This is a genomic window from Loktanella agnita (assembly GCF_046640325.1).
Taxonomy (GTDB): Bacteria; Pseudomonadota; Alphaproteobacteria; order Rhodobacterales; family Rhodobacteraceae; genus Yoonia; species Yoonia agnita.
This window is the reverse complement of record NZ_JBJMBF010000022.1, coordinates 1-56,407: the sequence shown is the minus strand read 5'-3', so window position 1 is coordinate 56,407 and position 56,407 is coordinate 1. Positions and strand designations below refer to the sequence as shown.

The 56,407-nt window shown below is 57.8% G+C and carries 54 protein-coding genes, 1 tRNA gene and 1 pseudogene (1 of these 56 cut by a window edge); 23 read left to right on the top strand and 33 right to left on the bottom strand.

The genetic code is table 11. From position 1 onward, the window contains the following. The 9 genes from ACJ5NV_RS18670 to ACJ5NV_RS18630 form a co-directional block, all read right to left on the bottom strand. Window positions 1-1,214: the start of a penicillin acylase family protein gene (locus ACJ5NV_RS18670; protein WP_411646181.1), read on the bottom strand. Its footprint begins 1,249 nt before the window's first position; 1,214 of the gene's 2,463 nt are visible here — the first part of the coding sequence; the start codon lies at window positions 1,212-1,214; its stop codon lies off the left edge, out of view. A 123-nt stretch (window positions 1,215-1,337) separates the two neighbouring features. Continuing rightward, entirely contained in the window at window positions 1,338-2,675 is a 1,338-nt protein-coding gene (locus ACJ5NV_RS18665; RefSeq protein WP_411646179.1) for a branched-chain amino acid ABC transporter permease, read from the bottom strand. After that, window positions 2,672-3,682: a branched-chain amino acid ABC transporter permease gene (locus ACJ5NV_RS18660; protein ID WP_411646177.1), complete on the bottom strand. Its 1,011-nt coding sequence runs from the start codon at window positions 3,680-3,682 to the stop codon at window positions 2,672-2,674. Before ACJ5NV_RS18660 ends, ACJ5NV_RS18665 begins: the two co-directional genes overlap by 4 nt. Next, window positions 3,683-4,126 (bottom strand): hypothetical protein, encoded by a 444-nt coding sequence (locus tag ACJ5NV_RS18655; protein WP_411646175.1) that lies wholly within the window; start codon window positions 4,124-4,126, stop codon window positions 3,683-3,685. It lies immediately after the preceding gene. Further along, a complete protein-coding gene (locus tag ACJ5NV_RS18650) occupies window positions 4,123-4,806 on the bottom strand; it encodes an ABC transporter ATP-binding protein (RefSeq protein WP_411646186.1) in 684 nt (227 codons plus the stop codon). The genes ACJ5NV_RS18655 and ACJ5NV_RS18650 overlap by 4 nt, the downstream gene beginning before the upstream one ends. A gap of 140 nt (window positions 4,807-4,946) precedes the next feature. Further along, window positions 4,947-5,105: a hypothetical protein gene (locus ACJ5NV_RS18645; RefSeq protein WP_411646174.1), complete on the bottom strand. Its 159-nt coding sequence runs from the start codon at window positions 5,103-5,105 to the stop codon at window positions 4,947-4,949. Further along, window positions 5,102-5,887, bottom strand: a complete 786-nt coding sequence (locus ACJ5NV_RS18640; RefSeq protein WP_411646172.1) for an ABC transporter ATP-binding protein — start codon at window positions 5,885-5,887, stop codon at window positions 5,102-5,104. Before ACJ5NV_RS18640 ends, ACJ5NV_RS18645 begins: the two co-directional genes overlap by 4 nt. 91 nt (window positions 5,888-5,978) lie before the next feature. Further along, entirely contained in the window at window positions 5,979-7,175 is a 1,197-nt protein-coding gene (locus ACJ5NV_RS18635; RefSeq protein ID WP_411646171.1) for an ABC transporter substrate-binding protein, read from the bottom strand. 94 nt (window positions 7,176-7,269) lie between these two features. Continuing rightward, window positions 7,270-8,271: a GlxA family transcriptional regulator gene (locus tag ACJ5NV_RS18630; protein WP_411646169.1), complete on the bottom strand. Its 1,002-nt coding sequence runs from the start codon at window positions 8,269-8,271 to the stop codon at window positions 7,270-7,272. A gap of 260 nt (window positions 8,272-8,531) precedes the next feature. Between ACJ5NV_RS18630 and ACJ5NV_RS18625 the strand changes: the two genes are divergently transcribed. Then, window positions 8,532-9,902: a class II 3-deoxy-7-phosphoheptulonate synthase gene (locus ACJ5NV_RS18625; protein WP_411646168.1), complete on the top strand. Its 1,371-nt coding sequence runs from the start codon at window positions 8,532-8,534 to the stop codon at window positions 9,900-9,902. On the opposite strand, the gene ACJ5NV_RS18620 is transcribed toward ACJ5NV_RS18625, so the two are convergent. Continuing rightward, entirely contained in the window at window positions 9,903-10,544 is a 642-nt protein-coding gene (locus ACJ5NV_RS18620) for a PAS domain-containing protein (protein ID WP_411646167.1), read from the bottom strand. A 210-nt stretch (window positions 10,545-10,754) separates the two neighbouring features. Between ACJ5NV_RS18620 and ACJ5NV_RS18615 the strand changes: the two genes are divergently transcribed. The 3 genes from ACJ5NV_RS18615 to ACJ5NV_RS18605 are packed head-to-tail and all read left to right on the top strand — an operon-like array spanning window position 10,755 to window position 12,793. After that, window positions 10,755-11,633, top strand: coding sequence for a YicC/YloC family endoribonuclease (locus ACJ5NV_RS18615; protein WP_411646166.1), 879 nt, complete (start codon window positions 10,755-10,757; stop codon window positions 11,631-11,633). A gap of 3 nt (window positions 11,634-11,636) precedes the next feature. Further along, a complete protein-coding gene (gmk, locus tag ACJ5NV_RS18610) occupies window positions 11,637-12,275 on the top strand; it encodes a guanylate kinase (RefSeq protein WP_411646164.1) in 639 nt (212 codons plus the stop codon). Beyond that, entirely contained in the window at window positions 12,272-12,793 is a 522-nt protein-coding gene (locus ACJ5NV_RS18605; protein ID WP_411646162.1) for a gamma carbonic anhydrase family protein, read from the top strand. Before gmk ends, ACJ5NV_RS18605 begins: the two co-directional genes overlap by 4 nt. A 4-nt stretch (window positions 12,794-12,797) precedes the next feature. Here the strand turns inward: ACJ5NV_RS18605 and ACJ5NV_RS18600 are convergent, their stop codons facing one another. Next, window positions 12,798-13,190, bottom strand: coding sequence for a hypothetical protein (locus ACJ5NV_RS18600; protein ID WP_411646161.1), 393 nt, complete (start codon window positions 13,188-13,190; stop codon window positions 12,798-12,800). Between the two features lie 152 nt (window positions 13,191-13,342). Here ACJ5NV_RS18600 and ACJ5NV_RS18595 point away from each other — a divergent pair, with 152 nt between their 5' ends. The 7 genes from ACJ5NV_RS18595 (at window position 13,343) to phoB (ending at window position 20,679) form a co-directional block, all read left to right on the top strand. Continuing rightward, window positions 13,343-14,371: a sensor histidine kinase gene (locus tag ACJ5NV_RS18595; RefSeq protein ID WP_411646159.1), complete on the top strand. Its 1,029-nt coding sequence runs from the start codon at window positions 13,343-13,345 to the stop codon at window positions 14,369-14,371. A gap of 129 nt (window positions 14,372-14,500) precedes the next feature. After that, on the top strand, window positions 14,501-15,526 hold the full coding sequence (locus tag ACJ5NV_RS18590; protein WP_411646157.1) for a PstS family phosphate ABC transporter substrate-binding protein: 1,026 nt from the start codon (window positions 14,501-14,503) through the stop codon (window positions 15,524-15,526). Window positions 15,527-15,626: 100 nt separating this feature from the next. After that, on the top strand, window positions 15,627-17,108 hold the full coding sequence (pstC, locus tag ACJ5NV_RS18585; RefSeq protein WP_411646155.1) for a phosphate ABC transporter permease subunit PstC: 1,482 nt from the start codon (window positions 15,627-15,629) through the stop codon (window positions 17,106-17,108). Continuing rightward, entirely contained in the window at window positions 17,105-18,454 is a 1,350-nt protein-coding gene (gene pstA / locus ACJ5NV_RS18580; protein WP_411646153.1) for a phosphate ABC transporter permease PstA, read from the top strand. The genes pstC and pstA overlap by 4 nt, the downstream gene beginning before the upstream one ends. A 10-nt stretch (window positions 18,455-18,464) precedes the next feature. Continuing rightward, window positions 18,465-19,265: a phosphate ABC transporter ATP-binding protein PstB gene (pstB, locus tag ACJ5NV_RS18575; RefSeq protein ID WP_411646152.1), complete on the top strand. Its 801-nt coding sequence runs from the start codon at window positions 18,465-18,467 to the stop codon at window positions 19,263-19,265. 12 nt (window positions 19,266-19,277) lie between these two features. Next, a complete protein-coding gene (gene phoU, locus ACJ5NV_RS18570) occupies window positions 19,278-19,988 on the top strand; it encodes a phosphate signaling complex protein PhoU (protein WP_411646150.1) in 711 nt (236 codons plus the stop codon). Between the two features lie 4 nt (window positions 19,989-19,992). After that, window positions 19,993-20,679, top strand: coding sequence for a phosphate regulon transcriptional regulator PhoB (gene phoB, locus ACJ5NV_RS18565; RefSeq protein WP_411646148.1), 687 nt, complete (start codon window positions 19,993-19,995; stop codon window positions 20,677-20,679). Window positions 20,680-20,906: 227 nt separating this feature from the next. Here the strand turns inward: phoB and gndA are convergent, their stop codons facing one another. Beyond that, window positions 20,907-22,307, bottom strand: a complete 1,401-nt coding sequence (gndA, locus tag ACJ5NV_RS18560; protein ID WP_411646146.1) for an NADP-dependent phosphogluconate dehydrogenase — start codon at window positions 22,305-22,307, stop codon at window positions 20,907-20,909. Window positions 22,308-22,460: 153 nt separating this feature from the next. Between gndA and ACJ5NV_RS18555 the strand changes: the two genes are divergently transcribed. The 5 genes from ACJ5NV_RS18555 to ACJ5NV_RS18535 are packed head-to-tail and all read left to right on the top strand — an operon-like array spanning window position 22,461 to window position 27,533. Beyond that, window positions 22,461-23,429 (top strand): 3-oxoacyl-[acyl-carrier-protein] synthase III C-terminal domain-containing protein, encoded by a 969-nt coding sequence (locus ACJ5NV_RS18555; RefSeq protein WP_411646144.1) that lies wholly within the window; start codon window positions 22,461-22,463, stop codon window positions 23,427-23,429. Further along, window positions 23,429-24,415, top strand: coding sequence for an NAD-dependent epimerase/dehydratase family protein (locus ACJ5NV_RS18550; RefSeq protein ID WP_411646142.1), 987 nt, complete (start codon window positions 23,429-23,431; stop codon window positions 24,413-24,415). Before ACJ5NV_RS18555 ends, ACJ5NV_RS18550 begins: the two co-directional genes overlap by 1 nt. Then, complete coding sequence (locus tag ACJ5NV_RS18545; RefSeq protein WP_411646140.1) at window positions 24,412-25,206, top strand: MBL fold metallo-hydrolase; 795 nt, start codon at window positions 24,412-24,414, stop codon at window positions 25,204-25,206. The genes ACJ5NV_RS18550 and ACJ5NV_RS18545 overlap by 4 nt, the downstream gene beginning before the upstream one ends. After that, the gene (locus ACJ5NV_RS18540; RefSeq protein ID WP_411646139.1) at window positions 25,181-26,422 is read left to right on the top strand and encodes a CoF synthetase; all 1,242 of its coding nucleotides are present in this window, start codon (window positions 25,181-25,183) and stop codon (window positions 26,420-26,422) included. The genes ACJ5NV_RS18545 and ACJ5NV_RS18540 overlap by 26 nt, the downstream gene beginning before the upstream one ends. Beyond that, a complete protein-coding gene (locus ACJ5NV_RS18535) occupies window positions 26,409-27,533 on the top strand; it encodes an ATP-grasp domain-containing protein (RefSeq protein ID WP_411646137.1) in 1,125 nt (374 codons plus the stop codon). Before ACJ5NV_RS18540 ends, ACJ5NV_RS18535 begins: the two co-directional genes overlap by 14 nt. A 5-nt stretch (window positions 27,534-27,538) precedes the next feature. Here the strand turns inward: ACJ5NV_RS18535 and ACJ5NV_RS18530 are convergent, their stop codons facing one another. The 15 genes from ACJ5NV_RS18530 to ACJ5NV_RS18460 form a co-directional block, all read right to left on the bottom strand. After that, the gene (locus tag ACJ5NV_RS18530) at window positions 27,539-28,519 is read right to left on the bottom strand and encodes a Rieske 2Fe-2S domain-containing protein (protein WP_411646136.1); all 981 of its coding nucleotides are present in this window, start codon (window positions 28,517-28,519) and stop codon (window positions 27,539-27,541) included. After that, window positions 28,516-29,613, bottom strand: coding sequence for a GNAT family N-acetyltransferase (locus tag ACJ5NV_RS18525; protein ID WP_411646134.1), 1,098 nt, complete (start codon window positions 29,611-29,613; stop codon window positions 28,516-28,518). The genes ACJ5NV_RS18530 and ACJ5NV_RS18525 overlap by 4 nt, the downstream gene beginning before the upstream one ends. Continuing rightward, complete coding sequence (locus ACJ5NV_RS18520) at window positions 29,610-30,674, bottom strand: cysteine protease StiP domain-containing protein (protein WP_411646133.1); 1,065 nt, start codon at window positions 30,672-30,674, stop codon at window positions 29,610-29,612. Before ACJ5NV_RS18520 ends, ACJ5NV_RS18525 begins: the two co-directional genes overlap by 4 nt. Next, window positions 30,671-31,405, bottom strand: coding sequence for an HAD family hydrolase (locus tag ACJ5NV_RS18515; protein ID WP_411646131.1), 735 nt, complete (start codon window positions 31,403-31,405; stop codon window positions 30,671-30,673). The genes ACJ5NV_RS18520 and ACJ5NV_RS18515 overlap by 4 nt, the downstream gene beginning before the upstream one ends. After that, on the bottom strand, window positions 31,398-32,501 hold the full coding sequence (locus ACJ5NV_RS18510) for a phosphoribosyltransferase domain-containing protein (RefSeq protein WP_411646130.1): 1,104 nt from the start codon (window positions 32,499-32,501) through the stop codon (window positions 31,398-31,400). Before ACJ5NV_RS18510 ends, ACJ5NV_RS18515 begins: the two co-directional genes overlap by 8 nt. 84 nt (window positions 32,502-32,585) lie before the next feature. After that, the gene (locus ACJ5NV_RS18505; RefSeq protein WP_411646129.1) at window positions 32,586-33,158 is read right to left on the bottom strand and encodes a TerD family protein; all 573 of its coding nucleotides are present in this window, start codon (window positions 33,156-33,158) and stop codon (window positions 32,586-32,588) included. Window positions 33,159-33,264: 106 nt separating this feature from the next. Beyond that, window positions 33,265-33,843 carry a TerD family protein gene (locus ACJ5NV_RS18500; RefSeq protein ID WP_411646127.1) on the bottom strand — a complete coding sequence of 193 codons (579 nt, stop codon included), beginning with the start codon at window positions 33,841-33,843 and terminating at the stop codon, window positions 33,265-33,267. Between the two features lie 15 nt (window positions 33,844-33,858). Further along, entirely contained in the window at window positions 33,859-34,839 is a 981-nt protein-coding gene (locus tag ACJ5NV_RS18495) for a calcium/sodium antiporter (protein ID WP_411646125.1), read from the bottom strand. 14 nt (window positions 34,840-34,853) lie between these two features. Beyond that, window positions 34,854-35,303 carry a tellurite resistance TerB family protein gene (locus tag ACJ5NV_RS18490; RefSeq protein ID WP_411646123.1) on the bottom strand — a complete coding sequence of 150 codons (450 nt, stop codon included), beginning with the start codon at window positions 35,301-35,303 and terminating at the stop codon, window positions 34,854-34,856. A 17-nt stretch (window positions 35,304-35,320) separates the two neighbouring features. After that, window positions 35,321-36,514 carry a TerD family protein gene (locus ACJ5NV_RS18485; protein WP_411646121.1) on the bottom strand — a complete coding sequence of 398 codons (1,194 nt, stop codon included), beginning with the start codon at window positions 36,512-36,514 and terminating at the stop codon, window positions 35,321-35,323. Between the two features lie 54 nt (window positions 36,515-36,568). Next, the gene (locus tag ACJ5NV_RS18480; protein ID WP_411646119.1) at window positions 36,569-37,147 is read right to left on the bottom strand and encodes a TerD family protein; all 579 of its coding nucleotides are present in this window, start codon (window positions 37,145-37,147) and stop codon (window positions 36,569-36,571) included. 117 nt (window positions 37,148-37,264) lie between these two features. Further along, entirely contained in the window at window positions 37,265-38,773 is a 1,509-nt protein-coding gene (locus tag ACJ5NV_RS18475; protein WP_411646118.1) for a helix-hairpin-helix domain-containing protein, read from the bottom strand. After that, window positions 38,770-39,918, bottom strand: coding sequence for a PP2C family serine/threonine-protein phosphatase (locus ACJ5NV_RS18470; RefSeq protein WP_411646117.1), 1,149 nt, complete (start codon window positions 39,916-39,918; stop codon window positions 38,770-38,772). Before ACJ5NV_RS18470 ends, ACJ5NV_RS18475 begins: the two co-directional genes overlap by 4 nt. Then, on the bottom strand, window positions 39,919-40,947 hold the full coding sequence (locus ACJ5NV_RS18465; protein ID WP_411646185.1) for a TerY-C metal binding domain-containing protein: 1,029 nt from the start codon (window positions 40,945-40,947) through the stop codon (window positions 39,919-39,921). Between the two features lie 21 nt (window positions 40,948-40,968). Further along, entirely contained in the window at window positions 40,969-41,610 is a 642-nt protein-coding gene (locus tag ACJ5NV_RS18460) for a vWA domain-containing protein (protein ID WP_411646115.1), read from the bottom strand. Window positions 41,611-41,907: 297 nt separating this feature from the next. On the opposite strand from ACJ5NV_RS18460, the gene kynA reads away from it, so the two are divergent. Genes kynA through kynU form a run of 3 tightly spaced genes read left to right on the top strand, consistent with a single transcriptional unit; the run spans window position 41,908 to window position 44,213 of the window. Continuing rightward, a complete protein-coding gene (gene kynA, locus ACJ5NV_RS18455) occupies window positions 41,908-42,726 on the top strand; it encodes a tryptophan 2,3-dioxygenase (RefSeq protein WP_411646114.1) in 819 nt (272 codons plus the stop codon). Window positions 42,727-42,766: 40 nt separating this feature from the next. Next, on the top strand, window positions 42,767-43,003 hold the full coding sequence (locus tag ACJ5NV_RS18450) for an Lrp/AsnC ligand binding domain-containing protein (RefSeq protein ID WP_411646112.1): 237 nt from the start codon (window positions 42,767-42,769) through the stop codon (window positions 43,001-43,003). Window positions 43,004-43,013: 10 nt separating this feature from the next. Next, on the top strand, window positions 43,014-44,213 hold the full coding sequence (kynU, locus tag ACJ5NV_RS18445; RefSeq protein ID WP_411646110.1) for a kynureninase: 1,200 nt from the start codon (window positions 43,014-43,016) through the stop codon (window positions 44,211-44,213). Between the two features lie 99 nt (window positions 44,214-44,312). Here kynU and ACJ5NV_RS18440 read toward each other — a convergent pair whose 3' ends face one another. Genes ACJ5NV_RS18440 through ACJ5NV_RS18420 form a run of 5 tightly spaced genes read right to left on the bottom strand, consistent with a single transcriptional unit; the run spans window position 44,313 to window position 48,837 of the window. Beyond that, a complete protein-coding gene (locus ACJ5NV_RS18440) occupies window positions 44,313-45,002 on the bottom strand; it encodes an ABC transporter ATP-binding protein (RefSeq protein WP_411646108.1) in 690 nt (229 codons plus the stop codon). Further along, window positions 44,999-45,748 carry an ABC transporter ATP-binding protein gene (locus tag ACJ5NV_RS18435; RefSeq protein WP_411646106.1) on the bottom strand — a complete coding sequence of 250 codons (750 nt, stop codon included), beginning with the start codon at window positions 45,746-45,748 and terminating at the stop codon, window positions 44,999-45,001. Before ACJ5NV_RS18435 ends, ACJ5NV_RS18440 begins: the two co-directional genes overlap by 4 nt. After that, window positions 45,741-46,724, bottom strand: a complete 984-nt coding sequence (locus ACJ5NV_RS18430) for a branched-chain amino acid ABC transporter permease (protein WP_411646104.1) — start codon at window positions 46,722-46,724, stop codon at window positions 45,741-45,743. Before ACJ5NV_RS18430 ends, ACJ5NV_RS18435 begins: the two co-directional genes overlap by 8 nt. Beyond that, window positions 46,721-47,641, bottom strand: coding sequence for a branched-chain amino acid ABC transporter permease (locus ACJ5NV_RS18425; RefSeq protein WP_411646103.1), 921 nt, complete (start codon window positions 47,639-47,641; stop codon window positions 46,721-46,723). The genes ACJ5NV_RS18430 and ACJ5NV_RS18425 overlap by 4 nt, the downstream gene beginning before the upstream one ends. Before the next feature lie 53 nt (window positions 47,642-47,694). Beyond that, complete coding sequence (locus ACJ5NV_RS18420) at window positions 47,695-48,837, bottom strand: ABC transporter substrate-binding protein (protein ID WP_411646101.1); 1,143 nt, start codon at window positions 48,835-48,837, stop codon at window positions 47,695-47,697. Between the two features lie 294 nt (window positions 48,838-49,131). Here ACJ5NV_RS18420 and ACJ5NV_RS18415 point away from each other — a divergent pair. After that, window positions 49,132-49,206, top strand: a tRNA-Phe gene (locus ACJ5NV_RS18415). Between the two features lie 397 nt (window positions 49,207-49,603). Here the strand turns inward: ACJ5NV_RS18415 and ACJ5NV_RS18410 are convergent. Beyond that, window positions 49,604-49,863, bottom strand: a pseudogene (locus tag ACJ5NV_RS18410) (hypothetical protein); the annotation flags it as partial. Between the two features lie 417 nt (window positions 49,864-50,280). On the opposite strand from ACJ5NV_RS18410, the gene ACJ5NV_RS18405 reads away from it, so the two are divergent. From ACJ5NV_RS18405 to ACJ5NV_RS18395, 3 genes are all read left to right on the top strand, one after another. Then, the gene (locus ACJ5NV_RS18405) at window positions 50,281-52,539 is read left to right on the top strand and encodes a hypothetical protein (protein ID WP_411646099.1); all 2,259 of its coding nucleotides are present in this window, start codon (window positions 50,281-50,283) and stop codon (window positions 52,537-52,539) included. Between the two features lie 297 nt (window positions 52,540-52,836). Then, a complete protein-coding gene (locus ACJ5NV_RS18400) occupies window positions 52,837-53,505 on the top strand; it encodes a DUF433 domain-containing protein (RefSeq protein ID WP_411646097.1) in 669 nt (222 codons plus the stop codon). Window positions 53,506-55,182: 1,677 nt separating this feature from the next. Further along, window positions 55,183-55,734, top strand: coding sequence for a hypothetical protein (locus ACJ5NV_RS18395; RefSeq protein ID WP_411646096.1), 552 nt, complete (start codon window positions 55,183-55,185; stop codon window positions 55,732-55,734). Window positions 55,735-56,407: the final 673 nt, after the last annotated feature.

Here is a 56,407-nt window from a genome sequence, read left to right as displayed (position 1 = left end):
GCGGTCACATGGCCGGGCGGGGTGATTGTCCCCAGATCGAACTGGGTGCGCGGCATTACGGGACCATTTGCCGTCCAGCGCAGGCGCAGCGTTACGGCAGGGGCGTCCTTGACGTTGACGATGCTGTCGCGCTTGCGGAACGGCTCCCATCCATCGGGGCCGCGATATTCATTAGGATTATCGGGGTTAATTTCTTCAATCAGGATATCCTGATCGTCCACATAGGCGGTTGTGATCCCCCAACCCAAATTGGCGCTTCGCCCGGTCAGGATCACCGGCATCCCGGGGATCGTCCCGCCAATTACCCCGCCAGAGGACAGCTCCATCCGGGCTAGATACCAGATGCTTGGCGCAGTCAGTTCCAGATGCGGATCATTCGCCAAGAGCGTCGCACCCGTGGCAGAACGCGTGGCATTCGCGGCCCATGCGTTCGATGCACCCGCCAGCGCGCGCGGCTTGACCGGGAATAGCGGATCACGGGCCGCGTAGGTGCTTGGGGTAAACTGCGGCACACCGGGCACCAGCTGTGCATATTCCGGCAGCGCGGCAATCCCTTGGCTCGGATCGTCGGGCAAAATATCCCGCAACCGGTCATTGTCGATCAGCAGCGAGGTCCTTGCGCGCAGCACTTCATTTTCCAAATGCGACGTCAGTTGCAGTGCCATCAGCTTGAGGATGGCAATAGAATCAGCCGGTTGCCACGGCGCCACAGGATGGCTGAACAGCCACATTTCAGGCGCACCACGCCCGCGCGCGCCGGTATTAACTTCTTCTAGCCAAGCATTCACCCCGGCGGAATAGGCCTGCAACGCGGCCTTGGTTCGGTCATCCTGTGCAGCGACCGATGCGACCGACAGATTGTAAAGGTCAAACCGACGCAACACTTCGTCGATGGGCAAGGTGCGTTCGCCAAACAGCTCTGACAGGCGGCCCTGCGCGGTACGGCGCAGCATCGTCATCTGCCACAGCCTGTCCTGTGCATGGGCATAGCCTAGCCCGAAATAGGCGTCTGCGTCAGAGCTGCCAAAGATATGCGGCACATTCGCGTTGTCGCGCACGATCTCAACCGGGGCGCTGATCCCCGCCACCGTGCTGGTCGCGTTGTAATCAGGCAAAGAGCGCGATGCGAAGTAATAGGCCAGCACCAGCGCCGCCACGGTCAAAAAGATCAAACCGGAGGCCAGCCTGACAAGCCAGCGAAAGATCCAAGCCATAGTATCCCCGATTACTGCGCCGTTTCGAACGGTTTACACGCGCAACCGGGTGGATTCCACCGTTCAATCATCAAGGGGCCGCATCGGCAGATATCTGTGATAGCGCGGCCCGATGCCCTGACACTACCGTTCCGGGATCAGCCCGCGCGGGCTGAACCGCAGAACCAACAGCATGATCACCCCCATCGTGAGCAAACGCATATGGGCGGCACTTTCGATCAGCGTGTCACGCAGGGGGCTGTCCTCGGCCAGAAAACCTGCGACGATGTTCATCAACCCCAGCCCAAGCGGTTCGACCATCACCCACAGCCACCAGATCAGCATGCCGCCCAGCACAGCCCCAAAATTATTGCCAGAGCCGCCCACAATCACCATCACCCAGATAAGGAATGTATAGCGTAACGGTTGGTAGGAGGTGGGGGTCAACTGCCCGTCCAGCGTGGTCATCATCGCGCCGGCGATACCGCAGATAGCAGAGCCGAGGATGAAGACCTGCAAATGTCGGGCGGTCACATCTTTACCCATCGCCTCGGCCGCGGTTTCATTGTCGCGGATCGCGCGCATCATACGGCCCCAGGGGCTGTGCAGCGCCTTTTGCGCCAACCAGAGCAAGATCAGCAGCACAATAGTGAATAAAACCGCATAGCCGGTTTTTGTGAAAAGCGTCGAGGCGGTGACCGGATCCAGCCCAAGGCTCGCGGCGCGTTCAACGAAACTCGGATCGCTTTGCAGATCAACCTCATAAGGCACAGGCCGGGGCAGACCGATCGTGTTCTTGACTCCACGTGCCAGCCAATCCTCGTTCTTTAGAATGGCGATAATGATCTCGGCAATGCCCAGTGTGGCAATGGCCAAATAGTCAGATCGCAGACCAAGGGCCGTTTTTCCAATGATCCAAGCCGCCCCGGCCGCAATGACACCACCCATGGGCCAGGCGACCAGCGTCAGCCAGCCCCAATCGCGGTAATTCTCCGCCCCGCCGGGGTTCAGCCCGCCGATATTACCGGTTGATGCAGGGGTGATTGCTTCGACAAAGGCGACACCACCGTCAAACACCGCACGGAAGATGAAAAAGCCCACGATGAGGATCGCCAAGGTCAGCAGCAGCTTGCTCCGGCCCTTCAGACGTTTTTGCACCATGACTGCCGCTACCAGAGTCGCAGCGCCCAAAAACAGACCTAGAATGATCCGCCATGCGCCGCCCGAAGCCCAGGCCCCCGGCGCAGGCGGCATAGACACCAGCACTGTCGCCAGCCCACCAAGCGCCACAAAGCCCATGACCCCAATGTTGAACAGCCCGGCAAAGCCCCATTGCAGGTTCACACCCAGCGCCATGATAGCTGAGATTAGCCCCATATTCACGATCAGCAGGGCGGTATTCGCGCCTTGCACAATGCCAGTCCCAAGGATCAGCAGCGCGACACCGGCAAAAAGTAGCGGATTTTTGACAGCAGGGTTCATACGGATTGCCCCTTGAACAGGCCGGTCGGCTTGAAAAGCAGCACGATGATCAGGATCGCAAAGCTGACGGCGAATTTGTAATCGGTGGACATCAGCTGCACCAGCCCGTCCGGTTCAAGGCTTTCCGGCAGCAGGTAGACCAGCACTTTTTTCCACGCATAGGTGATTGTGACCTCGCTGAACGCGATAACGAAACCGCCCGCGATGGCCCCCAGCGGATTGCCAAGTCCCCCCACGATGGCGGCGGCAAAGATCGGCAGCAGCAGTTGGAAATAGGTGAAGGCCTTGAATGACTTATCCAGCCCGTACAGCACACCAGCCGTCGTCGCCAGTGCGGCGACGATCATCCAGGTCACCTTGACCACCCAGTCGGGATTGATGCCCGACAGCAGCGCCAGATCCTCGTTATCGGAAAAAGCGCGCATGGACTTTCCGGTGCGGGTCCTGTTCAGGAACCAGAAGAGCAGGGCGACGACGATCACGGCGACGACCACGGTAATCGCCTGTGTGGTTTTGATCGCCAGACCTTCATCCAAACCGGTCATCGTCTTGAAATCGCGGGCGCTGATCAGGAACCGCTCACCATCAGCAAAGCGGATATCATTAACCCCAATGACAAAACGCACGATCCCGTTCATCACGAACATCACGCCCATCGATACGATCACAAGGATCACCGGCGCGGCTTTCTGATCGCGGTAGAATTTATAAACCAGCCAGTCGATGCCCAGCACCAGCAGGATCGTCACGCCGATCCCGAAGGGCAGGGCCAGCAGGGCGGTCGGCAGCGGACCAAAGGTGATCCCAAGCGCCAGCAGCGCATTGGTGCCGATGATGGTGATCGCGGTGCCAAAAGCCATCGTGTCGCCATGGGCAAAGTTGGAAAAGCGCAGGATACCATAGATCAGGGTGACACCAAGCGCGCCGATGGCCAGTTGCGCGCCATAGGCGAGCCCGGGAACGATGACGAAATTGGCGAGGGCCACAAGGGCGTTGAGGATATCCATTCAAAAAAGCCCCTCACACAGGCCATGAAAAACAGTACGATTGTTCAAGGAACCCTCATATTCGGTGTATCTGCGCGGTATACTCGTCGCAGTCAGAATGACATTTCCCGGTGTCTCAGACGGGAAGATAAGAATGGACAGCCGATCTTCAGACACAGTCACCATGGGGCCGGGCGCGACTATTTGAAAGTCGGATTGGCCGATCGTCAATTCATCCAAAACTGTCGACTCGCTGAGCCACCGGGCGGCCACAGCTTTTCCGTTCAGCGTTATCGCATCTTTGGTGTCTGTCGACCAATCCAAGGTCATCTCTTCGCTCTCACAGATCGTGGTCACTTCACATTGCTGCATAAGTGTACATGAGCCGGCGCGCGCCTCACCCGCAAGACAAGCTGCGAACGTGACTATCGCAGCGCCAACGCCAGATGGCAGAGCAACGCTCATCCGCCCAGAAAACTCCGCCGCACTTCCGGATCAGCCAGCAGTTCCTTGCCCGTGCCGGTATGCGCATTGCGCCCCTGGACCAGCACATAGGCTTTATCCGCGATTTCAAGCGCTTGCCGGGCGTTCTGTTCCACCATCAGGATCGGGATGCCGGTGCGGGCGACCTCGATGATCCGGTCGAACAACTCGTCCATCACGATGGGCGACACGCCCGCAGTGGGTTCGTCCAGCATCAGCACCTTGGGCTGGGTCATGAGGGCGCGGCCCACGGCAACCTGCTGACGTTGCCCACCCGACAATTCGCCCGCCGCCTGATGGCGTTTTTCCTTCAGGATCGGAAACAGGTCATAGATCTGCGCCATCGTGTCGCTGAAATCGTCGCGGCGGATAAAGGCACCCATTTCCAGGTTTTCCTCGACCGTCATCGAGGTGAAGATATTGGCGACCTGGGGCACAAACCCCATGCCTTTGACAACGCGCTGCTGCGGCGACAGGTGGGTGATGTCTTCGCCATCCAGCCGGACGGCGCCCTTGTTCACGTTCAGCATCCCGAACACGGCTTTCATCGCCGTGGACTTACCGGCACCATTGGGGCCGACGATCACGGTGATTTCGCCCCTTTCGGCGGCAATCGTGCAGCCATGTAAAATATCGGGGCCTTTGCCATAACCGCCGGTCATGGCGTCGCCGATCAGGAACGGCTCCCCAGCCGTTCCAGTTGTGCCTCCAGAACGCCGGGTCACCGTGTCAAGCGTACTGCCACCGTCTTTGGTGATGGACCGGTCTTTATTACCCCGGCCGTCCTGATAGGCGGTTTTTATCACTGATTCACATACTCTTCGAGAAAGGGCATATAGGTCGTCAGCGTGTCACGCATCAGCGCCTGCTCAGAGGGGTCGGCATAGTTGCCATAGATCCAGTACAGCGTCCCTGCGGCGCCCAGGGCGGCCCCCAGAATGATGGTCAGCAAAAATTTCATGTCGCACTTACCTTGTCTTTGTTCTTCAATCCGGTGCCGAGATAAGCCTCGATCACCTGTTCATTGGCCTTGATTTCAGCCAAGGACCCTTCGGCCAAAACGTGGCCCTCCGCCATACAGATGACGGGTTCACACAGGCGACCGATAAAATCCATGTCATGCTCAATCACAACAAAAGTATAGTTCCTCTCCTGATTCAGGCGGATAATCGCGTCCCCTATTGTGTTCAAAAGGGTACGGTTTACGCCTGCGCCGACCTCATCAAGAAAGACAATCTTGGCATCCACCATCATGGTGCGGCCCAGTTCCAGCAGCTTTTTCTGGCCGCCTGACAGGTTACCTGCCTTCTCTTCTTTCAGGTGGTCGATGGTCAGGAATTCGATCACCTCATCCGCCTTGGCGCGCAGCGCGCGTTCCTCATCTGCGATCCGTTTGCGACCGAACCAAGTGTTCCACAGTTTTTCACCCGACTGGCCACCCGGCACCATCATCAGATTCTCGCGGACGCTCATGGATGAAAACTCGTGCGCGATCTGAAAAGTGCGCAGCAAACCCTTATGAAACAGGTCATGTGGGGGCAGGCCGGTGATATCTTCGCCTTGCATCGTGACCCGGCCAGCGCTGGGTTTCAAAACACCGGCGATCACATTGAAAAGCGTTGTCTTGCCGGCGCCATTCGGCCCGATCAGCCCGGTAATTGTGCCTTCCTCGATCCGCAAAGATGCACCGTCAACGGCACGAAAACCGCCAAAGGTCTTCACCAGGTTTTCGACAACGATCATCAATGTCCCTTTCGAAGGCCTCTTTCACGTGCCTTAGATTACCAAAGCGGCGCAGGACAAGCCCGCGCCGCTTTAATCATGTCAGCCGATCTTAGCGATAGCTGATTGTGGAATAAACACCATCGGCGAATTCGATCTCTTGAAAGTTGCCAGCCGATTCGCCGGGTCCGATCAGTTCCACGGCGGATGCGCCAACATAGTCGATGTCTTCACCAGCTGCGAGAAGCTCCAATCCTTTTTGCAACTCACCTGGGAAAATCTCCGTGCCGGGTGCGTTGGCCACATCGAACACGTGATCCTTGAAATCAGCCGAAGCAGAAGACCCGGCCGCCTGCATCGCCAGCATGATCAGTGCTGCCGCATCATAAGATTCGGGTGCGAATGTGCTGGTTCCATCAAAACCGGCTTCTTCGGCCAATGTCATGAATTGCGCAGCACCCGCGCTGTCTGTTCCGGGGTAGGAACCATAAGAACCTTCGAGTTCATCACCGAAGTTGTCGTTCAGGGCAGCACCGACCATGCCGTCTGGCATGTAGAATGTATCGAAAGCGCCGGTATCCAGCGCCGAACGGATCACGCCGGAACCGCCTTGGTCCACATAACCGGCCACGACAAGCACCTCGCCCCCCGCAGAGGCCAGCGCGCCGACTTCTGACGAATAGTCAGCCTTACCGTCTTCATGCGCGGCAGAGATGGTGACGGTACCGCCTGCGGCTTCAAAGGCTGCCTGAAATGCATCAGCCAGACCCTTGCCATAGTCGTTATTCGTATATGTCACGGCGACTTCGGACACGCCACGATCCTGCAGGATCTCGGTCATGATCACACCTTGACGCGCATCAGACGGTGCTGTGCGGAAGAACAAACCGTCATCTTCGGCGGTGGACAGACCCGGCGATGTCGCAGAGGGAGAGATCATCACGACCCCGTTTGGGCGCGCCACGTTCTGCAGGATCGCGCCGGTCACGCCGGAACAATCGGCACCCATCAGCGCGTTTACCTTGTCAGATGTGATCAGACGCTCTGCGGCGGCTGCTGCGGCACCAGCGTCAATGCAGGTACTGTCACCACGGACTGATGTTACTGTGGCTCCATCCAGCAGCGCACCGGATGCGTTTACCTCTGACATGGCCAGTTCCGCACCGGCACCCATCGCGGGGGTGATTGATTCCAGTGGCCCGGTAAAGCCGAGGATCACCCCGATCTTGATCTCTTCGGCGTGACCAGCGGCAAAGGCACCGCTTGCGGCCATGGCTGTGGCGGCAGTCGCCATCATCAGGTTTTTCATTGTCTTCTCCCAATTGTTTGTCTTTTTTGTAAACTGCAGCCTATCAGGCGTTTTCCAAAAGAAAAGCAAGAAGAATCGTTAGGCACGTGCCCTGTCAGACGGTCAGGCGCGTCGCATGGCTGCCGCGCTCGCGGTAGGGGGTCGTGTCGTAATGTGACCGGTAGCATTTGGAGAAATGCGAAGGCGAGGCAAAGCCGCAGGCCAGTGCGACATTGATCACCGTCATATCCGTCTGCATCAGCAGGTTGCGCGCCTTTTGCAGGCGCAATTCCATGTAGTAACGTTTGGGGCTACGCGACAGGTAACGGCGAAACAGGCGTTCCAACTGGCGGGTCGACATGCCGACGTCTTTTGCAAGAATGGCCGGGCTGATCGGTTCTTCGATATTCAGTTCCATCATCTGGATGACGCGGGACAATTTCGGATGGCGGACGCCGATCCGGGTTGGGATCGACAGGCGCTGCGTGTCCTGATCGGTGCGGATCGCGGAATAGATCAGGATGTCGGCGACCGCATTGGCCAGATCCTCGCCATGATCATCGGCCACGATTTTCAGCATCAGATCAATGGATGCAGTGCCGCCTGCGGTGGTGATGCGATTGCCATCGACCACAAAGACCGATTTCGTCAGTTCGACGTTGTCGAACTCCTCAATAAAGCTGTCTTGGTTTTCCCAGTGGATCGTGGCGCGCTGCCCATCCAACAAACCGGCCTTTGCCATCGAATAGCCTGCGGTACAAAGCCCGGCGATGGTCACACCACGCCGCGCCTCGCGTCGCAGCCAGTTCAGCAGGCGCTTTGTTGTGGCCTTTTGCACGTCGATCCCACCGCAGAGCATGATCGTGTCGTCGCGCTCTAACTCGCGCAGGGGGCCCTCAAGCTGAAAGACAGACCCGTTGGAACATGCGACCGCCTCGCCGTCTTCACCGATGATCGACCATGTATATAGCTGCTTTCCAGCGGTCCGATTGGCGATGCGCAGGCTTTCAATCGCGCTGGCAAAACAGAGCATGGTAAAGCTTTGCATCAACACAAACACAAAGCGCCGGGGCTTTCCGCTATGTTCAACTGCGACGATTTGCGGTTCGATACTCATGTGATGGGTCCGACACTTGGATGACCGACAGACCTCAACAGTTTTGCCTGATGCGTTCAAGGGGCAAAGCGTCGCTTGGATCGCTGTCGGGGGTGCGTTCCTGCCCTGTGCACACCCGCTGCGCAACTTTTCGTAAACAAAGCGCAATATTCGGACACAAAATATGGTAATTAACCGTTGGCCCGCGTGGTTGTGCGGGTTATAGGCTTCCGTCGACGGTGTATGCGGCACTGTTCGATCACCTGATATGGAGCAAAACAATGACTGACTGGCAAAAATCTGACTGGCGCAAAAAGCCCCGGGTGCAGATGCCTGAGTATACCGATCCTGCGGCACTCAGCGCTGTTGAAAGTCGTCTTGCCAGCTATCCACCGTTGGTTTTTGCCGGCGAAGCACGCAATCTGACAAAACAGCTGGCTGCGGTCAGCCGGGGCGAAGCGTTTTTACTGCAAGGCGGCGATTGCGCCGAAAGCTTTGCTGAATTCTCTGCCGATGGCATCCGAGACACGTTCAAAGTGATGCTGCAGATGGCGATGGTGCTGACCTATGGCGCCAAAGTGCCCGTGGTCAAAGTTGGGCGCATGGCGGGGCAGATGGCCAAGCCGCGCTCGGCGCCGACTGAAACTGTTAACGGGGTTGAGCTACCAAGCTACCGCGGTGACATTATTAACGGGTTCGACTTCACGGAAAAAAGCCGTGTGCCTGATCCGGAGCGTATGTTGCAGGCCTATCTGCAAGCTGCGGCCACGCTGAACCTGTTGCGCGCCTTTTCGACGGGCGGATTTGCCAATGTGCATGATGTGCATAAATGGACGCTGGGTTTTACCGACGCGAATGAGGTGAAAAAATACAGCGATATGGCGGGTCGGATCAGCGATACGCTCGACTTTATGGAGGCCGCAGGCCTGTCGACTAACACGAACCACGAGCTTCAGACGGTCGATTTCTTTACGAGTCATGAAGCTTTGTTACTAGAGTATGAAGAAGCGCTTTGCCGCCTCGATTCAACCTCTGGCAGAATGCTTGCAGGCTCAGGTCACATGATCTGGATCGGCGACCGGACCCGCCAGCCTGATGGGGCACATGTGGAATTCTGCAAAGGTGTGCAGAACCCAATCGGATTGAAATGCGGGCCAAGCATGACATCCGGCCATCTCAAGGCGCTGATGGCATCGCTGAACCCGGAAAACGAGGCAGGCCGCCTGACGCTGATCGCGCGCTTCGGTGCCGGGGCTGTCGGGGAACATCTGCCACGGCTGATCCGTGCCGTGCAGGAAGAGGGTGCGAATGTGGTCTGGACCTGTGATGCGATGCACGGGAATACGATCAAATCCTCGACCGGCTACAAAACACGGCCATTCGAAAGCGTGCTGCGGGAGGTCAAGGAATTCTTTGCCGTGCATAATGCCGAAGGCACCGTGCCCGGCGGCGTGCATTTTGAGATGACCGGCAAAGACGTGACCGAATGTACCGGTGGTGTCCGTGCTGTCACTGACGAAGACCTGTCCGACCGGTATCATACCGCTTGCGATCCGCGTCTGAATGCCTCGCAATCGCTGGAACTGGCCTTCCTCGTGGCCGAGGAACTATCGGCCCGCCGCAACAAGATGCAGCAGGCCAAAGCGGGCTAACTACCCGTTATTGACGACCAATTTCAGGGCCGGGCGCTGTGCGTCCGGTCTTTTTTCTGTCGGTACGCGGGGAATGCTTTGCACGCTGGCCAGTTGCAAACCCAGCGTATCATGCCGGATCATCGCCCCTTCGGTGATCGCAAACCGACGCGGCCGCGTGCTCGCCGGACCGTCGGTCACGATGGCGCCAAGGATGCGGCTGGTTTCGCCTTTGTCGTCGCGCAGGGGCAGCAGCATCATGTTTCCGGTCAGGGACGGGCGCACAAGACTGCCTGGCGATGTCAGCGGCGCGCAGATGATCGCCGGTTCGGTAAACGCAGCCTCGATCAGCCCGGCCAGTTGGTCGCGGGCATCAGGCACAAAGAAGGTACTGATCGGCATACCGCGTGCATCCATCTTCAGCAGGTCGTGCAATTGCTGCCCGGCCACACGCATCCGGGCGATGCCGGGGGCGACCCGTTGCAGGATAAAGGCATGGGGCAGGGCGCGGTCGATCTGGCTTGGCTCAATATCGTTGCGCGATGGAATGCGCTGCGCGTGACGCAGGGCCTGCCAGTATTTTTCCAGGCTCTGCAATACCGGATCATTCGTACCGGGTACGTCCGAACGGCGGCGCTGGGGAATATCTTCCACGATTTTCATCTTCGACCTCAACTCTCGCTTTGGTGGCACAGCAGCGGCGCACCCCGTTTAATTTCTGAAGTCAATTTAACAAAGATTACCGCAATATTCACTTAACAAAGTGTTAACGGGTTAATTTGAGTCAAAAATTCGCCGACTTGTGTCCTTTTGCCATTCCGCTTAGGTCCGGGTCCAGCAAAAACACAGGCGTGAAAAACTATGATCCATTCGATGACTGCATTTGCAAGTCGGACCGGGGCGCGGGAAACGATGTCCTGGACGTGGGAAATGCGTGGTGTGAACGCGCGCGGGCTGGATTTGCGGCTGCGTTTGCCTGAAGGCGTTGAAGGGCTTGAACCAGCTTTGCGCACGAAACTGACCGGCGGATTACGGCGCGGCAATGTTACGCTTGTGCTGCGGCTGACGCGGGAAGACAGCGCCAACGCCCTGATCGTGAATGAAACTCAGCTCGATGACGTGTTGCAGATGCTGGGCCGGGTGCAGGACCGCGCGCTTGATCTGGGGGTGGCCCTGCTGCAACCGACTGCCGCCGATGTGTTAAACCAAAAGGGCGTGATAACCCCGTCGAAAGCCGCTGATGATAACACTGCCCTGATCGCGGCGCTGAAGGATGATTTTGACCTGCTGCTGGCGGATTTCATCGCCATGCGGCAGGACGAAGGGCGTACATTGGCGGCGGTCCTTGCGCAGCAGATCGACAGAATCGACACATTAACCACCGCCGGGGCCGCAGCAGCAGCGGAACGTGCCCCGCAGGTGCAGGCCAATCTGACAGCGGCGTTGCGGCGCATGATGGCGGATGTTTCCGATATCGAAGAGCCGCGAATCGCGCAGGAGCTGGCCTTGCTGGCTGTGAAATCCGATGTCACAGAAGAGATCGACCGGCTGAAATCCCATGTCAGCGCCGCGCGGGCGCTGCTGGACGATGCCGAACCGACCGGACGGAAACTGGATTTCCTTGCGCAGGAATTTAACCGCGAGGCCAATACATTATGTGCAAAGGCGCAATCGGCGCCGCTCACGGCGATCGGGCTTGATTTGAAAGCTGTGATCGACCAGTTGCGTGAGCAAGTTCAAAATGTGGAGTAGCATATGGCGCGTCGTGGCCTGTTAATTATTCTCTCATCGCCCTCTGGGGCGGGAAAATCCACCTTGGCCGGGCGGCTGCGTGCGTGGGACGATACGCTGCAATTCTCTGTCTCTGCCACAACGCGCGCGCCGCGAGAGGGTGAGGTTGACGGGCAGCATTATCACTTTGTCACCGTGCCTGATTTTCAGACGCAGGTGGCGGATGCGCAGATGCTGGAACACGCGCAAGTCTTTGGGAATTACTATGGCTCCCCCCGTGCGCCGGTGCAGGGCGCTATTGATAGCGGACGTGATGTTTTGTTTGATGTGGACTGGCAGGGCGCGCAGCAGATCAGTAATTCTGCGTTGCAGGAACATGTGCTGTCGATCTTTCTGCTGCCGCCTTCAATCCCCGAATTGCACCGTCGTCTGGTCACCCGCGGGCAGGATGCGCCGGATGTGATCGAACGCCGAATGCAGAAAAGCTGGGACGAAATCAGTCACTGGGATGGCTATGATTATGTGCTGGTTAACGATGACCTGGACCAGACAGAAGAGCGGCTGAAAACGATTATCAGCGCCGAGCGTTTGCGCCGGACGCAGCAACCGGAATTGGTGGATCATGTGCGCCACCTGCAATCCGAATTCGGAGACCTGACATGAACCTATATGCCCTTGATGACCTGACCCCAGACATTGCTGATGATGCCTGGGTGGCCCCCGGTGCTTATGTGATTGGCAAGATCCGGTTGGAAATGGCCAGCTCTGTCTGGTTTGGCGCGGTGCTGCGCGGCGATAACGAGTTGATTACAGTTGGGGCCGGCAGCAATATTCAGGAAAACTGTGTGCTGCATACGGATATGGGGTTTCCCATGACAATTGGTGCGGGCTGCACGATCGGGCACAAGGCCATGCTGCATGGCTGCACGATTGGCGAAAACAGCCTAATCGGTATGGGGGCGACTGTGCTGAACGGGGCGGTGATCGGGCGCAATTGTCTGATCGGTGCTGGGGCGCTGATCACCGAAGGCAAGACCATTCCTGATGGATCGCTTGTCATGGGGGCGCCGGGCAAAGTGGTGCGGCAGCTGGATGATCGCGCGGTGCAGGCATTGAAAGCGTCAGCGCTGCATTATCAGAAAAACGCAAAGCGATTCGCGCAGGGTCTTCGGCCGGTCTGAACCGTTACCGGGCTTCATCGCTCATCAATAGCAGGTCAAAATCCAGTTCCGGGGCGAGGTCGCATACTTCCGCCCGGATCAGGGCGGCGTCTGGCAAATTGTCGGCAACCACGCGGTAGCGGCCGGTGAAGCCCAGCATGTCCAGTTTCATCGCGATGTCTAGCGCGTCGAAATGGCCGGCGACCAGCGGGGACAGGATGATTTCCGGTTCATTGCGATTGAGCAGGTCATCGTTCAAATCGCTGGCATCGATGAATTGCAGACCGTCCAACGGCTCTAGCGCGCGCCCCTGCGCTTTCCAGCGGGCCAGATCGCCGATAACCAGCGTGTTTTTCGACAAGTTTCTGAGTGCTTCGGGCAGTACCGGCATCTGGTCACTTGCTGGTGGACCTGACATTTCTGGCCTCGGAACGTTTAGTGCGGTTGTAATTATTCTTTATAAATAAACGTTACGCGTGCAATAGGCGTTCGGCTAGCAAAAATTTAATTTTCTTGGTGGTCACCGTAATTTTTTCCTACAGAAAGGCGGCGCGGAAAAAGGAATCACACATGACGAAACAAGGTATTGCTGCCGTTATTGATGCGCTGCCGTTCCCGGTCTTGCTGATCGGGGGGGATGACCGTGTGCGTGTCGGTAATCAGTCAATCGGTGCGGTCCTGGGGACCGCCCTGGTTGGCAAGCATTATATTAATGTGTTGCGTCAACCCAGCGTGATTGATGCGATTACTGCGGTGCGCGCTGGCAAGGGGCCTGTCGTGACGCGTTATACCAGCCGCGATGGTGCCAAAGACGTCATTTTTCGTGTTGTCGTGGATAGCGCCGGTGATGACATCGTGCTTTCTTTTGAAGATCAGACCGCATCTGAAGAGGCAGGCAAGATGCGCCGCGATTTTGTCGCGAATGTCAGCCACGAGCTGCGCACGCCGCTGACGGCGCTGCTGGGTTTCATTGAAACGCTGGGTGGGGCGGCCCGCGATGATCCTGCCGCCCGTGATCGATTCCTAGGGATCATGGCGCGCGAGGCAAGCCGGATGACCCGGCTGGTGGATGACCTGCTGTCACTAAGCCGTGTGGAAGAGGATGAACGGGTCCGCCCCCGTGAACACGTTGATCTAGGCGCGTTGCTGTCATCGGTGATCAAAGGTCTGGAACCGCAGGCAGAGGCTGCGGGTGTGGCGGTATCGTTGAACCTGAACAGCCCGGCCGAAATGGTGCCGGGCGACGCGGGTCAATTGGTGCAGGTCTTTACCAATCTTATCGAGAACGCGATCAAATACGGCGTGTCGGGCAAGGCCGTTGATATCAGCCTGCAAGCACGTCGCCATCACCCCCGCTTGCGTGGTGAAGGGGTGGAAATCACAGTGTCTGATCAGGGTGAGGGTATCGCCTCGCATCACATCGCCCGCCTGACAGAGCGGTTTTACCGTGTCGATAATCACCGCTCACGCGAGGTAGGCGGGACCGGGCTGGGGTTAGCGATTGTAAAACATATTGTGAACCGCCACCGGGGCCGTCTTTTGATTGAAAGCGAAGAAGGGCAAGGCACAAAAATATCCGTCTTTCTGCCCGTTGGATGATCGAAAAAACGGTGAGCGTCATAAAACTTTTACATTACTGTCACAAAAGCTTCTGGCGTTGAAAATAGATGAAGGGCAATGGTTCCGCGACGCACGTGGGATCAAGATTTGACTGACAGGAGTGATTTGATGTCGATCATGAAACTGACTGCGACGACTGCAGTTTTTGCTGCCCTTTCCACCACTGCTTATGCCCGTGACAACGTTCAGGTTGCCGGGTCTTCGACAGTGCTGCCCTATGCCTCTATCGTTGCCGAAGCCTTTGGCGAAAACTTTGACTTTCCCACTCCAGTGGTCGAATCAGGCGGTTCTTCTGCTGGGCTGAAGCGGTTCTGCGAAGGTGTTGGCGAAAACACCATCGACATTGCGAATTCTTCGCGTCCGATCCGCCAGAGCGACATTGACCTGTGCACCGAAAACGGCGTGACAGACATCATCGAAGTCCGCATCGGCTATGATGGCATCGTGTTCGCAAGTCAGATTGATGGCCCGGAATTCACGGCTTTTGAAGCATCTGACATCTTTAACGCCCTTGGCGCAAAGGTTTTGGTTGGCGGCGAAGTTGTTGATAACCCCCACACCCAATGGTCTGATTTCAATGACGATCTGCCAGCGGCGGATATCCTGGCCTTTATCCCCGGCACCAAGCACGGCACACGTGAAGTATTTGAAGACAAGGTGCTGCTGCAAGGTTGCGAAGACACCGGCGCAATGGAAGCGATGATCGCTGGCGGCATGTCCGAAGATGACGCAGAAGACGCCTGCATCGAAGTGCGCGGCAACGGCATCACCGTTGATATTGATGGCGACTATACAGAAACGCTGGCCCGTGTTGATGCGAACCCTAACGGCATCGGCGTATTCGGTCTGGCATTCTACGAAAACAACACCAACGCGCTGAAAGTTGCGACAATCGGTGGTGTTGAACCAAAGACCGAAACCATCGCCTCTGGTGAATACCCTGTGTCGCGCCCGCTGTTTTTCTTCATCAAGAAAGCACATATCGGCGTGATCCCGGGTCTGAAAGAATTTGCTGAATTCTTCATCGCGGATGAAATTGCTGGTCCAGATGGCCCGCTTAGCAACTACGGTCTGGTTGCCGATCCAGAGCTGGCCGATACACAAGCCGCCGTTTCAAACGAAGAAACACTTTAAGCTGTTTCACCAGTGATGGCCGCTTGCGGCCCTCGCAAAAAAGGCACCACGCCGTCAGCGCAACGGCGTGGTGTTTCCGCCCCACCAAAAAGGCTTTGCCATGTCCGCAACATTTATCTTCTTCATTGTGATTGCCTTGGCAGGCTTGGGGTATGTCGCAGCCCGACACCGGGCCTTGGCCACGGTAGAGGGTGACCGCCGCAGCCTGCATTCGCTGCCGAATTACTATGGGATGAACGCCGCGCTGGCCGGTGCCGGCCCTGCGCTGGTCCTGCTGGTAGCTTGGCTGATTTTGCAGCCTCTTGTGCTCAATTCACTTGTGGCTTCTGGCTTGCCTGACGAGATTGCGCAGGATAGCGGTGAACGCTCGCTTGCGCTGGCTGATGTGCGCCGCGTCGCCGAAGGGTTGGACGCCGCCGTGGCCCAAGGTGTGATGACCGAGGCAGATGCCGCGAATATGCGTGCTGAATCCACTAATATTCGGGACGTTCTGGCAGAGGTCGGTGTTGCGCTGGGGTCGGATGTGGACCCGACGACATTGCAGCTCGCCCAGCAATATCGCGACTATGCCGGTATCGGGAACATACTGCTGATTATTGCTGTTATCGCGGTTGCCTGTCTGTGCATCGGTATTGCTTATCGCATGACGACCAAGGATTTTCGTGCCCGGAACTATGTTGAACAGGCGGTGAAGCTGTTATTGATCGCCGCCGCCTCGGTCGCTGTTCTGACGACGCTGGGGATCGTGCTGTCTCTGATCTTCAATACTATCGAATTCCTGAGCCGCTTTCCTGCGATGGATTTCTTCTTTGGCACCCGGTGGGAGCCGAGCTTTTCTGGCCGTGGTGGCGGGTCTGATCTGGGCTTTCTGCCGCTGATCTGGGGCACGCTTTATATCTCGCTGATTGCGCTGATTGTGGCGGTGCCGGTTGGGCTGTTCTCGGCGATTTATCTGGCGGAATACGCGTCGAAAACGGTGCGGTCGGTGGCAAAGCCATTGATCGAGGTGCTGGCCGGTATCCCCACAATTGTCTACGGTCTGTTTGCGCTGCTGACGGTCGGACCATTGCTGCTGGATGTGTTCGGCAAGGATGGCGCGCTGGGGGTCACGTGGATGACAGGCGGCACTGCGGCCATGACCGCAGGGCTGGTCATGGGGGTGATGCTGATCCCCTTTGTGTCGTCGCTTTCCGATGACATCATCAACGCTGTGCCACAGGCGATGCGCGATGGCTCTCTCGGTCTTGGTGCGACGCAGTCAGAGACCGTGAAACAGGTGATCCTGCCAGCTGCGCTGCCCGGCATCGTTGGTGCGATCCTGCTAGCCGCATCGCGCGCCATCGGTGAAACAATGATCGTGGTGCTTGGGGCAGGGGCTGCGGCCTCACTTTCGATGAATCCGTTCGAAGCGATGACCACCGTGACCGCCAAGATCGTCAGCCAGCTAACCGGTGATGGTGAATTTGACAGCCCCGAAACACTAGTGGCCTTCGCGCTGGGGATGACGCTTTTTGTCATCACGCTGGGTCTGAACATCATTGCCCTTTATATCGTCCGTAAATACCGGGAGCAGTACGAATGACTGACGCAACGACCACCCCGGAGTCCGGTTGGCCCGCAACGGGCAAATCGCTCTTGTCGACCGATGCGCGCACCCGCAAACGCAACGCCGCTGAAACCCGGTTCAAGGCATATGGGATTGCCGCGATCAGTGTTGGCCTGTTGTTCCTGCTGACGCTGGTCTGGACCATCGTGCATAACGGCATTCCTGCCTTTACCCAGACCTTTATCAATCTGGAGGTCGAGCTGGTTGCCGAAAAGCTGGATAAGAACGGCGAACGCAATATCGACGATATCAAGAAAGTATCGACCTTTGGGTATAATCCGCTGATCAAAGAGGCGCTGATCGCTGCGACCGCCGGGATTGAAAGCGACGTGTCCGAAGGTGACCTGACCAAGATGCTGTCATCCTCTGCTGCGGCACAGGTGCGGAACTTTGTTATCGCCAACCCGGGCCGGATCGGTGACACGGTTGAATTTCGCCTGCTGGCCTCATCCCGTGTTGATGGCTACCTCAAAGGTCGGGTCGTGCGCGAAGATCTTGCGCGCGACCGCAATCTTGATGCGGCACACCTTGATCTGATTGATGTGATGGTCGAACAGGGTTCTGCCGGGCGGGTGTTCAACTGGGACTTTGTTACCGGCGCGGATGCCTCTGAAAGCCGCCCTGAACAGGCCGGGATGGGCGTGTCGATCCTGGGATCGTTCTTTATGATGCTGGTTGTGCTGCTGCTGGCGCTGCCGATTGGTGTGGCTGCTTCTATATATCTGGAAGAATTCGCCCCGCAGAACCGGCTGACCGATCTGATCGAGGTGAATATCTCAAACCTCGCTGCTGTGCCGTCGATTGTGTTTGGGATCTTGGGTCTGTCGGTTTTCATCCAGTTCGCGCATTTGCCGCAATCGGCACCCATCGTGGGTGGGTTGACCCTGACGCTGATGACCTTGCCGACAATCGTGATTTCGACCCGTGCGTCACTGAAAGCGGTGCCGCCGTCGATCCGCGATGCGGCATTGGGGGTCGGCGCATCAAAAATGCAATCGGTATTCCACCATGTGCTGCCGCTGGCGATGCCGGGCGTGCTGACCGGCACGATCATTGGTCTGGCCCAAGCCTTGGGTGAAACCGCGCCACTTTTGCTGATCGGGATGGTGGGCTATATCGCGACCAACTATCCTGATGGCGTTGCCTCTGGCTTTCTGGACCCGAACTCGGCCATGCCTGCCCAGATTTTTGAATGGGCGAAACGCGCTGACCCGGCTTACTATGAGCGGGCCTGGGGCGGGATTATCATTCTACTGCTGTTCCTCATGACGATGAACATCATCGCGATCATCTTGCGTCGCCGCTTTGAACGCCGCTGGTAGGAGAACACTAATGGAAGATATGATACATGTTGAACGCGCCATGAGTACGGAACAAGACATCAAGATCGTCGCCAACAATGTGCAGGTTTACTACGGCGAAAACCACGCGATCAAAGACGTAAACGTTGAAATTGCGGACAAGACGGTGACTGCATTCATCGGCCCGTCAGGCTGTGGCAAGTCAACATTCTTGCGTTGTATCAACAGGATGAACGACACAATTGATATCTGCCGCGTGACAGGCGACATCCTGATCGACAATGAAGATATCTATGATCCCAAGGTCGATCCGGTACAGCTACGCGCGAAAGTGGGCATGGTGTTCCAAAAGCCGAACCCGTTTCCAAAGTCGATCTATGACAACGTGGCCTATGGCCCGCGTATTCACGGGCTGGCCCGCAACAAGGCTGAGCTGGACGAGATCGTTGAAAGTTCATTGCGCAAAGCGGCCCTGTGGAACGAAGCCAAGGACCGTCTGAACCAGCCGGGCACCGGCATGTCCGGCGGCCAGCAGCAGCGCCTGTGCATCGCGCGCGCCATCGCCACCGCGCCTGAAGTTCTGCTGATGGACGAACCCTGTTCTGCGCTTGACCCCATCGCCACCGCACAGGTGGAAGAGCTGATCGACGAGCTGCGCCAAAGCTATTCGGTGGTCATTGTGACCCATTCGATGCAGCAGGCCGCCCGCGTTAGCCAGAAAACCGCGTTTTTCCACCTTGGTCATCTGGTGGAGTTTGGCGACACGGACAAGATTTTCACGAACCCCGAAGACAGCAGGACCGAGAGCTACATCTCTGGCCGCATTGGTTGAGGACCCAAGATAATGAATGAGCAGCATATATCTTCCGCCTATGACCGTGATCTCGAGGGGATTACGACATTGATCATGAAAATGGGTGGTCTTGTTGAAGAGGCGATCCTGAAGGCGGTCAAGTCACTGTCCGACCGCGATATCGAACTCGCAGAAGAAATCCGGAGCGGCGACAAGGCCATTGACGCACTTGAGATGCAAATCAACGAAGAGGCCGCCCGTACCATCGCGTTGCGGGCCCCTGTTTCCAAAGATTTGCGGTCGATCCTGACGGTGCTGAGATTGGCTGCCTCGTTGGAGCGGATTGGGGATTACGCCAAGAATATCGCCAAGCGCACGAGTGTTCTGGTGGACATGAGCCCCGTCAGCGGTGCTGATGTTGCGCTGCGCCGTATGGCCCGCGAAGTTGAGGGCATGTTGAAGGATACGCTGGATGCGTATCTGCGCGGCGATGCGGAGATGGCCGAAGATGTGCGTCAGCGTGATCAGGAAGTCGATCAGATGTATAACGCGCTGTTCCGCGAATTCCTGACCTTCATGATGGAAGATCCGCGTAACATTACCGCCTGTATGCATCTGCATTTCATGGCGAAAAACATCGAACGCATGGGCGATCTGACGACCAATATGGCCGAGCAGGTGATCTATCTGGTGACAGGCGAAATGCCCGATGAAAGCCGCCCCAAAAGCGACAAAACTGCCTATGTGACTGATCCGGGCTAAGAAAATGGCACAGCAACCGCATGTTCTTGTTGTCGAGGATGAACCGGCACAACGTGAAGTTCTCGCCTATAACCTAGAGGCCGAAGGGTTCCGGGTGAGCCGCGCCGAGAATGGCGAAGAAGGCCTGCTTTGCGTGGATGAAGACACGCCGGATGTGATCGTTCTGGACTGGATGATGCCGCATTTATCGGGGATCGAAGTGTGTCGCCGGTTGAAGATCAAGCCGGATACACGTGCGATCCCGGTCATTATGCTCTCTGCCCGTTCAGAAGAAGTTGACAAGGTGCGCGGTCTGGAAACCGGGGCGGATGACTATGTGGTCAAACCCTATTCCGTGGCTGAGTTAATGGCCCGTGTCCGCACCCAGCTGCGCCGCGTGCGCCCGGCGACGGTGGGGCAGGTGCTGACCTTTGATGATATCGTGTTGGATGCCGAAACCCATCGCGTCACCCGCGCTGAAGAGCCTTTAAAACTTGGCCCGACAGAGTTTCGTTTGCTCACAACATTCATGGAAAAGCCCGGCCGAGTCTGGTCGCGCGACATGCTGCTGGACCGGGTCTGGGGCCGTGACATCTATGTCGACACACGGACGGTGGATGTGCATGTGGGCCGCTTGCGCAAGGTGCTGACCCAATATGGCGGCGACGACCCAGTGCGCACCGTGCGCGGCGCGGGTTATGCGCTGGGGTAGCAACGTGCGGTGGCGTTGCGCTGGGAGTGTCGGGCGTAGCCTGGCGCGTATTCTGCGAATCAAAGGTAAATATAGGGATTTGGACGGTTTTGACCGGCTAGAATGCCTTCGGAAACACGTCGGAATTCCATCGGACCCTATCGTGCGTTGGGTGGGGTTAACGCCGCGTTCGGTGCAAAGCTGAAAGCGGCGTTAAGGTTTTGGCGTCGCTGGGGTGGTGGAGACGCTTAGCTTCCCCACGGTCCGTGATGTCCTTCGCCGCCGTCTGTGCGTGCGAACCCGTGTGCGCCGAAGAAATCCCGTTGCCCCTGAATCATGTTGGCCGTTCCGCGTGCGGTGCGCATCGTGTCGAAATAGCTGAGGCCGGACCCGAGTGCGGGGGCTGCGATGCCGTGGAGCGCGGATTGTGCCACCACTTGCCGCAATGCGGCGTGATTGGATTTCAGCAGCTCGGCGAATTTCGGGGCGAACATCAGGTTCCGCGCGGCGTCTTCGCCCAAGGCTGCGGCCATATCGTCGAGCATCGCGGACCGGATGATGCAGCCTGCGCGCCAGACTTTGGCGATATCGGGCAAGGGCAGGGACCAGCCGAATTCCTGCGATGCTTTGGCGATCATCCCGAAGCCCTGCGCGTAGCACAGGATTTTGCCGGTGATCATGGCCTGTTCAAGCGCGTCGAGCGTCAGTGTGTCATGTGGCATATGGTGCGGGGCGGTGCCGAAGAGGGTTTCGCCTGCGGCCCGTGCCTCGCGTTGCGAGGACAGGTTACGGGCGACCACTGCGGCCTCGATCGCGGGAATGGGGGCGGCGAGATGCTGCGCCTCGATCACGGTCCAGCGTCCCGTGCCTTTTTGACCCGCCGCGTCGACGATCACGTCCAGCATTGGTGCACCTGTTTTGGGATCGGTCGCAGCCGCGACCTTGCCCGAGATTTCGATCAGATAGCTTTGCAGCACGCCCTTGTCCCATTTCGCAAAGGTGTCGGCGATGGCGGCGTTATCCATGCCCATGCCGTCACGCATGATCCCGTAAACCTCTGCGATCATTTGCATATCGGCGTATTCGATCCCGTTATGCACGGCTTTGACGAAATGCCCGGCCCCTTCTTCGCCCATCCATGTGGCGCAGGGTGTGTCGCCGTGTTTGGCAGAGATCGCGGTCAGGATATGGGCAACCCGGTCCCAATATTCCCGCTTGCCGCCGCCCATGATGGAGGGGCCGAAGCGCGCCCCTTCTTCGCCGCCGGATACGCCGATGCCGAGGAAAGGCAGATCGCCTGCTTCACGTGCGCGCCGGTTGGTGTCGTGGAAGTTCGCGTTGCCTGCGTCGATGATCAGGTCGTCATCATCCAAGAGCGGCCGGAGTGCTGCGATCTGGTCATCGACCGGTTGCCCGGCTGGCACCATCAGGATGATCGCGCGCGGTTTGGCGATGGATTGTACCAGCTCTTCCAGCGTATCGGTTGGTGTGATCCGGGGGGCAAGATCGCCTGCGCTGGCGTGAAAATCATGGGTGACCGCTGTGGTCCGATTCCAGACCGCGATGTCAAAGCCGTTGTCGGCGATGTTCAGCGCCAGTGCTGCACCCATGGTCCCAAGCCCGATCAGACCGATTTCCGCTTTGCTCATTTTGCCCATCCTCATTCTTGATAGCCATGCGTATAGGCGGTCTGGCGCGGGATGGAAACGGGGGGCGGTCTGGAAATCCTGACCATTGCCGCCTTGTGTTTTTCGGCCTTATGAGCAATGTTCACGCGTGGATGTAGTGAGACGGTACGTATCATGAGGCTGTTAGGACTGGGATCATATTTGCCGCGTGAAAAGCGCCCGTCAGATGGGTTTGACGCAGCATTCTCGCTGCCTGCGGGCCGCGTGATGGCGCTGACTGGTGTCCGCAATCGCCATTATTGTTCCGGCGATGAGAGCCAGATCACGATGGGTATTGCTGCCGCAAAGGCCGCATTGGCTGATGCTGGTGTGCAGCCGGGTGATATTGATCTGGTGGTTGGGGCCTCTGCCGTGCCGTATCAGCCGATCCCGGCCACGGCCCCTTTGTATCAGCGGGGTTTGGGTATCGCGGATGGTGCGGCTTATGCGTTTGATGTGAACAGCACCTGTTTGAGCTTTGTCAGCGCGTTAGAGGTTTGTGCGGGCTTGCTGGCATCGGGCCGCTATCGCCGTGCGCTGATTGTCTCGTCCGAGGTTGCATCGCGCGGGTTGCCTTGGGCAGAGCGCCCCGATGTGGCGGGCTTGTTTGGTGATGGTGCGGCGGCGGCAGTGGTTGAACATACCCCCGGTGCGATGGTCACCCGGTTTCGCACCTATCCCGGCGCTTATGAAAGCTGCGGGATTGGCGCGGGCGGCACCCGGTTTGATTTTCATGCAGAAGCGGCTGATTTCGCCGCCCATAGTCGCTTTGATATGGACGGAAAGGAATTGTTTCGCGTGACGGCGAAGCATTTTGTACCGTTTGTGGATGGGCTTTTGGCGGATGTGGGCTGGCACCGTGATGAGATTGATTTGATTGTCCCACATCAGGCCAGCCCGCTGGCTTTGGCCCGGATGATCCGTCAATGCGGGTTTGATCCGGCCCGTGTGGTGGATATTTGCAGCGATGTGGGCAATCAGATCGCGGCCTCGATCCCGTTTTCGCTGACCCATGCGCAGGATCGCCTGCGCCGGGGTGATAAGGTGTTGATGTTGGGCACATCTGCCGGGGTGTCCTTTGGCGGCGCGGCGCTGGTGTATTGATGACGGTTTTGGTGACAGGGGCGACGGGGTTTCTGGGGTCACATGTGGCTGCGGCCTTGCACAATGCGGGGGCAGAGGTCGTGGCGACGGGCCGCAATACCGCCGGTTTGCGCCGCCTGTCTGCGCGTGGGTTGCGCACGGTTCCGTTGGATTTAGCCTGGCCGGTGCCCACCTCAACTGCGGATCGCATTGGTCCATTGTCGGCGGTGGTGCATTGCGCGGGTCTGTCATCGCCATGGGGCACGCGGGCGGCGTTTGAGGCGGCGAATGTCGCGGCCACCCGCCATCTGGCGGATCTGGCGGTGCAGCAAGGTGTGACCCGTTTTGTGCAGGTGTCGACCGCCAGTGTCTATTTCCGGTTTGCGGATCAAGATGGGCTGACCGAAGCGCAGATCGCCCCGATGCCAGTGAATGACTATGCCCGTACCAAACTGGCGGCAGAGCGGGTGGTATTGGACCGGGCGGCGTTGAACCCGGTGGTGATCCGTCCGCGCGGGATTTATGGCGCAGGGGATACGGCCCTGTTGCCCCGTTTGATGCGCGTAACCCGGACCCGTCCCTTGCCCCGGTTTGATCCGGCAGGGGCCACGGATATTACTCATGTGGATGATGTCGTCGCCGCAATCATGCGCGCGTTAGACAGTGATGTGACAGGCGAAGTGTTCAATATCAGCGGCGGTGTGGGTGTGCCACTGCCAGAGATCATTGCGGCAGCCTGCGAGCGAACAGGCGTTGTGCCGCGCTGGCGCGCTTTGCCCTTTGGTCCGGCGCTGGCTACAGTGCGCGCTATGGAAGGGATCGCTAAATTGCTGCCCCACAGGCCAGAGCCGCCGGTGACCGCCTATGCGCTTGGCATTTTGCGTTATCGCCAGACGATGGATATTGCCAAGGCAGAGCGATTGCTGAGCTGGGTGCCGCAAGTGGCTTTTGCCGAAGGTTTGGCGCGCACATTCAAGGATGGGGCGCTGCGCCCCGGTGTGCTGTGATCCGGCCCGTTTTTGCCAATACTGCCACGGTGCGCGCGCGGGAACGGTTTGTGCTGCGGGGCGGGTCTTGGCGTAAGGTGGATTTGCGGGTGCGCTGCGGGCTGATCCAGCATCCGGTGCATGGCCCTATTTTGATTGATGCAGGCTATGGTCCGCGCATGTATGAGGGCGCGCGCAGTCTGCCGCTGCGCGCCTATGCAGCACTGCTGGGGCCAAAGCTGCATCCGCTGGAAAGCCCGCTGGCGCTGCTGACGGATCATGGGTTTCTGCCGGAAGATGTGAAGCTGGTGATCGTGACCCATTTGCATGCGGATCATGTGTCTTACCTGCATGACCTGCCCAATGCCCGGTTTATCACGGATGGGCAGGTGTCGGGCCGGTTGAAAGACGGGGGGTTCAACGAATTTCTGCCGCATGATTTTGCAGAGCGTTGTGAAGATTTGCGCGATTATGCCTGCATTGATCTGCCCTTTTATTTGGGGACAGGATTTGATCTGCTGGGTGATGGGTCAGTTCTGGGCGTACCCTTGCCGGGCCATGCGCCGGGCCATTTTGGTATTTGTTTTCCGGGGGATACACCGCTTCTTTATGCAGTGGATACCCAATGGATGTGCGCGGCTATCTTAGAGGATCGCCTGCCGGGCTTGCCCATTGCGGCGATCATGTCGGATCGTGCCGCCGGGCGAGAGAGCGCGGATTTTGTGCGCCGCTTTGCGCAGGCCGGGGGGGAGGTTATGACGTGTCATGATCCTGCACCGACCCGCTATGACTGGAGCCCAAGCGGTGTTTGAAACGCGCCATGCGTTGATCGCTTATTGGCGTGCGCGGCGGATCAGGTCGCGGGCGCAGCTGGAGGCCGTGCAGCAGAAGCGTCTGTCGCGCTGGCTGCGTAATGTGGTGCCCAACGTGCCGTTTTATCGCGATTTTGCCGGGGCAAAGCTGGCGGATTTGCCAATTGTCGACAAGGCAACGCTGATGGTGGATTTTGCGCGCTTTAACACTGCCGGGATCACCAATGAACAAGGCTGGGCCGCCTTTGAAGGTGATAAGACCGTTGGCGATTACATTGTCGGGGCCAGTACGGGCACCAGCGGTAATCGCGGGTTATTCGTGATTTCGCAGGCGGAGCGGTTTCGCTGGCTGGGCACGATCCTGGCCAAGGCGCTGCCCGGTTTTTGGCGTGAAACGCATCGCGTTGCGATCCTGCTGCCGCTCAATACGCCGCTTTATGACAGTGCCAACCGCTTGCGCCGTTTGTCGCTGCGCTTTTTCGATGTGGGTGGCGAATGGCAAGAGGGGCTGGCTGCATTTAACCCCACGGTGATCGTCGCCCCGCCAAAGATTTTGCGCATGATGGCGGATGCCGGGATGGCGCTGCGTCCGCACCGTGTCTTTGCCGGGGCCGAGACATTGGACCCGCTGGATCGTGTTGTGATCGAAGCGTATTTTGGCCTGACCCTTGGCCAGATTTATATGGGGACAGAGGGGCTGTTTGCGGTGTCTTGCGAGAAAGGCGCGCTGCATCTTTGCGAAGATACCATGCATTTTGAACTGCCAGTCGTGGCCGATGATCGGGAATTGCGCGAGGTGATTATCAGCGATTTTAGCCGCGATGTGCAGGTAATGGCCCGATACCGGATGAATGATTTGGTGCGGCTTGGCCCGCCATGTTCCTGCGGTTTGCCGCAGCGAGTGCTGGCCGAGGTTGTGGGCCGTGCGGATGATTGTTTTGATCTGCCGGGCGGCATGCTGACCCCTGATTTGCTGCGCAATGCGGTGGTGGATGCGGATCGCAGTATTACCGATTTTCGCGTGATCCAGACCGGCGCGGCAGAGGTCGTGGTGATTGTCCCGCCGGGGGCGGATACCGCTGCGGTCCAGCTCGCCTTTGCGGCGCTTTTCGCGCGTAAGGGGGTGACCGCGGCGCTCACTGTCCACTTTGACGATCTGGTGCCGGAGATGTCTCGCAAGCTGCGCCGGGTGGAAAATCGCTATGGCCGGGGCTGAACGCCGTATCTTGGTAACCGGCGCGCGCGCACCTGCGGCGTTGCATTTGGCGCGCCTGTTGGATGCGGCGGGGCATCATGTGGTGATGGCGGATAATTTGGGCCGGACGGTGTCAGCCGTGTCGCGCGCCTGTCGCGCCTTTGTGCAACTGCCTGCGGCGAATGGCGATCCGGACGCCTATAGCGCGGCGCTGCATCAGGCCATTGCCGCGCATCAGATTGATCTGGTGATCCCAAGCTGTGAAGAGGTGATCCATCTGGCCGTCCTTTGGGCGCGTCAGGATATGCCGGTGCCGCTTTATGCGCCTGCTGCGCCGCTCTTGCAGGATATGCATCATAAGTTCAGTTTTGCGATCACACTGCAGCGGCTGGGCCTGCCGGTGCCTGAAACGGTGTTGCTGCAATCGGCTGATGATGTGGCGTCTGTCCGCAAGACTGCGCGGGACTTGGTGTTCAAGCCGGTCTGGTCCCGCTTTGCGACCAACGTCTTGATCCGCCCGCGCCGCCTGACAATCATGCCTACGGAAGCGGTGCCTTGGGTGGCGCAGGAATATGTCAGTGGCGATGAAATCTCTGTCTACGCCTTCGCCCATGCGGGCCGGGTGGCCGGCTTGGCGGCTTATCAATCGACCTATCGCGCAAGCAAGGGGGCGGGCATTGCCTTTGTCCCGGTGGATGATCCGGCGGTGGCCGCCTTTGTCGCGCGTTTTGTGCAGGCGACAGGCTGGACAGGGCAGGTGTCGTTTGACCTGATGCGCCGCGCCGACGGCACTGTGGTTGCGTTGGAATGCAATCCGCGCAGCACAAGCGGCGTCCATTTGTTCCGCGATCCCGCGCGCTTTGCCCCGGCGTTTCTGGGACAAGGCGCGGTGGCACCGGATGTGACGGGGTTGCAGGCGGTGAAGGCGGCGATGTGGCTTTACGGGCCGATGCAGCGCCCGCTGGCGGTCTGGCGTGATCTTTGGCGTGCGCAGGATGTGATGGCTTGGCCGGGGGATCCGGCCCCGGCGCGCAGGCAGACGGCGTCCCTGTGCGAGGTGGCGGGGATTGCCATGCGCGAGCGTGTCAGCCTGAACGATGCGGCGACCTTTGGGATCACTTGGGACGGCTGAGTGTTTTAGAGTTCCATCACCAAGCTTTGCGGCGTGTCGGCGGCGCGGGGCCGTTCGCCTGCGATGATCCGCGCGATATCTTCGCGCAGGAAATCCAGCGGGCCGATGACCGGTTTCATATCGGGGTGTAACTGGCTGTATTCATAAGATGATTTCAGGATCTTGCGATCCTGATGCATGCCGATGTGCAAGAAGGGTTTGAACAGCCAGCCTTTGAGATGCCCCAGCCCGTGATCGCGCGGCCCAACGGTAAAGCCGATCCCGTCAACCTGACCGGGGCGCGATTGGCGCAGGTGGAACGCGGCCCCAAGGGTGATCCCGTTTTCGCCCCAATATTCCAGCTCTACAATACCGGGGGCGCGGAACCGCCCGATGGTTTTCACGCGCGTCCCTTCGAGCAGTTTGGTCACGATACCTTGTTGCTGCTCTTCGCCTGTATAGCAGGCTTCGACCCAGTCATCGCCGCCGGTGACGGCGACCTGCACCTGAAACCGTGTGCTGTTCAGGCCGCGCAAAAAACCCTTGTGAATGTAATGGGTGTGGGTCGCGTCAAGGATGTTTTCCGCCGTGTCCAGCAGGGTCGAATTGCTGGCATTTGTAGCGTGCTGGATGATGATGTCATCCTGTTTGACCGGATGCGTGTGCGGCGCTGTGTCGGGTGGCCCGTCGGCGATGAAAATGACGCCGCCGGCTTCGGTGGCAGTATAGGATTTTGTGCGGATTGTTGGCAGACTGCCCGTATGGCCGGGGATCGCTTGGCACAGGCCGCTGCCGCCGAATTGCCAGCCGTGATAGGGGCAGGCGATGGTGTCGCCCGCAACCCAGCCATCTGACAAGGCAGCAAACCGGTGCGGGCAGCGGTCGTGCAGCGCCTGCACCCCGGTGGCTGTACGAAACAGCACCACCGGCGTGTTGTTGAACCAAATCTTTAGCGGCTTGCGGCGCAGTTTGCGGCTGAGTGCGACGGCCGCCCATGTGTTTTTCATAGCCCGAACTTTCGCAACAGCGGCACACCGATCAGGTCGAGCAGCGTTTTGGTGATCCGCGTGGCGATGCGTGCGCGCAGGCCCAGATGGGCGACATATACGGCGGTATATTCGATGTCCGGCGTGGCGCCCCGGTTGCGTTTGAAATCGGCGGCGCCTGCGCTCATATTATAAAACTTGCCGTGGTTGAGTGCGTGCTGGTGTCCGATGGCGTTGAGTATACGGTAGAGCCCCAGCTTTTGCGGTTTGCGGGTGTCATAGCCCAAAAGCGGCATGGTGAGCGTTTGCCCGTTTTCGAAAAGCCCGATCACTCCGTCGAGCAGATCATCGGCACCGCGCAAGCCGATGATCTGCAATAGCCCGATCTGATGCGCCTGCGCTAGAAAGGCGGCAGAGTATTGCGGGTTCAGGTCGGTGTATTTTTCGAGGTAAAGCTGGCTATAGAGGTCAGCCGCGCGGGTGTAATCCTCGGCGCTGAAGGTGGCGGCAGGGGCCAGTTCATAGGGCGTATTGGCCAGCAGTTTCTGATCGCGTTTGGCGTCTTCGCTGGGTTTTTGTGTGGTTTGCGGGTCAAAGATATAGATTTGTCGCGAAGGCAGTAGCAAAAAACCGGCGCTGCGCAGGGCGGCCATTGTGCGAGTATCGGCGCGGCTGTTCAGTGAACGGATCACGATGGCCCGATCAGGGTCACTGCGGGTCACGTCATCGCGCAGGGTTCTGGTGTTTTCATCGCTGAGCGCGGGTACTGGGTTGGTGGAGAAGAGCCAGTTGTTTGGTTGCACTTGCCGGTCAAGCCCGGTGGCCCGGATCAATGGGCGGCAAGCGCGGATCAACGTCAGGAGGGTCTTTTGTAGCCACGGTTTTGCGGTGAAATGTCGTGTTTCTTCAATGGCGTAGTCGATATAAGCGGCGGACGGGCTGCACAGGTAGCAGGTGGGCGCATCGCTGCGGCTGAGCGGCATGGTGATCCCGTTGACGGTGACGCTGTCGATGGTGGCGTCCAGATTGGCGATCAAATCACCGGTAGGCGTGCGGCTGAAAATCTTGACCAAGCGCCCCACAAGACCGGGGTCATTTGCGACCCCGCTGCTCATGATGTTTTTTGGATGATTGTGACGGCGCGATAGCCGGGGATCATCTCTGGCGCGACCTTATAGGGTAAGTCCCGTTCTCGGATCAGATGCATCAGCGGGGCTGTGTCCGGGGCGGTATCGCTGGCCACATAGACCATATGCGGACGGCGGCGCAGCACGGCGCGGGTCGCTTCGGCGAGGCTGGGTTTGATCCGGTTGAGGTTGCTGATGCTGTGCCGATCTGAGAGCGTGCTGATCGTTTGGGTCACTTTTGCCCGCCGCTGAGTCCGTGTCGCATCGTCCAGAGGATCGCAGGCGGGGGTTGTCCAATCAAACTGCGCTGTGATGGTATCAACGAAGGCGCGGCTGATGTCGTGATCGGCCAGATGGGGCAGGGTGGTGCAGCCGTGATAGCCGCCGCTTTCCTTGATCCGGTCGGTCAGCACCGTGCGGCTGACAAGGCCGGAGACGACACCGCCAAGGATGCCTGACGGGATCAGCCAGTCGGTGTCGCTGGGGGCCATCCATGCAAAGCCGCCGATATCGCCGAGCGTCGCCATGCGCGGGGCGGCGATGCCGCAGGCGGGGGCGGCGTCTGCAAGTTCGCCCGCGATTGCACCTTTACCTGTCCAGCCATCGATAAAGACCACAGATTCAGATGCGTGGTTGGCAAGGATATGTCGCATGGCCACATGATCCAGCCCACGGTCGCGGATGATGGAAATCCCGTAGTGATGGCAGTTGCGGCCGAGTTGCGTCAGCGCCCGCTTGAGCAGGACACCAACAGGCAGCCCGGCGCGGGCGAGGCTGACAAGGGTGATTTCGCCCGCGATCTGTTCCGCGATCCCTTTGGCGAGCGCGACCACGGATTGCGCCATGAGCGGCACGTTTTCAGCCAGTGCTGCCTGATAGATCGCCATATATGGGTCGGTTGGCGCTGCCTCTGGCGCGATCAATTCGGAGTAATGCAGCTTGCCGGATTGGATTAACTGCTCTTTTTCCGCCACCGGGGTGGGGGCCATGTCGACCACTTGCAACAGCAGCGTCACATCGTCAGGCGCGTATGAGCCGGAGAATGTCACAGGCTGGCCGCGATCTGGCTGCGCGATGGGATCATCAGGATATCGGTGCCCTGCATATAATGCAGATCGCTGAGGCTATCGCCGAACCCTAAGCTGGGCCGGGTGCCGTCCGGGTTCAGATGCTGATGCAGGTAATCGGTGGCCGCCGCCTTGCCAGAGCCGGGCGGAATCAGGGCGAGTGTTTCGGAGTTGAAGTGCCTGGTCCAGCCTTCGGCGTGGATCGGCAGCGCCTCGAGCCCCATCAGGCTGACTTCGCTGATTTCGTTCAATTTGAACACCACATAGGTGGCCAGATCGTTTTCGGTGACAATCCAAGAGCGGATGTCGATATCATGCATCCGCGCGGCAGAGCGGCCCTGATCAAGGATATCCTGCATTTGGTCGGCCAGCGGATGAAGCAGGTCTTGCGTCCGTGCGGCCCAGTCGGCGTGTGGTGTCCCGTCGGGGCCAAGGATGACCGCGCCGTTTGAGATGATCGCCCAGCTGTGGAATGGCAGTTCCACCCGCGAAAACGCATCGCCGGAACGGGCGGTGACAGGGATTAGCTCTGTCGTGCTGTTCAGCCAATCGAACAACACTGATTGCTGTGTCGTCATGAAAGAGGATTTGCGTGGATCGCCATTGCCCGCGACCGCCGCTTGCCGGTGCGGAGCGTTTCCGTTCATCTTGCGTCGGGTCTGGAACAGCGTGTCGTCAAGATCGGCAAAGACGAGTGGTTTCGGGTCAGGCATAAATACTCAGAACTTCCGGTTGGAGTGTGTTGATCAGCGTTGGGTCAACGCTGTCGGGTGGGGTTTCGATGCAAAGGATGATACGGTCATAGGCTGCCGGATCGACATTATAGAGATAGTTGGGCACGCCCAGCCCGTAGTTGTCCTTGCACCGGATCAGGTCGGTGATCATCAGCCCTTTGAAGATTGGCGACCGGCCTAAGGCGGCGAATTCAACAGTTTCGCCTTGTTGGGCCAGATCTTCGGCCAGCAGAAAAGGTTGCCAGACGAATTCAGAGGTCCCAAGGACCAGCGTGCGTCGTCCGGGCTGGACACCGGCGTGCAGCATTCGGCTGTTCTGTGTGATGCCTTGCCGCCCCCAGTCCGGGACACGGCTGAGGTCGTAGCTGCCTTGTTCGGCGATATCCGGGGGCAGGGCGTGTGGGGCGACGTTGTTGCTGGGCGTCCAACTATAGCGGCCACTGGCGAGCGCGATGCTGCGCACATCGGCCATGGGAAAGACTGACGCGACGGCAGCAGCGGCCTTGCCTGCGGACCAGTCGGTCAGGAAGGTACAGATGATGTTTTGCGGGCTGATCCCTTGGGCGTGCAGTGCGTGGGCGAGGTTGTGCAGCGTTTTGCCGGTTGTCGCTTCATCATCTACCAAGATCAGGGTTTGCGCATTCATCAGCATCGACCGATGGTTCGGATCGGCGGGCAGATGCATCAGTTGATGGGTCGCGTGAGAGTGGTCTTCGGTGAACCGGGTGAGCATGTCGGCCCCCAGCGGGTGCCGTGTCGTTGGCAGATAAAGCGCATCAGAGCGGTTCAGCGCGTCATGCACGCCAGCACCCATGCCGATGGCGGTTTCGGCCATGCCGACGACCAGCACCGGGCCGGGCAGATCACCGGGCAACTGGGTAGCAAGGTCGCGATAGGTTTGCCGCATCACCAGCGGGCAGACGGGCACATAGCGCCCCAGTACCTTGCTGACGAAGATGAAGGCGCGTTTGGGGTTGCGCCGCTCGGCGAAGCCGAACAGGTCTTCGGGGGGCAGGAGGCTTTTAAAAACCTCGACCGCCGCGCTGCCTGTGGACATATCCGCCGTCAACTTCATGCATTAAGATCCTTTGAAGTGAAAACGCGACCCGGCTTCTGACCGGATCGCGTTCAAGCGGGCGGCGTGCCGCCCTTGACTGATTTAGCCGATGTTGACGCCGTGGCTGGCGGCTAGCGCGCCCAGACCGCCAGAGAAACCCTGGCCCACGGCCTTGAATTTCCATTCGTCACCATGGCGATAGAGTTCGCCAAAGATCATTGCGGTTTCGGTCGAATAATCCTCTGACAGGTCAAAACGGACGATTTCTGCGTCGCCTGCGTTGTTGACCACGCGCACAAAGGCGTTGGAGACCTGACCGAAGTTTTGCCCGCGGCTGTCGGCATCGTGGATGGTCACGCCGATCACCAGCTTTTTCACGTCAGCGGGGATCGCGGGCAGTTCAACTTTGACCTGCTCGTCATCGCCATCGCCTTCGCCGGTGCGGTTGTCGCCAAGGTGTTCGACGCCAGCGCCGGTTTTGTTGTTGTAGAAGATGAAATCGGCGTCGGACCGTACCTTGCCGTTTTCACCGGTGACGAAAATCACCGCGTCCAGGTCAAAATCGGCACCATCCGTAGCGCGCACATCCCAGCCAAGGCCGATCATGGCCGAGGTCAGACCGGGGGCTTCTTTGGAGAGAGAGACGTTTCCACCTTTGGAAAGGGATACACCCATGTTGAAATCCTTCTTTTTTCTATCTGTGGCACAAGGCCATTGTCGTTACAGGACATGATGTATGCATATGCCCTGCGATTTTAAGGGGAAAAATCCCCGGTTTACCTCATCCGATGTTCACACCGAACTGGCTGCACATGGCCCCAAGGCCACCGGCATAGCCCTGTCCGACCGCTTTGAACTTCCATTCGCCGTTGTTGCGATAGAGTTCGCCAAAGACCATGGCGGTTTCGGTGGAGTAATCCTCTGTCAGGTCGAAGCGCACGACTTCGCTGCCGCTGTCTTCGTTGACGATCCGGATAAAGGCGTTGACCACCTGACCAAAGTTTTGGCTGCGGCTTTCGGCGTCGTGAATAGTGACGGTGATCGCGATCTTGTCGATGTCAGCCGCCATTTTGGACAGGTCGACCTTGATCTGTTCGTCGTCGCCGTCACCTTCGCCGGTGCGGTTGTCGCCGGTGTGGATCACGGATTTTTCGGCGCTTTCCATCTGGTTATAGAAGATGAAATCGTGATCGCCGCGCACTTTCCCTGACGCGCTGAGCAGAAAGGCCGAGGCGTCGAGATCGAAATCCGCCCCATCTGTGCCGCGTTCGTCCCAGCCAAGCCCAACAACCATGCGCTGCATGCTTGGGTCGGTTTTGGTCAGGCTCAGGTTTCCGCCTTTTTGAAGTGAAAGTCCCATCTGATCCTCCTGTTTCTATGCGATCATTTGCGGCGCGATATACTGCGCCGCGATAAAGACGACGTAGGCCAGCAGCATTGCTGCCCCAATTGGTTTGGTGAGCTTGCCAACGGTGAGCATCCACCCGGCAAAGACGACGGAAACAATCACCGTAGTCCACATTTCCATCCCCATCAGAACCGGATCGACCTGAAGCGGTTTGATAATCGCGGTCAGCGCCACGATGGACAGGATGTTGAACGTGTTAGAGCCGATGATATTGCCCAGGATCAGCCCAAGTGATTGCTTGCGCGCCGCTGCGATACAGGTCGACAGTTCCGGCAGCGACGTGCCGAAGGCAACGACAGTCATGCCGATGATCGCTTCTGGCACGCCGATGGCAGTCCCGGCAGCAACAGCCCCCTGAACGAGCAGTTCGGACCCTACGGCCAGTGCGACCAACCCACCGAGCAGGATGAGCAGGGCGGCTTGCATGGAGGCGATGCCGGCGCCGTCATCATCGTCTTCTTCAACCTCAAGATCAATATTGTCGGTCTTGTACTGGTAAAATACGAACCCCGCGAGGATCGCGAACATGATCAGGCCGTAAACGGTGCTGATCACCCCCATATACATCCCCCCGACCAGAATGGCGGTGGCAAGGAGCATCATGCTCATATCTTTGGCCAGTTCCTTGCGGGTGGCCGTGATCGGCAGGATCATCGCCGTGGCCCCAAGTACCAACAGGATGTTGGCCACATTGGACCCCAGCACATTGCCCAGCGAAATGCCGGGAAAGCCTGACAGGTTGGCGTTCACAGATGTGAAAAGCTCTGGCACGGAAGTGCCAAACGAGATGATGGTCGCCCCGATAAAGAGCGGCGAAAGCCCGGTCTTTTCCGCCACATACACCGCAGCGTCGATGGTCAGATCGCCGCCTTTGATCAGCAGATAAAGCCCGAACAGAATGGCCCCAGAGGCCAGAATGAACAACTGGTAGGTCGTGATTTCAAACAAGGATTTATTCCCGATCAGAGGTCAAATTCGGACGGGGCTAGGCCCAGTTCGGTACAGATTTCGGAAACAACCTTGCGTTCATCCGCGTCGAAATCGCCATCAGCAGCACCGATGACGCAGCAGACGCGGACCATTGTGCGGGCGGCTTCATCCTTGCCGCGCAGCCGGGTGATTTTCTTCATGGCTTCGATTTTGCCAATGGCGGCATCGAATTCAAAGCCTTCGACGATCTTGTTGAAGCTTTCGATGACCTTGGTCATGTCAAAGACGCTCAGCTCTTCCGAGCGGCCGATGAAGGCTGCCATCTTTTGCTTTTCTTCAGAGCTGATATTGCCATCGGCAGCGGCGACAAGCGCACAGCCTGCGACAACGGCTTCCATGAAGTCATTGTTTTTGTATTTCGCCACTTCGGTTTTCATCTTGTCCCGTGCGGCGGTTGCATTGGTTTTCAGCCAGTTCAACATTTTGTATCTCCCCTTTGTTATTTGCGTCCGGCACGCCATTGCAGCGGATACCGGTAATGTTCACTCATTTGCGGATGGGCCTGGAAGTATTTGACTTCGCGATTGAATTTAATCCCACCATTGTCGTTGATGATCTCGGCCACGGCACACATGCCGAGGTTTGACGTCTCGTTCAGCGGCACCTCGATCGGGGCACCGTCGGGCATGTAGATCGTGATCACCCCATCGGCCGAGGCCCAGTTGGGCACACCTTCGTAGATGAAGGCATAGATCAGCACCCGGCGCAGATTTTGCCACTGGCCGCCGTTAATTCGCATCCATTCACCATTGGTGCTGGATCCGGTACGGTCATCGCCCGCCAGTTCGATGAAGGGCGGTTGTTCGTAGTTGCCGAATGTATTGCCAAGCGCTTGTACCGCGCCCACCTGACCGCCGGACAGTTCGAAAAAGCAGCCCAGATCAAGGTCAATCGCCTTGCCCTTGAGCCCGAAAATGCCCTTTTTCTTGCCACCTGTCTGGGTCCAGTTGAGGTTGATTTCAATCTGGCCAAACCCGTCAGCTTTCTTGGCGAGGCTGACCGAGGGTTTTTCTTTGGTCAGTGTGACCTTGGTCAGATTGACCGTTGGGGCAGGTGTCGGGGCGGGGGCTAGCGATGGCGGCGTCGGTGGCGGGGCTGCCGGTTCGTCGATGGTTACGCCATAATTTGTCGCCAGCGGTGCCAGCCCGCCGTTGAATCCCTGTGCCACGGCGCGGAATTTCCACTGCCCATTGCGCAGGTAAAGCTCGCCCAGGATCAGCGCGGCCTCGGTGGCTTCGCCTGTTGCGATGTCAAAGACGATTGCTTCACCGGTTTCGGGGGCTGCGGTGATTTGAAGCGTTTCCAGCGCAGTCACTGGTCCGGCGGCGGTGGTCCCGACGATGGCAATGGAGGTCACATCGCTGCCCAGCTTGGACAGATCGACGTTAAAGCTTGTCTTGCGACCGGACCCATCGCTGATCGCCATGTCACGGACCCGCACCGCGCCGTCATTGGATTGCCGCTGCCCGTAGAAGATCATGTCGTCATCGCTGCGGACCTTCTTGGCGTCGGTCAGCAGAAAGCAAGAGACATCAAGTTCTTCTGCGTTTGGATTGCGGTCTTTCCACGCCACAGAAACCTGTAGCGTGGTGGACCCGAGTGGGGCGTTACCGCCCTTGGTCAGATTTACCATTTGTACTCCCTATCAGACTGTTCTTCACCCCGGGAGGGCGGCAATCCTTTTGCTTTAGATATGGCGCAGCGCGTCAGGTACAAGCTGGTCTGCGGTCCGGCCCACACCGGGCATGCCAATGGCCTTGAGCTGCCAGTCGCCACCATTGCGCGACAGCACCGCCATAACAACGCCAGTATGCGCGCCCTGTTCGGTCAGGGTAAAGCGGCAGAGCTCTTTCTGGGTGTCGTCGTCCAGTACGCGGCAGAAGGCATTGTCGACCTCGTTAAAGGTTTGACCCTGATAGGAGTTCACGAAGAAGACCAGTGTTTCTACTTTGGGATCAAGGCGTTCGAGGTCGACTTTGACGACTTCATCATCGCCGTCACCGTCGCCGGTCAGGTTGTCGCCGGTATGCAGGATTGCACCATCGGCTGATTGCAATTGGCCGAAATAGACGATGCCGGTGGGTTGCTTGGCGCCGTCGAAGGTGATGATCGAGGCATCAAGGTCGATGTCCTTGGGGCCGGTCAGTTTGGCGAAAAACCCCTTGGGCGCGACAGGGTCCCAGCCCAGCCCCATGTGAACCCGTTTGAGCCCTGCGGATTCTTTTTTCAGGCTGATGGTTTGTCCCTTAGACAGTGAAATGGCCATGTTGGTCTTCCTTTTGGTTTTTGTTGTGCTTTGTGAGCAGCCTATGCGGTCACTGCCCGGTTTGAAAGTGGTGTCGCAGGTCAGGAATTCGCGACTTTACGGGTTTAAAACCCGAAACTACGACGGTTCCGTGTCGGTTGCGCCTGCCATCTGAACCTGGATCAGCCGCCCGCCGTTCTGCGCGTCCAGCAGGATCTGCGCATCGTCTTCCAGCGTGACGCTGCCGCCAAGCGGCACGGGGGTGCCGTTTTTCACATCTTTCATATGTGGCAGCCCTTCGTTCACCATATGCCATGTTCCATTGTGCTTCTGGAAATAGGCAAGCCGCGCCCGTTCGGCGGCGGGCAGGCGTTCGTTGGGGGATTTGAATCGGTTGGCGTGCCAGGCATAAAGGCCGATCCCGTCATAGACGGTGATCCGGTAATTATCGGGCCGGAAGCTTTCGCCGGAGCGAGCGGAATACAGGTTAAGGATCGGCACGTCCTGACCGTAAGCGGTACCACAGAACGGGCATTGCGGCTGCCTGCTGTTGTCGAAGACGAACCATTTGCCGGTGCAGTCCCTATTGGCGCAGGGCAGCAGCATGTCGGCGGTATAGACCAGCGCCCGTTCCCAATCATCCGCGCGCGGCCGCTGGGCCGGGTCGTGCAGCCCGTCAATGAACGCCTTGCTGAAAAGGTCGCTGATCAGTGGTCCGCAGAGCGACATGGGTCTTTTGCTGATATCGGCCCAAGGCAGTTCGCTGTCGCGGACATATTCAAGGTCGATCCGGTTGGATGGATCATCCGGATGTTCCACGAAGAGAGCCCGCTGACCCATTGATAAGGCGTCATCTTTTGCGCTGTCTTCAGGGTCGTGAATCTTGCGCCCTTTGAGCGGGTGGCGCAGGGTCAGATACATATAGATCAGCACCGCAAGCGCATACAGATCGGTCTGCATATTGGGCAGCTTGCGCTGTGGGTCGGTGATTTCAAGGCTTTGCGTCGCGACCACCTCTGGTGCGACGAAATCCGGTGTGCCCACCACCTCTGGCGGGAATTTGTCGGGGACCACAAGCCCGTCGATATCAATGATGCAGGCGTCACCGGTCAGCGGATCGACCAGCACGTTTTTGTAGGACAGGTCAGAATGGGCGAGGCCGGACGCATGCAGCCGCCGCACGGCGCGTGCGAGCCGAATGCAGATTTTCAGGTAACCCAGCCAATTTCCAGCCTCGCGTTGATCCAGAAACGTGTTGCGGTTATGGGCGGAGGCGAACCATTTGCCCTCTTTTTCCTTGCCCTTGATCCGTAGCCGGTCGTTGTCGAAAGATCCGTTTTGAAAGAAAAACTGATTGTCGAAGACGGGGACCACGACGCCGATGGTGTTGTTCCATTCCACCAGCGCCTCTGGCCAGCGGAAAAGTTTTGCGAGCGTGTCGCCGCCCGGACCATTGAGGATGGATTTGCGATGTGCGCCGACAATGGCCTGCAATCGTTCCATGCCCTGTTGGTCGGGCTTGGTCCGGTAGAAGCCGACGACGGCGCGCCGCCCATCAACCCAGTGGACGTTCTTCATCCCGCCTTGGGCAAAATGTTTTGGCTCAAAGGCGATATCGTTGCCGTCGGTCGTCTTGATGCGGATCATACGGGCGTCTCGGATGGGGTCAGAATGGCGATGGTGCGGTCATCGTGTTCGCCTTTGATGCGAAAGTTCAACCAATCAAGCAGGGCGTCTTCATCCATGTCTTTGATTTGATCATAAAGCGCGGCCCAGCCCGCCGGGTCCGCTGTGGCGGTTTCAGAGGCGAACATCGGGTCGGAAACCCCGTCTGTCATCAGCATGAAGGCGGTGAAATCGGGGGCGGTCCGATGGTGGATGCGGGCGCTGATTTGCGCCGGGTCAGTCAGCATATCGCTGCGCAGGAATGTGGTTTGTCCGGCATATGCACCGCTATCGGCTGCAATCATGCGCGGCGCTTCGCCCTTGGCCAGCAGCCCGATCATCCCATCCCCGACCGAGATGCTGGCAAAGAACCAGCCGCCGACGGTTTTGCGCGCGATCCCGATCAGCAGCGTTGTGCTGAAGCTGCGCAGCGGGTGGCCTGTGTCGCGGCTGAGATCATCGAGCGCGGCGGCGGCCTGCGTCAGGGTGCGGCCAAGCGTGATGGGCAAGGCCGCGTCCAGATCTGCCTTTGCAAGATCGGGCAGATGCGTCGCCAAGAGCGATGGCAATTCGGTGATGGCGGTTTCGACTGCGGTTTGTGAGCCGAGCCTTGAAAACGGGGCGCTGCCTGCGCCATCGGCTACGGCCATGATGTGCCAGCCGGTATCAGCGTCGTAATAAACCCGCGCGTCATCATCGCGTGGCAGCGCCTTATGCGCGTGGCTGCGGCCACGGCGGCTGGCGGCGATCATCAGCCCGTCACCGGTCGCGCGAAAGCTGGCGGTGTCTGGTTTGGGATAGGGCAGGCTGTCCCAATCGACAGGGTGGTCTTTCCAGATAGTCCAGGGGTCGGGGCTGGCGGGCAGCCGCAGATTGACGGTCACATCCGTGTTTGCGATCACGCCGCGCAAGCTGAATTCATACATCTTTGCGGTATGAACGGTACCGCTGATCACCCAATTGCCGGTTGCCTTGTTCTGTTCGAACATGAGATCAGTATCGGCGGGCCAATCAACGTCGATCCGAGTTAGCCCGGCGGGTTCCAGCAATTCGGCGGTGAAATATTCGCCCACCGTGGCGGCGCGGCTGAGCCGGCCTTCCAGATGCTGCGCCGGTTTACGCGCCATTTAGCCCAGACCACGATTGACGTTAAAGCCGGGCTCGTCCGGTGCAGACGCGCCGTAGGTGCCAGCCCCGCCACACCAGGGGCAAACGGCCTGTTTGGTGCGCAGATCAAGGCAGTGGATGCCGCCACATTTGCCGCAATGGGCCATGGTGATTTCATGCGTGCAATGGGGGCAGGAGGCCCCGCCGCGCAAGTTTTTGACGTTCATTTCCTGTATGGCACCGCCATCGGCGCACATGTCGAAATACTGGTTGCTGACGCCCTGCGCAGCCCGAAATTCGTAGACATCCCCTTGATGACGGGATTTTTCGTATTTCAGCAGAAACGGCAGTTCATTGGTTTCGCATTTGCCGACGATCACCGCGAAACGGTCATCGGGCAGGCCTGCGCTGATGCCGTCATCCTCGGCCAGTTCATCGGGGAGCGCTTTGGACAGGTTTACCCCGTCGCCGGATGCGCCGATGCCGACGCTTTGGCTTTGAATGGTGATGGATTGCGTGACCCAGGTGATCAGGTTGGTAAAGGCCTGATCGGAAATATCGTTCAGGATCATTGTCTTGTCAGAGATTTCGCGCAGCCCTTTCAGATCAGCGCGTCCCCCGACAGAGATCGACACAAGGCTGGCTTTGCGGGCGTACTTTTCTTTCCACTTGGCGATGGCCGGTGCGGGGTTGTCGGTTGGCACCCCATCGGTCAGCAGAAACACGATGGGTTTCCAGTCGCCTTTGCGGTCGGGGGTGGTTGGTCTGACCTCGCGGTCGATCCGTTCCATCAGTTTTTCCAGCGCTGCCCCAAGCGATGTGCCGCCGCCAACCGGCAGCCGCGGCGGGTAGAAATTCGCGACCTCGACCATGGGTGCGATCACCTTGGGTTTTCCCGCGAAGGCAATGATGGAAATCTGTGCTGTTTCAAGCGCTTCGGGTATGGTCTTGAGTGTATCCGACAGTTTCGCAAGACCTTCGTCAAGCTGGCGCATCGTGTCGCCGATCATCGATTCAGAAACATCGATGAGGAAGTAAACGGGGAGCATCCGCACGGGTCTGCCTCCTTTTTAAATCACTATGTTAATTTCACGCGGTGGCGGGGGAAGTTCTGTGACATCGGCCGCCCCGGCGCTTTGCGACCGGCTACCATCGGTGATCACATCGCTGACCCATTTGAAGAATTGTTCAAAGCCGGGCCCGTCCAGCGTGTCGAGCATGGCCACCGAGGTGCAGAACCGTTTCAAGGCGCTGACATCAGCCGAAGGCCCCGCGCCGCAGCCGACCATGGCGGCAAAACCGGCGGTTTTAATCGCCTCGACCTGTTCGTTGAATACCATAGTGTCCGATGGTTTTCCGTCGGTCATCACGAAAAGCAGCGGCGCCCAATCGCCCGCGCCGTCGTCGCTGCCGACCCGCACCTCGGCCCGGACTTTGTCGCGCACCATTTTCAGTGCCTCGCCCAGAAAGGTTGGGCCGCTGCCGGGGGTTTCAAGTGTGACCTGCGGGAACGCGCCCAGCGGGGTGAGCTCTTGCAGCACACGCGCTTCGAGGTCGAATGTGATCAATGAGATATGGACCGTGTCCAATGCGTGTGGATCCTGCCGCAAGCTCGACAGCAGCACCTGCATCGAATTGTTCACAGCATGGATCGGTTCGCCCCGCATGGAGCCGCTGGTATCCAACAAAATATAGACCGGAAGGCGGCGCATTTCACTCCCCACTCGTTGTTCAGGCAACTGTTACTCTGCCGTGTTTTGTCGGAAACTGCGATAGCAATAGGGCGGAAATTGGGCGAAATGGCCATTCGTTGACATTCGCTGTCTTGATGCGGTTATGCTACCGAGCATGAGCGGGCATCAGGCATTTCACCTATAGCACTAGCCAAGTTACGATCGGCATGATCCAAAGCATTGCGGGCAGGGCTAGGCTGTTGGTTAATGCTGACGCATAGTTTGATCACTGATATGTTTCGCGCGCCTGCAAAGTGGAAGAAAAACGGATTTCTTATGAATGATCACGGTGCTGAAACTGATTTCTCTGACAAGATGTCTTATGGCGATTATCTTGATCTAGACCGTGTGCTTTCGGCGCAGAGACCTTTGTCAGATGCGCCGGATGAGATGTTGTTTATCATCCAGCACCAGACCTCTGAACTGTGGATGAAACTGTTGCTGGGTGAACTGGACAATGCGCGTCGCGCAATTCAGGAGGATCGCCTGCCTGAAGCGTTCAAGATGCTGGCGCGTGTCACGCGGATCATGGAACAGTTGAACAATCAGTGGGACGTATTGCGCACGATGACACCCAGTGACTACACGACGTTTCGCGATGCTTTGGGGAAAAGCTCTGGCTTTCAATCGCTGCAATATCGTCTGATCGAATATGCGCTTGGTAACCGTAATCTGGCGATGATGAAACCGCATGCGCATGTGCCGACCGCTGCGGCGGCATTGCAGGCCGAGCTCGCACGGCCTAGTCTTTATCAGGTGGTGCTGGGGTTTGCTGCGCGGCATGGTTTTGATCTGCCTGCGTCTAAGGTTGGTCTGCCGGCGCAGGCGCCACATCAGCAGGATGATCAGATCCGCGCGATTTGGGCGCAGGTCTATCGCGATACGACGGCCAATTGGTCGCTTTACCAACTGGCCGAAAAACTGGTCGATCTGGAAGATTATTTTCGCCGCTGGCGCTTTAACCACGTCACGACCGTCGAACGGGTGATTGGGTTCAAGCGGGGGACCGGCGGCACCGGGGGTGTCGACTATCTGAAAAAAATGCTGGCCGTTGAACTTTTCCCTGAGCTTTGGCATGTCCGTACAGAGCTTTAGTGTCTGACGGGCTGTTGCCATCAGCTGAAAAGGAAACGCCATGACCTGTGTTTTTGTCCAAATTCGTTGCAAGCCCGGAACGACCTATCAGGTCGCTAATGCGATTGCGTTGCGCGAAATCCATTCAGAGCTTTATTCGACCAGCGGAAATTACGATCTTTTGCTGAAGCTCTATCCGCCGGAAAATGCGGATATCGGAAAATATATCAACGAAAACCTGCTGGATATTGACGGGATTGAGCGGACGCTGACGACCCTGACATTCAAAGCATTTTGAGCAACGCCGCATGACAGACCCGACCGCATTGCCCCGCAAAGAGCTTTTCGTACTGCCTGAGGGGATGATTTATCTGGATGGCAATTCACTGGGTCCGTTGCCCCGTGTTGTGCAAACGCGACTGGCCGAGATGGTTGCAGGGGAATGGGGTGCTCATCTGATCAAAGGCTGGAATGTCGATGACTGGATGGGCCAGCCTAGCCGTGTGGGGGATATGGTGGGCGGTCTGATCGGCGCGCCTGCTGGCTCTGTCGTGATGGGCGATACGCTGTCGATCAAGGTTTATCAGGCGCTCGCCTCTGCCTTGAAAATGCGCCCGGATCGGAAGGTGATCCTGTCTGATAGCGGCAATTTCCCGACCGATCTGTATATGGCCGAAGGTTTGATTCATCATTTGAATCAAGGGCATGAATTGCGCATTGTCGCCCCTGATGAGATTGCGGGCGCAATCACCGAAGACGTCGCCGCAGTCATGATTACGCAGGTCGATTACCGGACGGGTCGCCTGCACGATATGGCCGATATCACGCGCCGCGCCCATGCTGCCGGTGCGGTGATGATTTGGGACCTTGCCCATAGTGCGGGCGCCATTCCGGTGAATATCGCGGCGTGTGAATGCGAATTTGCGGTGGGCTGCACTTATAAATATCTCAATGGTGGCCCCGGCGCGCCCGCTTTCATATATGTCCGCCCTGATGTTGTTGCCGATCTTGCCCCCGCGCTGAGCGGTTGGTTAGGCCATGATGCGCCTTTTGCCTTTGAGCAAAGTTATCGCCCGGCCCAGAGTATCGAGCGGATGCGTGTCGGCACACCGCCCGTGCTGCAATTGACCGCGTTGGAGGCTGCGCTGTCGGTCTGGGACGGTGTGGATATGCAGGCGCTGCGTGATGCCAGTATTGCTTTGTCAGAGTTGTTCATCGCTGAGGTGGAAAAGCGCTGCCCGCAACTGACGCTCGCCAGTCCGCGTGATCCGCAGGCGCGTGGGTCGCAGGTGTCGTTCCATTTCGCGCACGGCTATGCCGCGATGCAGGCGCTGATAGCGCGCGATGTCATTGGTGATTTTCGGAGCCCGGATATTATGCGGTTCGGCTTTACGCCGCTTTATCTGGATGAGGGTGACATTCACCGCGCCGTGGATGCGCTGGCGGATGTGTTGGACAACAGGCTGTGGGACGATCCGGCGTATAAGGCGACGAACCCGGTGACCTAGAGCATTTCGATTTATACCTGAATCACCAATCGCTGCCTTTCGCGCGCGGCTCAAACGCAATTGGTGATCTGTGATGTCTCAGGTTAAAACCGAAACGCTTTAAACCCCGAGATAGCGTTCGGTCAGGTCCTCGCTTAACCCTATCATATCGCCAGCCCAAACGGTGCGTCCGCGTTCGATGATCATGGCGTGATCTGCGACTTGGCGCAATTCACGCAGCGATTTGTCGATAATCAGGATGGCGAGCCCGGTTTCCGCCTTTAGCTGTTTAACGGCGGCCCAGATTTCCTGTCTCACGATGGGTGCGAGCCCTTCGGTTGCTTCGTCAAGGATCAGCAGGCGCGGGTTGGTCATCAAGGCACGGCCGATGGCCAGCATCTGTTGTTCGCCGCCGGAAAGGGAGGCGGCGCGCTGATCCCGCCGCTCTGCCAGACGCGGGAACAGCGTTGCGACCCGCGCCATGTCCCAATGTCCTTTGCGGGCGGCGGCGATCAGGTTTTCCGCCACTGTCAGGTTTGTAAAACAGCGCCGTCCTTCGGGGACCAGTCCCAGACCCAGTTGCGCGGCCTTATGCGCGGGCAGGGTGGTCAGGTCTCGGTTATCGAACAGCAACCTGCCCTTGGCCGTTGGAAGCAGACGGCAGATTGTCTTGACGGTGGTCGATTTGCCCATGCCGTTACGGCCCATCACGGCAAGTGTTTCACCTGCGCCGATGGTCAGGCTGACATCGAACAAGGCTTGTGATGGCCCATAAAAGGCGGCGATATTGTCGACGGAGAGCAAGCTCATGCTGCATCCCCCAAGTAGGCGGCGCGCACATCGGGGTCGCGCCGAATTTCATCCACGGTGCCGGTGGCGATGATCTGACCATAGACCAGCACGCTGATCCGGTCGGCCAGTGCGAAGACCGCATCCATGTCATGTTCGACCAGCAGGATTGGCGCCTCTGCCCGCAGCCCGTCCAGAATGCCGGTCAGCATTTTTGACCCGCTTGCGCCAAGCCCGGCCATAGGTTCATCCATGACAAACGCTTTGGGAGCGAGTGTCAGGGCGACGGCGACCTCTAATTGGCGCCGCTCCCCATGGGATAGCTCTGCCGTTTGGCGCGCGGCGAATTCTGCCAGCCCGACCCGGTCCAACGCTGCCATGGCAATCGCGCGCAGATTGCGGTCGGCCATCACTGGTCGGAAAAAGCGATAGGCGGAACCGTGTGCGCCCAATGCCCCCAGCATGGTGTTTTGTAAAACGCTGTCTTCCATCGCCAATGCGGAGATCTGAAACGTGCGTGCCAAGCCGCGTCGTGCCCGTGCGGCTGTGCCTAGTCGGGTGATATCCTGCCCGTTCAGATGGATTTTGCCTGCGTCAGGTTGCAACTGCCCCGCGATCTGCTGGATCAGCGTGGATTTGCCCGCGCCGTTTGGCCCGATCAGCGCGTGGATTTCGCCCGCGCGCAGCTCGAGCGTGACGGCTTTGCTGGCGTGCAGCGCCCCGAAGGATTTACTGATCCCGATGGCCTGTAGAACCGGATTAGTCATGTGCCACCTTCCGGCCCGTCAGCGTCCCGATGATGCCCCCACGCGCGAACAACACGATCAGCAGCAACAGCCCACCAAGCCAGATATGCCAGTAGTCAGACAGCCCGCCCAGCAGATGCTCTAGCGTGATGAAAACCACCGCACCAACAACTGGCCCGAACAGGCGGCCCACACCGCCGATGATGATGAAAACCATGATCTCTCCGCTTGTTTGCCAGCTGAACATGGTTGGGCTGACAAAGCGGTTCAGGTCGGCAAATAGCGCCCCGGCCAGCCCTGTGACCATGCCGGACAGCACAAAGGCCACAAGGCGCAGGCGATAGGGCGACAGGCCGGTCGTTTCGACGCGCGATGGCGATTGGCGGGCGGCGTTCAGGGCAAGGCCGAAGGGGGCCTGTGACAGCCGGTGCACCAGAAAAAGGACGATCAGCAGAACGCCATAGCACAGCCCGTAAAACTGGATCGGGTCGAGCGTATTCAACCCCGGAAAGCCGTTGCGCACATAGATCGACAAGCCGTCTTCGCCGCCGTAGGCAGGCCAGCTGATCGCGAAAAAGAACAGCATCTGCCCAAAGGCGAGCGTTATCATGATGAAATAGACGCCGGTGGTGCGCAAACTCAGCGCGCCGATGAGTAGCGCGACCAGACCGGCGGCAATTATGGCAACCGGCCAGATTACGGGCATTGATTTGCTGCCTTCGATCAGGAACGGGGATTGCAGGATCGGGTCATAGCTTTGCGCATGGCTGGCCAGAATGCCCATCGCATAGCCGCCGATCCCGAAAAATGCGGCATGGCCCAGGCTGACAAGCCCGCCCAGACCCAGCGCGATATTCAGCCCGACGCCAGCCAATGCCAGAATGACCGCCTTGGTCGCAAGGGTGATCAGAAAAGGCTCTTGCGCCAGCCAGGCACCAAGCGGGAATACAATCAAACCCAGCACGATTGCGGTGTTCAGTATTCTTTCGCGGCTCATGCGCGTGCCCCGAACAGGCCGGTGGGGCGCACAACAAGCACGCCTGCCATCAGGATATAGATCAGCATGGATGCCAGTGCAGAGCCCATTGAGGCTGCTGACGACGGCTCCATGAATTGGCGGAACAGGGCAGGGAGCAGGACACCGCCCAGACTGTCCGTTACACCCACCAGGATGCCACCGATGAGCGCGCCCTTGATGGACCCGATCCCGCCGATCACGATGACAACAAAGGCAAGGATGAGTACCGGTTCGCCCATGCCCACCTGCACCGATTGGATCGCGCCCACAAGCGCACCCGCCAGCCCGGCCAGCGCCGCGCCAATGGCGAAGACGATCGTGTAAAGTTTTGCAATATCAACGCCTAATGCGGCAATCATCTCGCGGTCATTTTCGCCCGCGCGAATCTGGATACCAAGCCGCGTGCGGCTGATCAGGATCGCTAGACCGAGCGCAACCAGCAATCCGACCGCGATCAGCGTCAGCCGGTAAAGCGGGTATTGGATGCCGCCGGGCAAGGTAATCGGACCCGACAGAAATGGCGGAATGTTCAGGTACAGCGGAAAAGAGCCAAACAGCCAGCGCGTCCCTTCGGAGAAAATCAAGATCAGCGCAAAGGTTGCCAGTACCTGATCCAGATGGTCCCGATGATAAAGCCGGCGCATGATCAAAACCTCGATCAGCGCACCCGCCGCAGCCGCCGCAGCCAGCGCGGCGATCAGTGCGAGCAAAAATGATCCGGTCGCCGCAGCCACACCCGCCGCCGCAAAGGCCCCCACCATAAAGAGCGAGCCATGCGCCAGATTGATTAACCCCATGACCCCAAACACAAGTGTCAGGCCAGCCGCCATCAGAAACAGCATCACACCCAGCTGCAAACCGTTGAGCAGCTGCTCAATAAAAAGGATCAATGTCATATCAGTCGTTTGTGCCGCACCCATGGGGCAGGGTGCAGCTTACCTTGTTGCCCTTAGAACGTGCATTCTGCCGCGTAGACATCGCCGTGATCCTGCAGGGCAGTGCCGATGATCTTGTTGGTAAAAAGGTCACCTTCTTGCACGACTTCGCGCACGTAGAAATCCTGTATGGGGTGGTTGTTCGGGCCAAAGGTGAAATCACCACGTGTGCTGTCGAAATCGGCAGCTTGCAGCGCAGCGCGGAACGCGTCTTGGTCATGCACATCCGCGACCTCCATCGCGCTCAGGATCAGATTGGCCGCATCAAATCCCTGACTGGCGTAAAGGGAGGGCAGGCGGTCATATTCGGCCCGAAAACTTTCAACGAAGGCTGTGTTGGCGGGATTGTCGATATCCTTGCTCCACTGTGATGTGTTGGCGACCCCCAATGCAGCGTCGCCCACCGCTTGCAAAATACCTTGATCAAAGCTGAACGCGGGCCCGACCACGGGGATATCAACGCCGCTGTCGGCATATTGCTTGAGAAAGGAAATTCCCATGCCACCGGGCAGGAAGAAGAACACGCTATCTGCCTCTGACGCGCGGATCTGTGCGATCTCGGACGCGTAATCGGTCTGTCCCAGATCAGTGAAAAGTTCCCCAGCCAGCTCACCCTCATAAAGACGTTTGTAGCCTGTCAGCGCATCCTGTCCAGCAGGGTAGTTTGGCGCGAGGATAAAGGAATTGGTGTAGCCAGTGCTATTGGCATAGGCGCCTGCGGCCTCGTGCAGGTTATCGTTCTGCCACGCCACGTTGAAGTAATTGGGGTGACAGCCACGCCCGGCAAGCGCCGAGGGTCCAGCGTTTGGCGAGATGTAGAATTTGCCCTGCGCCACAGCACCGGGCACCACTGCCATTGCTAGGTTCGACCAGATGATGCCGGTCAGGATATCGACCTGTTCGGATTGGATCATCTTGTCTGACAATTGCACGGCGACGTCTGGCTTGCGCTGGTCGTCCTCGATCACCACGGTGATATCATCGCGGCCTGACTGCGCAATCGCCAGCATAAACCCGTCGCGCACATCAATTCCCAAACCGGCACCGCCGCCAGAGAGGGTGGTGATCATCCCCACTTTGACGCTGTGGCTGTCCGCGATTGCCGTGCTTGAAAGAGCGGTCAACACCGCGGCGGCTGCAAATTTCTTTAATCCCATCTTACTCTCCCAGTCGGACCGTCCGCGCGTTTGCCGCGCCTTTTGAAATCGGGTGGAGTTTGACGCGTTGTTGTACGGATTTGCAACCGGTTCCTTGCGGATGTGCTGGTATGGAGAGGTGTTGTTCTGGAATGGAGCGTCAAAGCCTGTGAGGTCCGTATCTGTCGGCGTGCTGGAGATGCGGCTTGCGACCGGGGTTATGCCAAACTGGGGGGATTTCTTGCAACTTCCCTCTGGACACCCCCGATACCCGCGTCTAAAAGCGCGCTACCCGACGGCCCCGGCCGTCCCGTTGCCCGGGTAGCTCAGGGGTAGAGCAGTGGATTGAAAATCCTCGTGTCGGTGGTTCGATTCCGCCCCCGGGCACCATTTATCCGAAGCGGATATACTCAACCTCCCTTAAAAAACATAAGCATAGAAGGGTTTTCGATGTGGGTGGTCTCAGAATTGCTACAGCATTTGCTACGGGAATTGCTACAGTAAATGAGTTTTGCAGCTTGGGACCTCTTAATTTACCCCGCAAAACAAAGGCAATATTCTACTTGGATGGTTTGTTCATCTGGGGAGGGCCATCACCAGATCCACGGCCTGCAGTGTACACTGGGCAACCCCTTTCGCCTAAGGCTTGCGAAAGTAGATGTTGTTCGGGTGGCGAGTAATGGTATCGAACGGCACACTTGGTGATCTCTAATCTATTGTTAACCCGGGGCTTTGTTGCACAAAGCATTTAGGGGGCTTGCTTTCCCTTGTCCTGAGACGTTCTGCTCTAACAGCTTCGGTGACAGTTATGCCGAGGGTGGTTCTGGGCAGCGACGCGAATTTGGATTCCTGTGACCTGCCGGTCAAAGTCCTTCGCATGAGACTTTTCCCAACGGCTTCGACGTTTGTAGCCGCTCCATTGCCGCCAGATTGCATGACCCAGATACCTTGATGCATTTAGGCCGGGTTCCGAGCGATGGTGGCGGTTCTCGAAGGCTTTCACGGTTGCGCGTTCTTGTGGGGAGGTACGACGGTATGAGCCCCGCGTAGAGCATCACGTGGAAACATACTCGGGTGCCTTTCATATTGTGAGTGGCCGTGACCCTACGAAGACGGATGCATTGCTCAACAGCAATTTTCAAAGAATGTTCTTCGCCTTCGCGATCAATGGCCAACTTTAGCGGCATAGAGGGTTCAAGCGTCTATGCGGCGTCGCTGGTACGGGCTCTTGAACCAGTCCTGCCGCGACCGTCAAATCAGAAAGGCAAACATCATGTATCGCAGGCGTCAGTTCACCGCCGTGCTTCCAAGCAACCCGAATTTAGATAACAAAATACACCGCGTAGATTTGACGGCAGCTCCCCCGAACTGCGATGCCGCTTCGCGTCAAGCTGCAGGCGAATATGGTTTTTGTGCTTTCATAAACGATCACATTTCCCTCGCATGACACATACAGTTCCCACTATGAGCCTTGCTGATCTGCAGCTACTGATAAAAACAGGCAGCGTGCCTTCGCCCCGAAGCTCCTCGATACTTGCCTTTCTCGACCTGTCCCACGCAGCCTTGGGGACCGAGACTTTCCACGATCCGAGTGTTCTTGAGTCCGAGCAAACGTTCTTGGTCGCGTTTCCCTTCGCACCCGAGGAAGCTCTCGCAACGGCATTTGGCGATCCAGCCATCTACGGACGCTGTCGTAATAGCATTCGGAGGCACGCACGGCTTGCAGGAGCCTGGCCCGATGATCCTTACCCCCTGCTGAACCAACTTTCCCGGGACCGTAAGCTGCCAAAAATAAACAGGACGTTGCTCCAAAAGGTTTTGCCAGGCGTGGCGCTACGCGACTTGACGCGGGAGATGGCCTTGGTGGCTGATCGCGATCTCCGCGGGACAAAAAGGAACACCTTCCGTACCTCCCTCGCGACGATGGATAAGCTCCGGGACGACCCGCGCATTGTGTCGGCGGCGTTTCTTAGTCAGGAAAAAATTGGCCCAATGCCTGCCTATCGTGACGGTGACAAGCTGCGGGTGGAATTGCCCGCATGTTTTGCAGAAGTACTCGGGCGGCTTCCCGTAGGACATGCCCGACACGCGCGTCGCGCCTTTGAACTTGCCGTGGATTTCGGATTGTTTAGCCAAGAAGGTCCTTGCCCCGGTTGGTCGGTGACCATCATGGACGCGACGCAATATCAATTAACGGCAGGCGAACATGTCTCCGCATCCACCGCGGTTTTATATCTGCGATCTCTGCTTTCTCTCCTGCGCCATGCGGACCCTGCGTTTGTGCCGAATGACGTCACCGTTGATCGAATAAGACGCCCCAAGCGCTACGAAACACCCCCCGCCCCTAAGACAAGAAAGACAGACAAACAGCCGGACCCTCTGCCAGATCAACTGGAGAATGAAGTTCTCACCTATGCCACAGAACGCTTCAAAGATCGTAAGCACACTCAAAACGTCCGGCGAGTGCTACGCCTCCTGATCAAAGGCGGCATTGCCTTGGACAACCGGATCTTGCTCGAAGATGCGATGAGCATAGTCCGCAAGGAGTGCCCACATATCCTCGACAGCACTCTGGGAAACTACAGGTCAGTTTTGAGGTGTTTCCTGCGACACACCGAGCGGTTGCCACCATGGGACATGCTTCTTTCGAGAGCCAAGGATATGGGTGTGCGGGGAGAGGACATGGAAAACTTGTCCTGTTTAGCGAAGCTGGCGGAGAGAGCCGAACCCATCATCCAACCTGAGGACGTCGACGTCAAAGCTGCACGACGCTTGATTTTGCAAGCCAGACAGAATGGTACGGTCGCGAAAACTATCGCGGGACTGCGCTTGCTGGACGGATTGCGGGACACCATACCAGGCCTTCTCCCCGATGCGGTATCCGACATTGTGAGGACGGAGGTCGAACTCCCTGATTGCATTGTGTCGAATTTGACGGCCCACGCAAAAGCAACAGGATACAGCGCGCACGGGGTCAGGACGAGGATTGTCGCAGTCCGTGCCCTATATCGTCTTGCCCCTGACAAGTCCCTGTTCACGGGGGACATTGAAAGTATCCGCTGGCAAGAGCTTATCGAAAGCACGCTTGTCGTCCATCCGAAAGAAATGGCGGTCTACCGGCCTGAACTGCTGCGCTTGGCCGACCAGATCGGAAAACCGTGGCCGCTCGGCTGGAAGACCCTTCAGTCGAAGATTGTCCAAGCCGGAATTCCGAGGGCCGATAACCCGGTTGATGTCCTGATGGAGGTCGCGATGACACACGATCTGCAACCATGGCAACTTGATCGTGAATGGGCCTGGGTTCATGAGCGGTCGTTGCGTCCGGATCTACGCCGAAAATGGACCCGTGCCGTCGCAAATTTCGATGCCCTGCGCGCCCTCCCTGACATAGAGGAAGCCGGGCTCCTGCCAGCTCTGCCTCTCGGCCCAATGCCCCGGGTTGGAACGCGTCTGAAGAATGCGCATTTTCCCTTGCCACCCAGTTTCGAGAGCGCCCTTGAAGGGGAGAACAAGCAGATTTTGGAAGCCGCGCATTTCCTGTGGCGCTGCCTGAGGGCATTCGGGGATTATGCTCGCGGTGACGATCCCCTGATCGCGATGCTGGTGGCCGAAGAAACCCTTGAGCGAACTATGCAGCAGCAAACATTCGTGTTGGCTCAGTCGGCCCAAATACACGTCGCCCGGATACGCGATTGGCGCGAAAGCCGCCCTGTGATCATTTAGGGTTCCACAAGCTTGACCGAGTGGCTGCAGCGAGATGTATGAAGAAAACAATCACCGAGAACCTCTGACAAAAGCTTGCACGCAACCATCGAGACGTTGGCCGCGACACTTCCCGGCAGGACTTGTAAAGACCTGCGCCATCCGTTGTACACTCTGGGGTCAAAAAGATTTACTTGCGACTTTGTCGCGGTTCCTCAGCTCTCGGGCGCCATTTGGCCACCCTCAACCCGGTGCATTTCAATTGCTGACCAACCAATTGAAATGTATATCTATTGCACTGCCTCGAAAGGCTGCATCATGTCGTCAGATTGTCAAACTTTCTCAGATCTGCCCAAGTCTATCCTCCGCCCGCTTGGGATCAATGAGGTCGCGGCGATCATCGGCAAATCACGCAGCACCATGATCCGTTTGATCAAAAACGGCACCCTTCCAAAGTCGGCATTTTGCCGACCCAACAGCACTTCAACACCGACTGCGCGGTACGAGATGAGGCCCGCAGCATGTCCGATGGCGTATTTCGACGTGACCACAGGTCCGCTTCTGAGCAGCCAGATGCGGCGTCGGATGATCCAACAGATCGGCAGGATTTTGCGCGGGAGCGCACCCAACGAGGTCTTTGAAACAGGAGCGATGCGCATTGACCTGCCGTTGTCCATCTCACAAGCCGTATCCAGGATGGCGGCTCTGGCCGTCGCTGAGTCTGAGGTGATCTCTGATCCAGGAATTCGTGGCGGCTTGCCAGTCATTCGGGAAACCAGAATTGGGGTTTATGAAATAGCCGACCTCTGCAAGGCAGAGACTGACGATTACATCCTTGAAAATTTCCCCAACTTGACACGCACCCGTCTTGAGCATGCAAAGCTCTATGCAAAAGCCCATCCACTTCCCCGCCGACTGGGACGTTCCGATCAGCCTCGCCTGCCAGGCATCAGAACGCATGTGATCACCACAAATCTATTGTCCTGATCGGGATCATACCTCTCCGCCCCATGAACAGATGTTTTGTTAATGGCTTGTAGCGTAACCGATTTCTTCACCGGTATATTGTGAAGAAATATCTCGGGTTGAATAGGGGTATATGGATGCGAAGACAGTGTATCCCAATCATTTCAGAATGGCTTCAACGCCTGGCACTCAGCGTACCGTGGTGAATGTTCCCTTGAGGTGCCAACCGATTATGCCTTCTCGCGATCTCTCAGCTTGGCAGCGTCCTCCCCCCCGATCCTAAACACCCCTTCTTTGCAGGGCGGTAGCAGTCGCGGCCAGACGCGGTATTCTCCGGTATTCTCGGCTCTATACCGGTATAGAACGCACCTTACCGGGGCAATTCGGCCCTGAGCCTAAGGGGCCATGCGCAACAAGTTCACGTGTTCGACCACCGGCAAGTTTGTGATGTCCTTTTCTCTATCTCCATTTGTCATTTTCGTCTCTCCAATTCTTTGGGTTAAGGTAATTTGCCCTGCCTCCTACCATACAGAGTAGATAAGTTCGGAACCTTGCTGCCCAAAATGCATGAGCTAAAATACGGTTTGTTAAGCAAGCACAGGTGTTAAAAGCTCTTAGGTGGCCCAAAACCTTGTTGTGTCACGCCCTCCTATCTTAAGGAACCTGACCTTCCTTTCCAAATCTCCGAGGATGCTCTTGGCGTCCGATCATATCGTCTTCGTTCTTTTCCAGCCTTGAGCCTAATCAACGGCGGGGAGTTTTTGCGTCTTTGCGGGGAATTTTTGCGTCGCAATGGGGAGTTTCTGCGTTTTTGTGGGGAGTTTCTGCGTCGCAACGGGGAATTCCTGCGTCGCGCCCTCTGTAAGGGTATGATTTCAATGCCTATTCAGTCCCTGAATCAAGAAGAATCATGAATCTATTAGAAAGAGGCGGCACAATAAAAATTGTGCTGGCCATTTTGGTTCTTCGGAAAAGAACTTCATATACCTTTTGTGTTCAGCAGATGCATCCGCCAAGCGGGACTCTGGGTTGAAGCGTTGCGGCGCGCAGCAATGTGGCAACTCGGAATCCTGCTTGAAAACACAAACGTCGCTTTTGCGACCATGCGAGTGCTTTTTCCCTTTCGGGGCAAAGCAAGTTCGGGGCCTTGTGCCCCATATTGTGGCGAAGTCGTACCGGCCGGAGGCTTTTGGGGGAAACATGCGTTGAGGGCGCGCACTGAATGCAGGTTTCCCCTGCCACACCTACGAATTCACATGGCTGTTTTGCCATGACTGGTTTCTTCGAAGATCAGCAGCGGGCAGCGGGCAGCAGAACAAACGCTGAAATAAATCGGCGGTTGGACTACCAGCAGCAGACTTGGGTGGTTTTCTACTCGGTTACAGACAAATTTGAATTTTTGTCTGTAACTTTGGTCGTCAGCACAAATCCTCCAGGCATCCTTTCTGCTCCCCCAAGGGATCAGCTCGTGCGGGCCGTGGAAAGAGCTTGGCCCGCCGCAGTCATAGGATCCGGTACTGGACCTTTGTCTGTCTTTCTCCGGTTCATGGGTTGATTTGGGGTGGGGGCTTGGTGCCATCGACCTGATGGCCCCCGACATTCGTTCGAACACCAGCGGGCCTACCCAGCATTTCTGGTATTCAGGGATCAGCGTAACAGGCGGTCAAAAATCGGGGAAACAACGAAAAATGAGTTAACTTGGGCAGAAAATTTCTTCGTCCCAGGCAGAAATGGCCAACATCTGATTTGAAAGCGATAACGCCTGAATCGATGGACCGCAAAAGGAACCCTCAAGCAGCACAGACCCATCTCCGCACGACGAACATGACGCCGCAGAAAAGGCACCCTACTGAAGTTCATATGCAAAAGGAGACTAACTCAATGCGCAATTTCACACCTTACGACCCCAGCCAGGCTGTTTATGACGCCATGGATGAAACCCTGCAGCATATGCGTCGTCATGGAGATAGCCTTTCCCGCATGTTCGAGATTTTCGGAGAAGACGGAGGTTTCGACGCGATGTGCGAGTTGCACGGCACCCTTTCAACGCCTTTCCCTGACCCTGACGCCGTGCAAGACGCGCTGCGGCAGATGGAACGCTCACTTTTGCGCCAGACATCGTTCGATGTGGCTACGGCAGCGCGTGAGTATAATTTTCACGCAGATGCAGCATATCGTTGGCATCTTACGCGCGTCAGTGACCTCTTGGCGCGGGTTTCAGAGAGCGCTCATCTTTTGAAACCCCGATAGCCGGGACATTCTAACTTGCTCTCAGCAACCACTATCTCGGAATCAAGGCAAGTGGGCTTTTCTGGCGCTTTCACAGGCCACCGAAACCGATTGGACCACAGTCCAATGACAAATGAGCTGCTCTGCTTTCGGCCCAAACCGGCCATTGCGATGCCCCCTGTCTGTTACGTTGCAGCATCTTCGAAGCCGTCATTCACTGCATCCGAAAGCCGGTCGGCATCCGGAAAGAATTTGTACACTTGGAGGTTGCGCTAACCGGGGTAAGCGGCAAAGTTGGCTCTGTAACAAGGTAATTGAAGGCGAATAGCGAGTGTACAATCCCTTCGATGACGACGGCTTAGAGCTCGACGCCAAGTATTCAATTGAGGCCACAAGGGGTGGATTTGATCTAATCATTGAGTCGCAGGGAGGATCGACTGGCGGTAGACCACCCAGGAATACCGACTACGCTAAGGCTCTTACTCTACATCTTCGCAGGATGTCAGAACTTGGCATGATGTTCGAAGACTTGCATGTTGACAGCAGCCATGCCCTGAAATTCGCAGAACATGAGCGCCAGATTTTCCCGCAAGACTATTCTCTACCGCTCGATCTGCTGCTCTGCTACCCAACCTTCTGCCACTGAGGGCCAGAGTTTTTCGTCGTTTTGCTCTGCTACCCAACCTTCTGCCAC

Bases quoted from the DNA above. Each gene is read 5' to 3' on its own strand.
- ACJ5NV_RS18665 (WP_411646179.1), bottom strand. From the start codon at position 2,675: ATGAACCCTGCTGTCAAAAATCCGCTACTTTTTGCCGGTGTCGCGCTG.
- ACJ5NV_RS18660 (WP_411646177.1), bottom strand. From the start codon at position 3,682: ATGGATATCCTCAACGCCCTTGTGGCCCTCGCCAATTTCGTCATCGTT.
- ACJ5NV_RS18655 (WP_411646175.1), bottom strand. From the start codon at position 4,126: ATGAGCGTTGCTCTGCCATCTGGCGTTGGCGCTGCGATAGTCACGTTC.
- ACJ5NV_RS18650 (WP_411646186.1), bottom strand. From the start codon at position 4,806: ATGACCGGCGGTTATGGCAAAGGCCCCGATATTTTACATGGCTGCACG.
- ACJ5NV_RS18645 (WP_411646174.1), bottom strand. From the start codon at position 5,105: ATGAAATTTTTGCTGACCATCATTCTGGGGGCCGCCCTGGGCGCCGCA.
- ACJ5NV_RS18640 (WP_411646172.1), bottom strand. From the start codon at position 5,887: ATGATCGTTGTCGAAAACCTGGTGAAGACCTTTGGCGGTTTTCGTGCC.
- ACJ5NV_RS18635 (WP_411646171.1), bottom strand. From the start codon at position 7,175: ATGAAAAACCTGATGATGGCGACTGCCGCCACAGCCATGGCCGCAAGC.
- ACJ5NV_RS18630 (WP_411646169.1), bottom strand. From the start codon at position 8,271: ATGAGTATCGAACCGCAAATCGTCGCAGTTGAACATAGCGGAAAGCCC.
- ACJ5NV_RS18625 (WP_411646168.1), top strand. From the start codon at position 8,532: ATGACTGACTGGCAAAAATCTGACTGGCGCAAAAAGCCCCGGGTGCAG.
- ACJ5NV_RS18620 (WP_411646167.1), bottom strand. From the start codon at position 10,544: ATGAAAATCGTGGAAGATATTCCCCAGCGCCGCCGTTCGGACGTACCC.
- ACJ5NV_RS18615 (WP_411646166.1), top strand. From the start codon at position 10,755: ATGACTGCATTTGCAAGTCGGACCGGGGCGCGGGAAACGATGTCCTGG.
- gmk (WP_411646164.1), top strand. From the start codon at position 11,637: ATGGCGCGTCGTGGCCTGTTAATTATTCTCTCATCGCCCTCTGGGGCG.
- ACJ5NV_RS18605 (WP_411646162.1), top strand. From the start codon at position 12,272: ATGAACCTATATGCCCTTGATGACCTGACCCCAGACATTGCTGATGAT.
- ACJ5NV_RS18600 (WP_411646161.1), bottom strand. From the start codon at position 13,190: ATGTCAGGTCCACCAGCAAGTGACCAGATGCCGGTACTGCCCGAAGCA.
- ACJ5NV_RS18595 (WP_411646159.1), top strand. From the start codon at position 13,343: ATGACGAAACAAGGTATTGCTGCCGTTATTGATGCGCTGCCGTTCCCG.
- ACJ5NV_RS18590 (WP_411646157.1), top strand. From the start codon at position 14,501: ATGTCGATCATGAAACTGACTGCGACGACTGCAGTTTTTGCTGCCCTT.
- pstC (WP_411646155.1), top strand. From the start codon at position 15,627: ATGTCCGCAACATTTATCTTCTTCATTGTGATTGCCTTGGCAGGCTTG.
- pstA (WP_411646153.1), top strand. From the start codon at position 17,105: ATGACTGACGCAACGACCACCCCGGAGTCCGGTTGGCCCGCAACGGGC.
- pstB (WP_411646152.1), top strand. From the start codon at position 18,465: ATGGAAGATATGATACATGTTGAACGCGCCATGAGTACGGAACAAGAC.
- phoU (WP_411646150.1), top strand. From the start codon at position 19,278: ATGAATGAGCAGCATATATCTTCCGCCTATGACCGTGATCTCGAGGGG.
- phoB (WP_411646148.1), top strand. From the start codon at position 19,993: ATGGCACAGCAACCGCATGTTCTTGTTGTCGAGGATGAACCGGCACAA.
- gndA (WP_411646146.1), bottom strand. From the start codon at position 22,307: ATGAGCAAAGCGGAAATCGGTCTGATCGGGCTTGGGACCATGGGTGCA.
- ACJ5NV_RS18555 (WP_411646144.1), top strand. From the start codon at position 22,461: ATGAGGCTGTTAGGACTGGGATCATATTTGCCGCGTGAAAAGCGCCCG.
- ACJ5NV_RS18550 (WP_411646142.1), top strand. From the start codon at position 23,429: ATGACGGTTTTGGTGACAGGGGCGACGGGGTTTCTGGGGTCACATGTG.
- ACJ5NV_RS18540 (WP_411646139.1), top strand. From the start codon at position 25,181: ATGACTGGAGCCCAAGCGGTGTTTGAAACGCGCCATGCGTTGATCGCT.
- ACJ5NV_RS18535 (WP_411646137.1), top strand. From the start codon at position 26,409: ATGGCCGGGGCTGAACGCCGTATCTTGGTAACCGGCGCGCGCGCACCT.
- ACJ5NV_RS18530 (WP_411646136.1), bottom strand. From the start codon at position 28,519: ATGAAAAACACATGGGCGGCCGTCGCACTCAGCCGCAAACTGCGCCGC.
- ACJ5NV_RS18525 (WP_411646134.1), bottom strand. From the start codon at position 29,613: ATGAGCAGCGGGGTCGCAAATGACCCCGGTCTTGTGGGGCGCTTGGTC.
- ACJ5NV_RS18515 (WP_411646131.1), bottom strand. From the start codon at position 31,405: ATGCCTGACCCGAAACCACTCGTCTTTGCCGATCTTGACGACACGCTG.
- ACJ5NV_RS18510 (WP_411646130.1), bottom strand. From the start codon at position 32,501: ATGAAGTTGACGGCGGATATGTCCACAGGCAGCGCGGCGGTCGAGGTT.
- ACJ5NV_RS18505 (WP_411646129.1), bottom strand. From the start codon at position 33,158: ATGGGTGTATCCCTTTCCAAAGGTGGAAACGTCTCTCTCTCCAAAGAA.
- ACJ5NV_RS18500 (WP_411646127.1), bottom strand. From the start codon at position 33,843: ATGGGACTTTCACTTCAAAAAGGCGGAAACCTGAGCCTGACCAAAACC.
- ACJ5NV_RS18490 (WP_411646123.1), bottom strand. From the start codon at position 35,303: ATGTTGAACTGGCTGAAAACCAATGCAACCGCCGCACGGGACAAGATG.
- ACJ5NV_RS18485 (WP_411646121.1), bottom strand. From the start codon at position 36,514: ATGGTAAATCTGACCAAGGGCGGTAACGCCCCACTCGGGTCCACCACG.
- ACJ5NV_RS18480 (WP_411646119.1), bottom strand. From the start codon at position 37,147: ATGGCCATTTCACTGTCTAAGGGACAAACCATCAGCCTGAAAAAAGAA.
- ACJ5NV_RS18475 (WP_411646118.1), bottom strand. From the start codon at position 38,773: ATGATCCGCATCAAGACGACCGACGGCAACGATATCGCCTTTGAGCCA.
- ACJ5NV_RS18470 (WP_411646117.1), bottom strand. From the start codon at position 39,918: ATGGCGCGTAAACCGGCGCAGCATCTGGAAGGCCGGCTCAGCCGCGCC.
- ACJ5NV_RS18465 (WP_411646185.1), bottom strand. From the start codon at position 40,947: ATGCTCCCCGTTTACTTCCTCATCGATGTTTCTGAATCGATGATCGGC.
- ACJ5NV_RS18460 (WP_411646115.1), bottom strand. From the start codon at position 41,610: ATGCGCCGCCTTCCGGTCTATATTTTGTTGGATACCAGCGGCTCCATG.
- kynA (WP_411646114.1), top strand. From the start codon at position 41,908: ATGAATGATCACGGTGCTGAAACTGATTTCTCTGACAAGATGTCTTAT.
- ACJ5NV_RS18450 (WP_411646112.1), top strand. From the start codon at position 42,767: ATGACCTGTGTTTTTGTCCAAATTCGTTGCAAGCCCGGAACGACCTAT.
- kynU (WP_411646110.1), top strand. From the start codon at position 43,014: ATGACAGACCCGACCGCATTGCCCCGCAAAGAGCTTTTCGTACTGCCT.
- ACJ5NV_RS18440 (WP_411646108.1), bottom strand. From the start codon at position 45,002: ATGAGCTTGCTCTCCGTCGACAATATCGCCGCCTTTTATGGGCCATCA.
- ACJ5NV_RS18435 (WP_411646106.1), bottom strand. From the start codon at position 45,748: ATGACTAATCCGGTTCTACAGGCCATCGGGATCAGTAAATCCTTCGGG.
- ACJ5NV_RS18430 (WP_411646104.1), bottom strand. From the start codon at position 46,724: ATGAGCCGCGAAAGAATACTGAACACCGCAATCGTGCTGGGTTTGATT.
- ACJ5NV_RS18425 (WP_411646103.1), bottom strand. From the start codon at position 47,641: ATGACATTGATCCTTTTTATTGAGCAGCTGCTCAACGGTTTGCAGCTG.
- ACJ5NV_RS18420 (WP_411646101.1), bottom strand. From the start codon at position 48,837: ATGGGATTAAAGAAATTTGCAGCCGCCGCGGTGTTGACCGCTCTTTCA.
- ACJ5NV_RS18405 (WP_411646099.1), top strand. From the start codon at position 50,281: ATGAGCCTTGCTGATCTGCAGCTACTGATAAAAACAGGCAGCGTGCCT.
- ACJ5NV_RS18400 (WP_411646097.1), top strand. From the start codon at position 52,837: ATGTCGTCAGATTGTCAAACTTTCTCAGATCTGCCCAAGTCTATCCTC.